This window comes from Rhodococcoides fascians NBRC 12155 = LMG 3623, assembly GCF_001894785.1.
In the GTDB taxonomy this organism is placed as follows: Bacteria; Actinomycetota; Actinomycetes; order Mycobacteriales; family Mycobacteriaceae; genus Rhodococcoides; species Rhodococcoides fascians.
Genome location: NZ_BCWW01000018.1, coordinates 1 through 57,671, shown reverse-complemented (window position 1 = coordinate 57,671; position 57,671 = coordinate 1). Strand labels below are relative to the sequence as shown.

Here is a 57,671-nt window from a genome sequence, read left to right as displayed (position 1 = left end):
CGCGAGATCGTCGAGGAGATTCGCAAGGACGTGTGCGCACTGCACGCGGAATTGGTGCGCTACGGGTTGGTCGTGTGGACGGCGGGCAACGTGTCCGCGCGCGTTCCCGGTCGAGACCTCATGGTCATCAAGCCGAGCGGCGTCTCCTACGACGACCTGACACCGGGCAACATGGTGGTGTGCGATCTGCACGGTCGAGTGGTCGAAGGAGACCACGCGCCGTCCTCGGACACCGAGGCGCAGGCCTACGTCTATCGGCACCTCGACCACATCAACGGTGTGGTGCACACTCATTCGCCCTACGCGGTGGCGTGGGCCGCGCGCGGAGAACCCATTCCGGTCGTGACCACGATGTGCGCCGACGAATTCGGCGGCGACATCCCGGTGGGTCCGTTCGCCGTGATCGGCGACGACTCGATCGGGCGCGGCATCGTCGACACCCTCGCCGACAGCCGCTCTCCGGCAATACTCATGCAGAACCACGGCGTCTTCGCGGTGGGCTCGTCGGCCCGATCTGCGGTGAAAGCGGCGGTCATGTGCGAGGACGTGGCCCGATCGGTGCACCTGTCATATCAACTGGGACAACCGCTTCCCATCCCCCGCGCGTCGGTCGACGCACTCTACGACCGCTACCAGAACGTCTACGGCCAGCGCTGATCAGCGCCACATTTTTCCACGGAAGGTACATTCTCCATGTCCGAAGTATGGTTTCTCACCGGCAGTCAAGGCCTCTACGGTCCCGAGACGCTCGAGCAGGTGGCAGTCCAATCACGGGAGATCGCAGACAAACTCGACGGCGCACTGCCGGTATCCGTCGTCTGGAAGCCGGTGCTGCTCGACGCGTCCGCGATCCTGCGGTGCATGCGGGAGGCCAACGCCGCCGAGGACTGCATCGGCGTCGTCACCTGGATGCACACTTTCTCGCCGGCCAAGATGTGGATCGCAGGCCTGGACGCGCTCGATGTTCCACTGCTGCACCTGCACACGCAGGCCGGAATGTCGTTGCCCTGGTCCACGATCGACATGGAGTTCATGAATCTGAACCAGGCTGCGCACGGTGATCGCGAGTTCGGGCACATCGAGTCCAGGGTCGGCGTACTGCGCACCACCATCGCGGGCCACGTCGACAATCCGTCGGTACGGACGCGGGCGGAACAGTGGGCGCGCGCGGCACTCGGCCGGGCCGAATTGCGTTCGCTGAAACTGGCCCGCTTCGGCGACAACATGCGCGACGTCGCAGTGACCGAAGGCGACAAGGTGGAGGCACAGCTGCGCTTCGGCGTCTCCGTGAACACCTACGGCGTCAATGATCTCGTGGACGTTGTCGACAGCGTCAGCGAGTCGGCCGTCTCGGAACTAGTCGACGAGTATCGGTCGCTCTACGACCTCTCACCGAGCCTCGACAAGGACGGGGATCGTCACGACTCCCTCCGCTACGGCGCACGCGTCGAAGCGGGAATGCGGCAGTTCCTCACCGACGGCGGGTTCAAGGCGTTCACCACCAATTTCGAGGACCTCGGCGGCCTGCGTCAGTTGCCAGGATTGGCGGTGCAGCGACTGATGGCCGACGGTTACGGCTTCGGCGGCGAGGGCGACTGGAAGACGTCGATGTTGTTGCGCGGCATGAAGGTCATGGCCGAGGGACTGGAGGGCGGTACGTCCTTCATGGAGGACTACACCTACCACCTCGTCCCCGGTGAGGAGAAGATCCTCGGTGCACACATGCTGGAGGTGTGCCCGTCCATCACGACGTCTCGTCCGACACTGGAAATTCATCCACTCTCGATCGGCGGCCGCGAGGATCCGGTGCGGCTGCGATTCACGGCCGATCCGGGGCATGGCGTCGTCGTCGGACTGTCCGACGTCGGTGAGCGATTCCGATTGACGGCCAACGTGATCGACGTGGTCGAGCCCGACGAGGCGCTGCCGAAACTACCCGTGGCATGCGCAGTGTGGGAACCGCAGCCCTCACTGTCGGTGTCGGCCGAATCGTGGTTGACCGCAGGCGCACCCCACCACACGGTGTTGAGTACCGCCATCGGTCTGCCTGTGCTGGAGGCATTCTCGGACATGATCGGTGTCGAGCTGCTCGCCATCGATTCCGGCACCACGACGCGTGGGTTCCAGCAGACTCTCCGATGGAACGCGGCGTACCACCGACTCGCAGCGAGGTTGTGAGCTGGTAGTGCCCGCCGTCTAACCGTGTCGAGCGCGGTATTCCTCTTCGGCCCCGGGGTGCAGAGGAATACCGCCCGTCATGACCAGTGAGCGTGCGTCGAGAAATTGGCTGCCGATCGCTTGCCCGGGGACCAGGGCCGACGATCGGTCGAGCAGAACGCTCACCAGTGCGGCGACAACTCGGTTCGGCACATCGGGGTGGGCCAACAGCAGATTCGGGATTCCGACGGTCGTCACCCCCGGGTGCGAGCCGTACACGTTCGCCGGAACCGGGACCGCCTCGTACGCGGTGCCGAACGCCCGACGCAGGTTCGGAACTAGACTGCCCAGTTCGAGCAACCGGATCTCGCTACTCGGGTCGGCGAAAGCCGGGGTCGGCAATCCACCCGCCCACATCACCGCGTCGATCTCGTTGTCGGACAACGCGGTCGCTGCCGCCTTCATCGACAATTGAACTTCACGAACTGCATCCGGTCCCGAGACGCCGGCCGCGTCGAGGATCCGATGCGAGAGAACCGTCGCCCCCGATCCGGGCGCGCCGGTACTCACTCGTCGTCCCCGTAGATCGCTCGCTGCGAGGATGGTCGAATCGGCCCGCACAGCGACCTGAAAGTAGTTCTCGTAGACACATCCGACCGCGGCCAGGTCGGTACTCGGGTGGCTGTATGCGGCGTCGATCAGCGTCATCGCCAGTTCGGCACGACCGGAGATCAAGGCGTCGAGGTTGTCGAGAGAACCGGATGTCGTGAGCGGCACTACCTCGACCTCCGACATTCCGGCAGCCGCGTCGGACAGCAGGCCGGAGAACTCCCAGAAGAAGCCACCCACCTCGCCCGCCGCCAGGCGAAGTTGCATCGGCGGGTCCGTGGCGCAGGCTCCCATGGCCGCCGCGGTCAGCGACACGACACCGGCCCGCAGAGCTGTTCTTCGAGAGAACAACGCAGCGGGCCGGAGCATCTCACTCACTGTAAGTCGTCATAGGTCAGGCGAAGGCCTTGCCCTGCTCCCTGTCGAGGACGGTCTCGGTCTTGTTCCGCAGCACGAAGATGTACACCAGGAGCGAGATGCCGATGACGACGGTCACGTACAGAATGAACCACCCGACGTGCCCACCGTTCTTCGCTGCCTGGTAGATCAACGGAGCGGTACCGCCGAACGCAGAGTTCGCCAGCGCGTACCCGAGGCCGACTCCCAATGCGCGGATGTGCGAGGGGAACAATTCGGCTTTGACGATCGCGTTGATCGAGGTGTAGCCCGTGAGGATGACGTAGCCGACGCAGACCAGCGCCAATGACTGCACCACCGACGTCGCCGACGGCAGATACGTGATGAGCACGTAGGTGTAGAGCACGCCGCCGACGCCGAAGAAGACCAGCAGAGGCTTGCGTCCCACCTTGTCGCTGATCAAGCCGCCGATGGGCTGCAGCAACATCAGGAAGATCAGCCCGAACAGGTTGATCCAGGTCCCGGTCATTCCGCGGTCCTCGTACGCTGCCTTGATCATCGAGGGTGCATTGACGCTGTAGGTGTAGAACGCGATGGTGCCACCGGCGGTCACCATGAAACAGATCAGCAGAGCGCGCCAGTGCTTTCCGACCAATTCCTTGAGAGATCCGGACGCCTGATCGGCACCGCTACGAACTGCCTCGAGCTGATCCTTGGTCAACGACTCGTCCATGCTGCGGCGCAGCCAGAAGACAACCACTGCGGCGACGCCACCGATGAAGAACGCTATGCGCCAACCGAAGTCCTCGATCTGCTCCCGCTCGAAGAAGACCTGCATGAGCAGCAGCGTGACCTGCGCCAGAACGTGGCCGCCGATCAGCGTGACGTACTGGAACGAGGAGAAGAATCCGCGACGCTCACGAGTGGCGGCCTCGGACATGTATGTCGCCGACGCTCCGTACTCACCACCGGTGGCGAAGCCCTGCACCAGACGGCACAGAATCAGAATGACCGCGGCCCATACACCGATGCTCTCCCGGCCGGGGGTGAACGCGATGACCATCGAGCAGGCCGCCATCAGCGAGACGCTGAATGTCAGTGCAGCTCGGCGACCGTTCCGGTCTGCGTAGCGTCCGAAGAACCACGAACCGACCGGACGCATCAGGAACGTGACCGCGAAGATCCCGTAGACGTAGATGGTCGAATTCTTGTCCGCCGAATCGAAGAACTGATTCTCGAAATACGTCGCGAAGACGGTGTAGACGTACACGTCGTACCACTCGACGAGGTTGCCCGACGACCCACGAAGTGTGTTGTAGACGGCGCGACGGGTGGCTGCGGGAGACGAGACCGGCGGGTTCGCACGAGACGAACCAGCGGTCGAAGTGGCCTCGTTGGCCATGGGCAGGTCCTTCCACAGATAGCTTGCGGGTGGGTCGCCGAACGCGTGACGGCAACCGAAGTCCTTCTACTGTGACCCCCAGCACAGCGAGAACCAAGCTGTTTCGCGTTTCCTAACACTCCCTTAGGACAAGGACCCGCTCGAGCCGTGACGCGGGAGCAGCATTCGGACGATCAAACCGGACGGTCGATGAGCGTCGACCTCGAGGCGTCCTCCCACTCGTTCGATCAGGGCCGCGACTATTGCCAGGCCGAGCCCCGTTCCGGTCCCGTGAGCACTCGATGCCCGAAAGAACCGGTCCGCGATCATCGGTAATTCGGCAGCGGATACACCCGGGCCGGTGTCGGTGATCGACACCACGACGTGATCGTCGCCGGCTCGGCAGTCGATGTCGACATCCGCTCCCGAACCGGCGTACTTGGTCGCGTTGCTCAGGATCGCGTCGAGCATGCGCACCAGGTCTTCCTCCGGTACCGCAGCAGTGTGATCGGCTCCCGGGTCGGGATCCGCGACACGGACGGTCAACCCGGCCACTGTCAGTGCGTTCGACCAGAATCGGACTCTGTCGGTGAGCACGAACAGTACGTCGCACGCGGTCTCGCGATGCAGAACCGGCGTCTCGGCAGCAGCGAGCACCAGAAGATCCTCGACGACGGAGTCGAGCCGATCGACCTCCAGTGTCGTTCGCTGGTGCGCTTCGGCGACCGATTCGGGCACCCGCATTCCCAACACGTCCAGTCGAATTCGTAATGCCGCCAACGGGTTACGCAATGCATGGGCGGTGTCGGCCACCAGACGACGCTGCGCAGCGGTCGCGTTCTCCACATCGTCTGCCATCGCGTCGAACGCACGCGAGAGCGCTCGAACCTCGGGCGGACCGACGTGTGCGTCCGACTCGAGACGTGGCGAGTCGTCGAGAGGCCGGCGATCGTGAAAGGCGTCGCCGAACGATTGGACTCGCATCGACAACGACGTCAGTGGACGAACGACCCAGCGCGACAACGCAGCAGCGATCAGCGCCACCGTGGCCAAGATCAGCAGCGCACCGACAGCGATCACCGCCCACCCGATCGCCACATCCCGGCGGGCCGCGTCGGTGGAGGCTGCAATCACCACGGCACCGTCGACCTGCGTTCCCCCACCGATCGGTGCTGCCACCAGTACCGACGACGGCGACCACGGCGTCACACTCGACGGAAGGCCACCGCGTTGATTGCGCAGGGCACCGGCCACCGCCTGTTGAACGTCCGTGCGCGTCGTATCCAGACCCGATGCAGCACGGACCGCTCCGGTGCGGTCGACCACCACGATCCCCTCGCCGTACAGATCGTTGTAGCGCTGCACCGACTCTCGGATTCGAGAATCACCCGACTCGTCCTCCCGGGAGCTCAGTTCCGCGAAGTACGTTGCAGCGGCAGCTCGATTCTCACCGAATCGTTGGGCGCGTTCGCGCCCCAGCAACAATCCCAGCGGAACCGACAGCGCGAGAACGACGACGGCCGAGTAGACCATCAGCACCACGAGAACCCGGCGCCGCACGTCAGCCGTCCCAGCGGTAGCCGAAGCCGCGGATCGTGGCGATGGTCCCGGGTCGGCCGAGCTTGGCACGCAACGTCGTCATGTGCACGTCGAGCGATCGCGAGATCGCCACGTACGCATCGCCCCAGATCGCATCCATCAGCTGTTCGCGGCTCACCGCTTCACCACGTCGGGTCGCCAGGTGCGCAAGCAGGTCGAACTCTTTGGTGGTCAGCCCGATGTCTCGCCCGTCGACTTCGACACTGCGCCCGACGAGATCGACGACCACGTCGCCCAACTCGAGCCGATCCACCGCCGCATCACTCGTTGCGCTCCGACGCCGCGCCGCCACTTCCAGCCTCGCGTGCAACTCCCCCAATCGAGCGGGCTTGACGACGTAGTCGTCCGCGCCCGCGCGCAGAGCTCGGACCACCGACCGCTCGTCGTCCCGCGCGGTCAGCACCACCACGGGCACCGAACTCAGGGTCCGCAGCTTACGAAGCGCCTCGAGGCCGTCCATGTCGGGCAGGCCGAGATCGAGGAGAACGACACCCATGCCGTGGTACCCGAGCAGCAGGTCGGCACCGCGGCGCATCCGGACAGGGTCGTGCCCCACCTCGGTCAGCGCGTCCACCAACGCGTCGCCGACGCCGTCGTCGTCCTCCACCACCGCTATTCGCATCGCCTCGAGATTAGGCCACCATCCGCTCTCGCACGCTCGGCGACCGTTGGCCAGGCTTCGAATCAGGGTGATTCGAACCGTCGCTGCACGGACTCGGACGGGTTAGCTTCGGTAACGATGCTCGATTCGTGGTGGACGTCGGTCTGCCCAACAGTGAGGACAGTCGCACCGCATGGCGCTCAACAACGGAACTCTGATCCACCTGGTCGCACGAGAGGGAAAGCAGGACGAGGTCGCCGCGATCCTGGGCGAAGCACTCGGATCGGTGGCGCGGGATCCGCAGACCGCGACGTGGTACGCGTATCGAATCACCAACACCGAGTTCGGAATCTTCGGTTCGTCCGAAAGCAAGGTGCCCCTCGGCCAGGACGGCCATCGGGTGCTCACCCGACTGTCCGACGACCTGCTCGCGCACGCGCCGTCGGTGCAGTCGTTCGACGTGCTCGCCTCCAAGGTCTGATGTCGACCGACCTGCGATGAGCAGCAGGTTCACCCCAGTACTCCGACCCGCTGATCGAAAGAGCCGAACATGAACGCAGGGCCCGACACCGCACGCAAGCAGCTGGTACTGAGCGCTTTCGACATGGCGTGCGTGGTGCACCAGAACCCCGGCATGTGGACCGACGCCGATGACCAGACTCACCGCTACACCGACATCGAGTACTGGGTGGAATTGGCCCAGACGCTGGAAGCGGCGGGTTTCGACATCCTCTTCCTGGCCGACGTCCTGGGGTTCTACGACGTGTACGGCGGCAACCGAGACGCCGCACTGCGTACAGCTGCGCAGGCACCCGTAGCCGATCCGCTGTTGACGATCTCGGCCATGGCCGCGGCGACGAAGACGCTGAGTTACGGTGCGACGGTCTCGTCCACCTACGAACTGCCGTACAAGTTCGCCAAGACCATGACGACACTCGATCACCTCACCAAAGGCCGGGTGGCGTGGAACGTCGTGACGTCCTACCAGCAGAGCGCAGCAGTCAATCTCGGCCTGACGCAGCAGATCTCGCACGACGAGCGGTACGAGATCGCCGACGAGTTCATGGAGGTCTGCTACAAGCTGTGGGAGGGCTCGTGGGAAGAGGACGCGGTGGTGCGCGACCGCGCTCGTGGCGTCTACACCGAGCCGTCCAAGGTGCACGACATCGACCATGCCGGTAAGTACTTCACCGTTCCCGGTGCGCATCTGGGCGAACCGTCCCCGCAACGCACGCCGTTCCTGTTCCAGGCCGGGGCGTCGGCCCGGGGGCGCAAGTTCGCCGCCAAGCACGCCGAAGCGGTCTTCCTCGTCGGAGTCAACCCCCACGACGTTCGCCCCATCGTCGACCAGTACCGCATGTTGGCCGCCGAGCAGGGACGCGATCCGCGAAGCCTGAAGATCATCATGATGCTCACTCCCATCGTCGCCGCGACCGACGAGGCCGCGCACGAAAAGCTGCTGCAGGTTCAGAAGCACGCCCAGGTCGACGCCGCTCTGGCATTGTGGGGCGGATGGACCGGAGTCGATCTCTCGGGAGCCGACCCCGACAAGCCGTTGGACCAGTTCCGAGGCGACGGCATCCGTGCGTTCAGCGACATGCTCACTCGGGTCGACAGCGAATTGGTATGGACACCACGCAAACTGGCGGAGTGGCTGTGCGTGGGCGGCATGAGCGCGAGCATCGTGGGCTCACCGAAGACGATCGTCGATCACTTCGAGGAGTGGATCGAGATCGCCGATGTCGATGGCTTCAACATCGCTCGCGTCACCAACTTCGAAACGTTTCGCGACTTCGGAGAATTGATCACCCCCGAACTCCGTCGCCGTGGATTGATTCCCGACACCAACCGCACCGAACCCACCTCCCTGCGTGAACTGGTGCTGGGGCAGCCCCGTCTGCGCGACGACCATCCCGGCGCGGCCTTTCGGCCCGCCGCGACGACGGGTCCCCGTCCGGCCCCGCCGACGACCATTCGTGTCGCACCCCGCAATGTCGGACTCCTGGTCACCCTCACCGCCAAACCCGACACGGCAGACGCCCTGGAAAACTGGCTCACCGAGATGCACGCCCACGCACTCGACGAGCCGGGCACCACAACCTGGTATGCAATCAAGTTGAGCGAGAACACGTTCGCGATCTACGACACGTTCCCCGACGAGGACGGACGCCAGGACCACCTGCACGGCAGCATTGTGAAGTCCCTCCGCGAACGCCAGCAGGAGCTTCTGGCCGAGCCGCCGACCATCCGTCAGGTGGACCTGCTCGCAGTGAAATCCTTGTTGACGGTCTGATCGACGAACGTCAGCGGCTGGATTCTCCCGGCTGCTACCAGAAATGACTGGACGTGGCTGACATGATCGAAGACATGATCATCACCCCGTCCGTCGAGCAGTTCCGTCGATTGGCACAGTCGTCTCCGTGGCGTTGGAGAACTGTCGAGCTCGCATTCGTGCGCGCCGGTCACACAGCTCCGGTGCACGCATGGATTCGACGCCCGGGATACCTTCGCGTGGAGAACGCCGCTGGTGAAGTCGTCGAAGTATCCTCCGTGACAATCCCATTCGACGAGAGGGCAGCTGTGTACTCGAACGGAGCCGATGCCGACCGTCCCAGTGCACTGTGGGCATCGGATACGACACCGGTGTTCGACGCCGATGGGTTGGTGTCGGCGTTACCATCGGAAACGGATTCGTGGTTCGTGGACTGGGACGATCCGTTCTACGAGAACTACCAGTGGATCGCGATGCTCAACCCGATCGAACTCACTCGTTCACCGCACGACCATTCGTCCGCCGCGACAGGCACCGACGTATCCGAGGTCGAGGTAGTCGAGCACGGCGGGCGGCAAGCGTGGGAGGCCATCGTCTGCACCACTCCGGAGTACGACGCCCGATGCGAATGCTGCGCATTACTGAGCGGGTACTACGACTTCGATACCGGGCACTGGGTTCCCGGGCCGCCGGTATCCGTGAGACTCGACGTACAGACCGGAATCTGTGTCTACGTCGGTCCGACCACGGACGGTCCGACCGATGACTGCGACATCGACGTGACGATCCTCGCCGTCGACGAAGCTATGGACGACAGCATGTTCGTGCGGGGTGGCCGAACATAATTCGGTACCGCCCCAGCGCGCTCGTATGCCAGCCTGAAGCGATGGAATGGCAGGCTTTCGAATGCGTCGAGGAGTGGCGTCTTCCGTTCGTCCCGGACTCCGGTCACGGCGCACCCACTCGGATCGTCGACGCGTGCGGTGCCGTGGGGCGTGATCTGTACTGCCGCAAGCACGGCAGCGAACAGCACATCGAGCGGTCGGAATGGACGATCGCACTGATGGAGACCGGGCACTGCCATGTCGGGCTCGAACCCGTCCTGCATCACCGGACGCCCGCCCTCGAGCAGTTCCGGGGCTTCTCGTTCGGCGCGTTGCATATCGATCAAACGCTCGCCGAGGCCACGGTCGTCGTTGCCGACTCGGTGCAGGGCGAACTCGCAGGCTATTACCCGTTCATCCAGTGGCCGATCCAGGAGAAGCGACTGCTCCTGCCGGTGGTGCGCGACGGAACGGCCGTGTGGCGGGACCCGCGGACCGACCTGACTGTTGCCGAGATCGGGCTGCTGACCGACTGACCACGAGATCCGCAACGCACCAGAGTCATTCGGTAGAGCTGGTACGCGAAACAGGCGGTATGGTCGCGACCAATCGATCGATCACCGAACGGACGACCTCCGGAGCCGGGGCGTGCGTCAGCAATCCCTCCACGACGAACGTCCCGATGCGCAGCATCGCATCGGCTTCGGACCCGGACAGTCCAGCCTTCTCGATATCGGAAGCGAACAACGATTCCGCGAAGTGGTGGAAACCGTTGTGCCAGTGTTCGATTGCTGCCGACTTGGCAACTCGGTCGTGCACCGTCGATACCAGAGGGCCCACCCTCTGCAGTTGCTCCACGAGCCAGACCAAACGGTCGGCCAGGGATCGATCCGCGACGGTCGCATAATCTGCCGCGTCCTCGGCCGCGATAGCGGTCAGCACTGCGACCAGGATGTCGTCCTTGTCGTCGAAGTACCAGTACACGGTGTTCGGGGTGATCCCGACAGCTTTCGCCAGACGGCTGATCGATGCGCGCTCGAAACCGTCGGATACGAACATCTCGCGGGCAGCGGCGACGATGTCGTCGCGCTTGCTCTCTCTGTCGTGCAGTCCGCGATTCTTGGGCATGTCCCGGAGTTTATCTTGAATGTCATTCAAGACACTGCTACCGTTCTTGATGACCGTTCAAGAGATGGAGACGTGGCAGATGTCGAACACCGGACGCACAGCCCTGATCACCGGCGCATCCGCAGGCATCGGCGCGGCCTTCGCCCGTCACCTCGCCGCCGAGGGACACAACCTCGTTCTGGTAGCCCGTCGCGAGGATCGGTTGACTGCACTGGCAAACGAGCTCACCACGCGCCACAGCGTGCGGTGCGACGTGGTGGCCGCCGACCTGGCCGATCGCGACGCTCCCCGCGCGATCATGGAGCGCACGCGAGCCCTGGGTGTCGACATCGACATACTCGTCAACAATGCTGGAATGTCGGGGAATTCGAAGTTCGCCGACGCTCCATTCGAGTCGCTGGCCGCGGAGATCCAGGTGATGATCACGGCGGTGACCGAACTTGCTCACCTCACTGTTCCTGGCATGAAAGAGCGAGGATACGGACGCATCGTCAACCTCTCGTCGCTGGCGGCCCTGCTTCCGCCCGCAGCCAGTCTGCTGTACACCGGCATCAAGTCCTACGTACTCGACATGTCGCAGTCACTCGACATGGAGCTGCGTCCCCACGGCATTCACGTCACCGCGCTCTGCCCGGGCTTCACGCACAGCGAGTTCCACGACGTCATGGGGACCAGGGAGGCGGCCACGTCCAAGCTCCCCTCGATCCTCTGGCAGAACCCCGAGGACGTCGTCCGCGAGGGATGGCGCGCGGTCGAGAACGGCACTCCGGTGTGCGTGCCCGGGTTGGTCAACAAAGCGACTGCTGTTGCAGCCAAACCGATTCCGACACGTATCGGGTACTACCTCGGTCGGACACTCAATCCCTTCAAGTAACGAGTTTCGATCCATACAGTCTTTGCTGAACAGAGGAACAATCGCATGATCACCGACGACCACACCGGTTTCACCCGTACCGAGACGTCATTCCACTCGAACGGAGTTCGTTGCGCTGCTACGGTTTTCCGGCCGAGCAGCCCGGCCTCCGACCGTCTGCCGGTGATTGTCATGGCCCACGGGTTCGGCAGTCCCCGAGCCATGCGCTTATACGCCTACGCGGAGCGTTTCGTCGCGGCCGGTTACGTGGTGTGCGTCTTCGACTACCGGTTCTTCGGGGACAGCGAGGGCGAACCGCGCCAGTTGTTGGACGTGAACGAACAGCTCACCGACTGGCGAAACGCAGTCGACTTTGCTCGCTCATTGGACGGAGTCGACAACAATCGGGTCGTCGGCTGGGGGACGTCGTTCGCCGGTGGCCACGTACTGACGTTGGCGGGCAACGGTATTCGATTCGCAGCCGTCATCGCCCAGGTACCCCACATCGACGGCATTGCTGCCGTTCGCGCAACCGGATTGCGACAGGCTGTGCGGCTGGCACCGGCCGCCATGTCCGACGCTGTGCGCGCTGTCCTCGGCCGATCGCCGCGCTACGTCGACAGCGTCGGACTACCCGGCCAACGAGCCGTGATGGTCTCGCCCGACGCGATGAAGGGGCGTGACCGTCTCGTCCTCGAGTCCGGACTGTCCGACGGCGACTACCCCGAAACCGTCGCTGCACGAATCCTTCTGAAGATCTGGCGCTACTCCCCCGGAAGAACGATGTCGCGTATCGACTGCCCCACTTTGGTGCAGATTGCGTCCGAAGACACAGTGACCCCGGCGTCCGTCGCACAACGCGCCGCGGCGAAAGTTCGCGGTGCGACGGTTCGAACCTACGTAGGCGGTCATTTCGACCCGTACGTGGAGCCGCTGTTCTCCTCGGTGATCGGAGATCAGCTGACCTTCCTCGCCGATACTGTGCCCGTGCCACTCCGGGCTGTCCCCTCCGCCTGACCGCACGTTCGGTGCACCCCACAGTTCTCGGATTGGATCACCATGCCCGACGGCGCGAGCAGCTCCGAACTCTGGCTGTTGCGAACATATTTCGGCGAGGACGACGACGCAATCTGGACGTCCTTGACGGAGTCGGCGCGCAGCACACGATCTGTCGTCCCGGGTGCCGAGCTGGTCGTGTCGTCAGACCGAACACAGTGCCAGCAGCGTATTCGACGGGTCGTCGCACGACTGGCGACGCGCGCCGAGGCGAACGACGGACTGTATGTCGCGCTTGCCGACAAGCAGACGTTCGCGCGCCCGGGTCGAACGCTGCTCACCATCGACTGTTCGGCGGTTCCGCGCAACGCCGAACGCATACCCTCGACTCGAATGACTCCGGACAGTGCCTTCCGGTTGGGCATCGACGGGCATGCACCGAAGATCGAACCGGCCCGGTTGTCGAAACCGAAACAGGCGACTACGTTTCACCACTCCGAGCCCCTCGCCGCCGACCTCGCCGACCGTGTCGGGGAGGCAGTCCGAGCCAGTCTGCGCTGGCGATCGGACATGACACGAGACGGTTTCGGTGGGTAGACATCGGGACTCACCGGCAAGACGTGCGCCCACCGAGCGACCGGCCGGCATGCGGGCGAACGACGAGACACCCGACCCGCTGCTGCGGACGGGGGTTGTCGTTCAGACTCTGCTGTTCGGGCTGCTCGGCATCGGCACCACGTTCACGCAGGACGGCCCCACCGAAGGACTCGGCACCGTACTGACCTACGCCGTGTGCATCAGCACGATTCCCGTCGCCCGGATCATGAGCAAGGCCGAATTCGGGATGGACTGGTGGTCTCGCCGCGCACCCGTCAACAACTGGTTCGTCGTGTATTGCGAACTCGGTGTCACCGTGGTGACGGCAACCTACGCTGATCCTCTTGCAGCGCTTCAGGGTGCGATGCTTCTCGCACTGGTCGGTGCGTACGCCGCGCACTTCGCTCGACCGAAAGTGATCTGGTTCCACGTCGTGTGGAGCACGGTGTACATGCTCGTACTCGGAGCATCAGCATTGGCGACAACCCCTACCGACACCGTATCGGTCGTCCTACGAGTCGTGGTGGCCATCACGGTGATCAACGGCGCTGTCACGCTGCTGTCGGCGTTCTCACGAGCAGTACTGCACTCCTCTCGGGTTCATCTGTCCGACGCGATGACCGACCCACTGACCGGAGTGCTCAACCGGCGAGGCCTGGAAGCCAGAGCAGTCGGTGCCGGCAACGACCCCGTTCGCCCGGCCTTGGTGCTGATCGATATCGACCACTTCAAAGCCGTCAACGACCACCACGGCCACTCCGCGGGCGATGTCGCATTGAGGCTGACGGCAATGCGATTGACCATGAGCGCCGGGCGACACGCGGCGGTCTCACGACTGGGCGGCGACGAATTCGTCGTCCTCGTCCCGGATCCGACACCGACGCTCGGCGAATTCGCCGAGCGCCTTCGGCAGGCCGTCCATAACGTCGCGGACGACATCCCGATCACCGTCAGCGTCGGTGCCGCACTGCCACAGGTGGATCCACGCTCCACCCGCACCGTGTTCGACCGAACACTCGCCGCCGCCGACGAGGCTTTGTATCGCGCGAAACGCAACGGCCGCAATTGCGTCGCTCTTGCGCGTCCGCCCGGCGATATCGTTCACTGACGACGGCGTACGGCGATCTGGTTTTCCGGGTTTCGCGACGACGAAGGCGGGAACTCGGTTGTATGCCGCCCAACTCGCTCTGGCTCGACCGACCCGACCGCTTGCCCTACCGCGCGATCGATTTCACCCAGAAGTACGACACCGTGGTCATCGGGGCCGGACTCACAGGTTTGGTCACCGCCCTGCTGTTCGCACGAGCCGGAGAACGCGTCGCGGTGCTCGAAGCCCGCACGATCGGTGCCGTCGCGACGGGAAACACGACAGCCAAGATCAGTGTTCTGCAGGGCACGAAGCTGTCGTCGATAGCGTCGAAACATTCGCACCAGCAGGTGCGGCGTTACGTGCAGGGCAACACTGCTGGGCAGCAATGGCTGCTCGAATACTGCGCGGAGCGGGGTATAGCGGTCCAACGCGAGACGGCGTACACGTACGCCACGACCAGCTCCGGTCTCACCGCCGTTCGCGATGAATTGCGCGTCGCTCTCGGTGCCGGACTGAACGCCTCCTACGGCACCGACACCGAACTTCCCTTCGATGTCGCCGGTGCCGTGTCTGTTCCGGACCAAGCTCAATTCGATCCGATGGACGCCCTCATTGCCTTGGCCGAGGACGCCTCGAGCGCGGGTGCGGACATCACCGAGGGCACCCGAGCTCTCGGTGTGAGACGAAGGCTTCGTCACGTCGACGTCAAGACGGATCAGGGCCCACTCCGCGGGTCGCGGGTCGTCTTGGCCACTGGCACACCCATTCTCGATCGCGGTGCATTCTTCGCTCGAATGGAACCGATGCGGTCGTATGCCGCCGCGTACGAGATCGACGGCGACGTTCCACGCGGAATGTACCTCTCCGCCGACTCCCCCAGCCGATCGATCCGGTACGCGCCCACCCCGGCCGGCGATCTACTCCTCATCGGTGGAAACGATCACGTCGTCGGGCGCGAGTCTTCTCCGCAGGCCCAGGTGAACGACCTCGACGAATGGACCGCAGAGAACTTCCCCGGGGCCCGACGACGATACAGATGGTCCGCGCAGGATTACGGGTCGATCGACGCGCTGCCGTACGCCGGACCACTGCTGCCCGGCGACGATCGCATCTGGGTCGCCACCGGGTACGACAAATGGGGAATGACGAACGCCGCGGCGTCCGCGCTCGTTCTTGCACAGCGGGCGTTCGGCGGTCGAACCGACTGGGCCGGCGCGTACGACAGCTGGAATCTGCGCCAACTCACCGGCATCGTCGACGCGATCCGTATCAATGCCAACGTGGGACTGAACATGGCGAAAGGATGGGCGAAGCCGATCACCGGGGGCTCGAAAACCCCACTGGTCGAGGGTAAGGGCCACATCGAGCCCGGCATCGCACCGAAGGCTGTCTGCACCGTCGACGGCGTCACCCACCGCGTGTCTGCGGTGTGCCCACACCTCGGCGGCATCGTGGCGTGGAACGATGCCGAGAAGTCCTGGGACTGCCCGCTGCACGGTTCGCGTTTCGCTGCCGACGGCTCCGTGTTGGAGGGTCCCGTCACGTCGGGCCTGAATCCGTTGTCCTGACCCTTACATGTGTCGGCAGGCGGCGTCTCACTACCGCACGATCGGCATGACCTGACGCACCTTCGGATCCCGTAGGTACAGCGCACCCCATGCAAGAATCCCGACGTAGACCGCGAACAGGACCGTGCTGAAGAGCGGCTTGTCGACCCGCCAGTTGGTGAGAACGGCACCACCGAGATAGCCGGTCAGGAGAACGGCACCCAGAAATGCGGTGCGCGGCACCAAGTACAGCACCAAGCACACCAGTAACACGACGCCGATGACGGGCGTCATCTCGTCGCGCAGCCCCAATTCCACCGTCGCGTCTTTCACCTGCTGCACATTCAGCAGTTTGCCGACGATATCGAAGATCAGAAACAGCGCCAGCAGGCCGGTGAGGACCCAGCCGACGCGCGCAGCGGTACGTGACGTGGTTGCAGGAGTGGTCGTCGTGGTCATGATGTTCTCCGATGTTCGAGATGCACGATGTCGCCGGTATCGACTGCCGTCGGTACGGAAATTCACCGCGGCCCCGGATTCGGTGTCGATCGAGCCACCGTCGCGAGTCCACTCGAACCCGGTGACAGTAAAGTCGAAGAATGTCAGTGCGAGCAGGTGTTGTGGTCACGGGAACCGAGGTTCTTTCGGGTCGGGTGTCCGACAGGAACGGCCCATGGGTCGCCCAACGTCTCTTGGAACTGGGCGTCGACGTCGCCCACATCACCGTGTGCGGGGACAGGCCCGATGATCTCACCGCACAACTTCGTTTCCTCGCCGATCAGCGTATGGACCTCATTGTCACCACCGGCGGGTTGGGGCCGACCGCCGACGATCTCACGGTCGCGACCGTTGCCGCGCTGTACGGTCGAGAACTTCGGCTCGACGTCGAACTCGAGGAGCGCATCAACACAATCGTTCAGCGTTGGCGGAGTCGCCTGAGTTCCTCGCCCGATTCGGAGCCCCTTCTCGCGGGCATCCGCAAACAAGCCATGGTTCCGGTAGGCGCGCAGTCCATTTCGCCGACCGGCACTGCTCCCGGCGTCGCGATACCAGCGAGTGACTCCGGGATGCTGCCTGCGGTTCTGATTCTGCCGGGCCCACCGCGCGAACTACAGGCCATGTGGCCCGAAGCTGTGCAGACAGCGCCGGTCTCGCGAGTGTTGGCCAGGAGTGCCGCGGTTCGCCAGGACACCATCCGCGCGTACGGTCTGTCGGAGGCCGACCTCGCGGCGACCTTACGAACAGCGGAGCGCGAGGTAGCGGGATTCGGCGACCTCGAGATCACCACCTGCCTGCGTCTCGGTGAACTCGAAATGGTGACGCGCTATCCAGAATCAGCGGCGGCCGCATACTCCGACGTCGCAGCACTTATCGAGAAACACTATGGCTCACAGGTCTTTTCGACCGACGGATCCACTATCGACGACATCGTGGCGAGTCGCTTGACGGGCCGTCGCATCGCAACGGCAGAATCGTGCACGGGCGGCATGATCGCCGCGCGTCTCACCGACCGTGCCGGGTCGTCGGCATATGTGATCGGCGCGGTGGTGTCGTACGCAAACGAAGCGAAGACCGAGCTTCTCGGTGTTCCAGCCGAGGTCATCGACCAGCACGGAGCCGTGAGCGAACCGGTGGCTGCACTGATGGCGGAGGGCGCGCTGAACCGGGTGGGTGTCGACATCGCTGTCTCGACCAGTGGCATCGCAGGCCCCGGCGGTGGCACCGAACTCAAGCCCGTCGGCACCGTGTGCTTCGCGATTGCCGTCCGCGATCAGCCGACCGTCACCCGGACACTTCGACTGCCCGGTGACAGGGCAAGTGTGCGTTCGCTTTCCACCACCGCAGCGATGCACATGCTCGCCGACGCCCTGGAGCCGACGATCTGATTCTTGTGGTCAACGACCGACGATGGACTCCTCGATCGTTTTCGCCACCAGTGCCGCATCGTCGATCATCGGCACATGGCCGACGTTTGCCAGCGTGACGAAATGCGCCCCGGGTAGCCGCTGACGGGCCGCAGGGACGAAATGTTCGGGCGGGAAGATGCGGTCTCCACTCGACCACGCCACGGTGACAGGGCACGGCATTTCGGCGAACGGTGCCACGCTCTCGCGGGTGTTCAACAGGTCGTGAGCCGCAGCGCATCCGACGAGGTCTTCGAATGATGCGGCAGCCTGCTGGTGCGTCATCTGCTTGCCGCGCAACGCAATATCACGCATGGCGAGCTGGCGAACGAACCCGAACCGCATCAGCGGCGGCATCAGTGAGCTGGTGGCGTCGGCCAGCTTCTTGGTTCGGATCAACGTCGCCCGACTTTTACCCGGATCGGCGTCGGGCTCCCAGAAACCGGCGGGCGAGAGCGCGCACACCGAACGGGCCCGGCCTCTGCGAGCGAGCTCGATACCCATCCACCCTCCCATCGAATTGCCCGCGATGTGCACGGTGTCGAGACCACGATCAACGAGCAGCTGCTCTGTCACATCGGTCAGAGCACCGATGCTCGCGTGATCGAGACGACGTCCACCGCGATGACCCGCTGCGGTCGGGACGAGGAGGTCGTAGTTCCTCGCGAGCAGTGGTGCGACGGTGTCCCACGCTCGAGCCGACATCGTCACTCCGTGCAGCAACAGAAGTGGAGGTTTGGTGCTCATCGTTCTTCTCATTTCCTTTTTCTGAGGTGGCACGTCTGTCGGCGCAGTCGTCCGAACACCGGTGAACTGCCTGAGCCCGACAGGCTACGTCACCCGGGTACCGGATTCCGTGCACTCGAAGCGATCGCGGCACGGGAGAACCGCCCAGACGGTGCAATCACCGATAACCGGCTCACCAGCTGACGGTTCCGTGGCGGTCGATGAACCGCCCGGATCCGTGGCCGGGCCCTTCGGTGGCGAACTGCACGATGGCGTCGGTCCCCTCGGTGACGGTCTGCGGCCCGCTGTTTCCGTTGAATTCGGTTGCGGTGTAGCCCGGATCGGCGGCATTGATGCGAATGTCGCTCAGGCCCTTGGCATACTGCGTCGTCAACATCGTGACAGCCGACTTCGACGCGGTGTAGGCCGGAGCAATCACGCTGGATTCGACGCGAGACGGATCGTGTGTCGCCGCGAACGAACCCATTCCACTGCTGACGTTGACGATGACGGGATCGGTGGAGCGGCGTAGCAGTGGAAGGAATGCTGTTGTGGTGCGGACAATTCCGAGAACGTTGACGTCGAGTACCGACTGCACATCGTCGGCGGTCAACTCTTCGATGTCGCTGTGCGGTCCGGGAATGCCCGCGTTGTTGATCAGTACGTCGACAACCCCCTCCCACCGTTCCACGTCCGCCGCTGCAGATGCGACGGATTCGGCATCGGTGACGTCGATCCGAACGAACCGAGCGCCCAACGCTGCTGCAGCATTCCTACCCCGCTCGGCGTCACGTGCTCCGAGGATCACGGTGTGGCCCTGATCGATCAGTCGGCGCGCGGTTTCGTAACCGAGGCCCTTGTTTGCTCCGGTGATGAATGTGATGGTCATGGCCCCAGTGTTCAGGTCGACCGGCGTGTGTTCCAGGCACGCCTGGACGGTAGGACAATCGGTACCACCCTCACACCCGCCCGAAGAGTGACAATGGAGTCGTGACCTCGACAACGGACGGACTCGGCGCGACGATCAGATCGTGGCGTGATCGACTCTCACCCGATGCTGTCGGACTGACGACCGGACGCTTTCGACGGGCCACGGGGCTCCGACGCGAGGACCTCGCCGATCTCGCGGGCATCTCCGTGGACTACGTAGTGCGGCTCGAACAGGGACGAGCGACGACACCGTCGGTGCAGGTGGTGTCGTCCTTGGCGCGGGCTCTCCAGCTGACTCTTCCCGAGCGAGACCATCTCTACCGCTTGGCCGGCCACATTCCGCCGGCCGACGGGACTATCTCCGACCACATCCCGCCTGGGGTCAGGCGGGTTGTCGGCCGACTCGACGAGGGTGCGGTTGCCGTCTTCGCCGCCGATTGGCAACTGCTCTGGTGGAACCGGAGTTGGGCCGCGCTGGTCGGTGATCCGTCGACCGTCTCGCACTCCAAGAGAAACTTCGCTCGTGACTGTTTCCCCGTCGGCACGGATGCACCCGGAATGTCCGCATGGCCGGTGACGCCGTCCGGCGGCGACGCAGCAGTCCGAGCTGCCGTGGTGTCCGACCTTCGGCGAGCCACTGGACGGTTTCCCCGAGACTCGAGACTGAGGGGCCTGATCGAAGAATTACGCACCGGCAGTGCAGAATTCGAGTCTCTGTGGTCGGTCGGTGCCGTCGGTTCACATCGCGAGGATCACAAAGTGGTCCACCATCCGACCGTCGGACCGATCACCGTCGACTGCGACGTACTCACCGACGGAGACGCGGAGCTGAAAATCGTCATCATGACAGCCGCCCCCGGATCGGAAGACGAAACGAAACTCCGGTTGGCCGCCGTTTCCGGGTCCGTCGACCAGCTGCGGTTGCCAGTGCAGTAGCGGCCAGTCGAGTGCGTCAGCGACTGCTCTGCTATCCGACGATGCCGCGGAGGAACTCGATCCTGAGCCGGTTGTACTCGTCGGTCCACTGCGAGCCCGTGGTCATGAATGCATGCTCGAGGGTCCCCTCGTTCTTGCTGTATAGATTCAAGCGATTGGCGACGCCCATTCTGTCCAGCTTCGCGCTCAGTTCGGCCGCCTGATCGGGGAACGTGCCGGTGTTGCCGTCGGCGATGAAGCTCGGCGGGAAGTCGGAGGTGGCGTTCTCCGTGACGTTTGCGCGCGCCAGCCAATCGGCATCGGTGGTGTCGAGGTAGCTGCGTGCACCGATGTCGTACAGAAAGCCGTTCGACGGACTCGCAGATTGCGGCGAGCCGGCCCTCCCCACATCGAGGACTGCACTGTCGAACACCAAAGCCTTCAGAGCGCTTCGATCCATCGTGGGTTCGATGCCCAGCGCACGTGCGTAGTCGGGGTTGGTCCGAACATTGGCGTAGCTACCCACGATCTGACCACCCGCGCTGCTTCCGGCGAGCACGACGCGGCTCATGTCCAAGCCGTATCGGTCGGCGTTCGTTTCCAAGAACTGCAGAGCCTCACCCAGCTGGATCGTCTGTGTGGGAAAACGGTATTCCGGTGCGAACGCATAATTCACCGACACCAGGTTGAAACCGGCGTCGAGTACGGGGCCCGCCCCCGACGCGAAGTACGGGTTGTCCGTCCCGAGTTCGGAATCACCGTCGGCCTTGTCCCCCGCTATCCATCCCCCGCCGTGCACCATGACGTACGTGGGACGGCTGACCGACGGATCGTTGTCGGCGATGTAGATGTCGAGAAACGAATTGGGAAGCGTCGAGCCGTATTCGATGTCACTGGTGCGACCTGCCCCGTTCACTACCGACGTCGCTGTCGGCGCGGCAGAAACGAAGGAATTGCTCTGCCCCAAGGACTGCAGCGCTCGAACCAGCGGCGCCGGACTGGCGGCCGTAGTGATCGTCACTGCGGAAACCACCAACGCAATCGAGGCAGCGAGGCCGGCGGGTACGGCGAGAACCACCCGGCGAGTGCCATCCGAGGAGCCCGCCCACGCCGATCCGAGCAGAAAGAACCCGAGCGCAGTCCCCGCGGTTGCGCTCACGACCCACAGCGCGTGAAAGGGCGTCACCAACCAGGCGACCTGAGCGACCACGGTCACTGCACCGAGCGAAGTTCCTACGGCTACATGCTTTCTGGCATCGGACGCGACGAGACAGGTGGCCACGACGGCCACGACGATGACCCACAATCCCACCGCGAACTGCTGACGGATCAGAAGACACTGGAGCCACGCGAGTGCAACACCGATACCACCGGTCATCACGAGTGCCGATGTCGACGTTCTCGTTCGCCGGCCTTCGAAAATTTTGCTCACCCTTAGCTACGCCGTGGACGTGTGACGTTGCCTGTGCAGGTCACGGACAGCGTCGCTGAACTCGGCGACCGGCCCGTCGACCACTGCTCCCGGCACGACCTGTGTGATGGTGAGCGGCGTGATCGCGAGCGGCGCAGCACCGAATTCTTCCAGCCACGTAAGCAATTGGGCTGTCGAGGTGGCGTAGACGATACGTCCGAGCCCGACAATTCCGTGGCTCGCCGCGCACATCGCACAGTGCTCACCGGAGGTGTATACCGTCGACGATCGTCGCTCACTGGGGTTCAGATTGGTCGCAGCCCACCGTGACAGAGCGATCTCGGGGTGCTGGGTGGGATCGTGTCGATCGCCGACGCGATTGCGGTCCTCCGCAAGCACTTCACCGCTGCCCGACACCAGCACCGAACCGAACGGATCGTTGCCCGTACTCACTGCGGCCGCCGCCAGATCCACAGCACGCGCCAGAAATGCACGGTCGTCGGCGGAAATACTCATGCCGCACCACATGGTGCGTCGACGATAGTAGTGTCCACACCTCGACCGTACCGGTACGAAGCACAGCGAACTCCGCATCGATCCCACGCGCTCCCGCCGAAACGCAGGTAGCCGACACCGTCACCCGACTTGTCAGACTCCCGACAACGAGCGCACAATTCTTCACCATGGCACTGATCTCGAAGGGCTTCGTGGGTCGACGACGCGGCGACGACGGGCGCACTCCCCCCGGTCAGTATCTGACCAAGGATTTTCCCGTCCTCGCGATCGGGCCTGCGCCCGTGGTCGCGACCGACACGTGGTCGTTCTCGGTCACCACCGAACGCGGCGACACCCGCAGTTGGACCTGGGACGAATTCGCGGCACTTCCACACGAGACTCCGACCGTCGACATCCACTGCGTCACCAAGTGGTCGAAGCTCGACACCACGTGGAAGGGCGTGAGTCTGGACGTTCTGCTGGACGGTCTCGACACCGATGCCAGGTACGTCGTGGTGCACGGCTTCGACGGTTACACCACCAATCTCCCCCTCGAGGATCTCAGGGACGGGAAGGCCTGGCTGGTTACCGAATTCGACGGCGCTCCCTTGGCTCGCGAACACGGTGGTCCGGCACGGCTTCTCGTTCCTCATCTGTACTTCTGGAAATCGGCGAAGTGGATCTCACGCATCGAGCTCACCCTGGAGAACGAACAAGGTTTCTGGGAGCGCGGTGGGTACCACGACTACGGAGACCCGTGGCGCGAGCAGCGCTACCAGGGCGACTGACGTGGCCGTGACGGCTGGAGCAAAACCCTGGCTCGTTGCCACGGCTGCGGCCGTGCGGCGTGAGACACCCACCGCGTCCACCCTTGTTCTCGACGTCGACGGTTGGCCCGGCCATCTCGCCGGGCAGCACGTGGACGTCAAGCTCACCGCCGAGGACGGCTACAGCGCACAGCGCAGCTACTCCTTGGCCTCGGCACCCGACGGCACGTCGCGTATCGAGATCGCCGTGCAGAACGTCGCGGACGGCGAGGTGTCGCCCTACTTGGTCGAGTCGGTCGAGGTCGGCGATCGCATCGAGATTCGAGGGCCGGTGGGCCGATGGTTCGTCTGGCGGCCGTCCCAACCGTCGGAGACCCCGTCTCCCCCGGTTCTGTTGGTGGGTGGCGGTTCCGGCATCGTCCCGCTCCGCGCCATGGTTCGCGCACAGGCGTCCGCGACGGGCGGACGGGCACCCTTCCGAGTGTTGTACTCGGTGCGCGAACCCGCGGAGGTCTATTTCGCGGACGAGTGGGCTCACCCTCCGGCGGGAGTGGACGTCACGATGATCCACACGCGGCGTGCTCCTGCCGGTAGCACACGGCCACTCGGTCGAATCACGTTGGAAGACATCGACGCTCACGGGTGGCCGGCGGAGTTCGAGCCGAGATGTTACATCTGCGGGCCCACGAGTTTCGTCGACACGGTCGCGGACATGCTGGTAGCGCGCGGCCACTCAGCTGGGAACATTCGTACGGAGCGTTTCGGACCGAGCTGAGATCGGCCCTCGACTCAGCGCCGCTCACGCGGTAGAGATGAACCATCCACATCTCGCCGTTCTCAATGGGGTTCTTATCCATCCCCACTGGAGTCTGCTTCCCCTACTGTCGGCACCATGACCATCGATCGAGTACCTGTACCCGGCGGAGACATCGTCGTCGAAACACACACCGGCACCAGCGAGACCGTCCTCGTGGTGCACGGCGTGTCCAGCCAGCGCATGCTGTGGGGCTGGCTGCGGGCGGAATCGCCACACCTGACACTGGTCGCACCGGATCTGCGCGGCAGGGGCGACAGCGTCGAGGTCACGGGGCCGTCGTCGCTCGCTCGGCACGCAGACGACCTGGACGCCGTCATGGATGCCCTCGGACTCGACGCCGCGCACGTGTGCGGAATGTCCATGGGTGGATTCGTGGCAGTCGAGTTCGCGGCTCGGTATCCATCTCGAGTGAAGAGTCTCGTTCTCGTCGACGGAGGCGTTCCGGTGGCACCGCCCGCCGGTCTCACCCGCGAGACCGTAGGAGCTGTGTTCGCGGACAGAATTGCTCGAACTCAGAAGCATTTCGGTACCGTCGACGAATACGTCGACTTCTTGGTCTCGACGTCGCTGCCGCTTCTCGACCCGGCGGATCCACTCCTGCGGACGTACGCCGAACACGATCTGGCAGAGGGGTCGGTGCGGCTGTCGACCGATGCAGTCGTCTCCGACGCCGAGGGTGTGTTCTTCGGCGAGTCACGGTTCCGAGAACTGACGATGCCGATTCGATTCCTGCACGCGCAGTGGAGCATTGGTAAGAAATCGGCTCCGATGTACTCGCCCGAAGACATCGATGCGCTCGACCTGACCTCGATCACCCCGATGATGGAACTCGACCATGCCGGCACGATCATGACCTCGGCCGGTGCCGCCGCCGTGGGAGCACGAATCGACGAGGCGCTGCGGAACGGGTGATGAAGCAGCACAAGGACCGGAATGGAGCGGTCCGAGGACGTCGGCTGTCCATTTCGTCAGCTGTGTCGTGCGTCTCGTTCAGCCAGACTTAGCCGACAGTGAGCGTCGCCTCACCCTCGTCGAGCATGGTCAGGAGAAACAAATGAGCGGTGCCGGTGCAGTCCGGGAGGACAGCGGTGTGCGGCTGCGGTTCATCGACACTGCGGACCAACAGATGCCCGTTGCCATCCTGGAGTGGCAGCGTCGCGCTCCACTTCTCGCCGATCTGGTCGCATTGTTCGCCGATCTCGGGCTGCGTGTGGCGAACCACGAGTTGTTGCCCTCGGGCGACGACAGCGACGCCCTCGTTCACAGATTCGGTTTCAGTACCGATGAAATCGATTGGTCCGCAGCAACTCCGAACCTGCTGCGGGCTGCATTCGAGGCCGCTGCATCGGGCGATCTCGAGGTCGATGGCTTCACTCGCCTCATCGCATCGGCGTCCATCCCGTTCACCGACGCCGTTCTCGTTCGCGCCGCAGCCCGCTATCTCGGCCAGGTGGGGCTGGAGCTGTCCGAACCCAGTGTGGTCTCGATACTGCTGCGGCACAGCGACTTCGTCCGAGGATTCTGCGCACTCTTCCATGCACGATTCGATCCCGACGTGACCGACCGCGACAGGCTGACGGCTGCCGCCGAGGACATTCTCGACACCGCTGTCGAGCGCACCTCGGCACTCGACGAGGATCGCTTGTTACGAGGACTGCGTTCTTTCCTCTCGGCAGTGTTGCGCACCAATTGGTTTCAGCACGACCGCACGGTAGGCGTCCCACCCGCAGCGTTCAAGATCGACCCGGCACGATTGTCCCTCTCTGCGGCCGTAACCCCGTACCGCGAAATCTTCGTGCACTCGCCGATCGTCGAGGGGAGTCACGTTCGGAGCGGTGCGATATCTCGCGGGGGCCTGCGTCATTCGGACCGGCACGACGATTTCCGCACCGAAGTACTCGATCTGATGAAGACGCAACACGTCAAGAATTCACCGATCGTGCCGATGGGTGGCAAGGGCGCTTTCGTGGTTCGAACGGAGACGACTCCCGAAGGTGTCCGCAACGCCTACACCGATTTCATCGAGGCACTGCTCGATGTCACCGACAACGTCGTCGACGGCGGGGTGGTGGTGCATCCGACGCGCACGGTGATCCGCGACGGCGACGACCCGTATCTCGTCGTCGCCGCCGACAAGGGGACTGCGCGATTCTCCGATCTCGCCAACAGCATTGCAGTCCGCCGAGGCTTCTGGCTCGGGGATGCGTTCGCCTCGGGAGGCTCGGCGGGCTACGACCACAAGACCATGGGAATCACCGCACGCGGCGGGTGGCTGTCGGTACGACGCCACTTCGCCGAGAAGGGTATCGACGTCGATACCGATGCGTTCACGGTGGTCGGTATCGGAGACATGTCGGGTGATGTGTTCGGCAATGGCATGCTCCTGAGCCACGCCATCCGACTCGTCGGCGCGTTCGATCACCGGCACATCTTGCTCGATCCGAACCCGGACCCCGAGGTCTCGTACCGCGAACGGGAACGGCTGGCAGCGATCGCTGGAAGCAGCTGGGCAGATTACGACACCAGGGCACTGTCGCCGGGCGGTGCGGTGTGGCCCCGTTCGGTCAAGTCCATCGAACTGTCACCGCAGATGCAGGCACGACTCGGAATCGATGTCGGCTCCCTCTCCCCCAACGCACTCGTCGAGGCGCTGCTCACTGCCCCGGTGGATCTACTGTGGAACGGAGGGATCGGCACCTACGTCAAGGCCTCGACCGAGGGGCACTCCGACTCCGCCGATCCGGCCAACGATTCCGTTCGCGTCGACGCGTCCGAACTGCAGGCCCGGGTGGTGGGCGAGGGTGGCAATCTCGGCCTCACGCAGCGTGCTCGAATCGAATTCGCCCTTGCCGGGGGTTGCGTCAACGCCGACTTCATCGACAACGCCACGGGCGTCGCAACCTCCGATCGAGAGGTGAATCTGAAAATCGCGGTGGATGCGGCCGTCGCGGACGGCGAGCTGTCCGTCACCGAGCGCAACAGAGCGCTGTCCCAGGTTCAGGACGAGGTTGCCGAGTCGGTGCTTGCAGAGGCTGCATCGCAGACCCTGGCGATCAGCCTCGCCGAGGCCCACGCGCCGTTCCTGCTGGGCCGGCACGAACGGTTGATCGACAACCTCGAACGCGACGCGGGAATCAGTCGAGTCGCTGCGGTTCTTCCCTCGCCTGCCGAGTTGCGGGCTCGACATCGCTTGGGGCAGGGACTGGTTCGGCCCGAGATCGCGGTGCTGTTGGCGCAGTCGAAGAACCTGGTGGCCACCGAATTGCTCGCCTCTCCCCTATTGGACGACCCGGTGTTCGACGGGGTACTCGCCGGCTATTTTCCAGAATCGATCCGTGTCCTGGTTCCTCACCACATTCGCAGGCATCCACTGGCGCGGGAGATCGTGGCGGTCGTCGTGACCGGACACATGATCGACCGCGTCGGGCCCGGCATGATTCACCGGCTGGAGGAGAGGCTGGGCGTGAGCACTGCCGATATCGCGGTCGCGTATGCCGTCGTGCGCCAGGTTTTCGACATCGACCACCTGTGGGACGTCGTTGCCGATCTACCTGGAATCCCGCAGAGCACCAGGCTGGTTTTGCAGTTCGGTGTTCAGGATCTGATCGAGCGGACCACGTCGTGGTTGTTGCGGAACCGCGACGAACATTCGACGCCTCTGGAGACGATCGAACGCCTAACGCGGCCGGTACGTGAACTCCGAGAATCGTTGCCGGAGTTGACCGGCGATCTCGTCGTCGATCAGAACACACTTCGAATCCTCTCCGAGGCATTCGCATTGGAGACGACGGCCCGGTCGCTTGCCCGACCGATAACGCACGTGGCGCAGACGTATCTCGAATTCGGCCGCGTCGTGGGTCTCGACCGGTTGGTGGAACGCTCCTCTGTCGCCTCCGGTGGAGCCGACTACTGGGACGCCATGGCAAGCGCGATTCTGGTCGATGCGATTCGTGAGCACTGGCACAACATGACCGAACAGGTCCTGTCCGAGGCGGTACACACCGAATCTGCTACCGACGCCGTTGCAGCGTGGCAGTCTGTGCACACCAATTCCGTCGAACGATTGGCCCAGATGGTCGGTGAACTCCACAGCGTGGAAGGGCTGAGCAATTCGCAAGTGTGCGTGGTGAGCGCAGAGCTGTCGCTTGCCCTGTCTCGGTGCCGATGATTCGCAGGAGCGAAGCCTGCGGAGTGACTATTTCATGCAGGAGCGAAGCCTGCGGAGTGACTATTTCATGCAGGAGCGAAGCCTGCGGAGTGACTATTTCATGCAGGAGCGAAGCCTGCGGAGTGACCATTTCAGCACTACCTCTACCTGTTCGATCGAAACGAAGGAGCCGTCCCCATGCGCTTGATCGTCGGATATCTCGCCACCCCCAGCGGTAAGGACGGTCTTGCCCTCGGGGTGCAGCTCGCCCGCAGCCTGGGTGCTCAGCTCGACATCTGCATGGTTCTACCGCCGGACCGCACCGTTGCGTCCAGAGTCCCTGCCGAAACCGGTTACGAGGACGTCCTGATCACACGAGCGCAAGGCTGACTCGACGAGGCGAAATCGTTGGTGCCGTCCGACATCGAGGTCGCCGTGCACGCGAGTTTCAACGATTCGTTCGCCCAGGGACTGCTGGACGAGGTGGCTCGGCTGGGGGCCTCGGCCATCGTCGTGGGTGCGTCCGGAGACGGCCTGCTCGGACGGCATTCCGTCGGCTCGGTCTCGACCGAACTGCTGCATTCGGCACACGTGCCGCTTGCACTCGCGCCGCGCGGCACCCGGCACTCGTCTGCTCGGGAGATCCGTCAGGTGACCTGCGCACTCGGGACCAGGACGGGAGCGGATGTGTTGCTGCGGACGGCGGTCCGGACCTGCGAGAGAATGCACACTCCGCTCCGGCTCGTGTCCCTGGTTGCGCTCGACCCCCGCAACGATCTTCGCGATGCCCGGGACAGCTACGACAGCGCGCGTGACCGTGCCGTCGCGCACGCACGTGCCCTCGTGGACGAAGCGAAATCCACGTTGCCGGACGACTTTCCGATATCGGTGACCATCGCGGACGGATCGTCCGTCGAGTCTGCGGTGCGGACGCTCGACTGGCAGGACGGCGACCTCGTCATGGTCGGCTCCAGCCGCCTTGCCCAACCGCGCCGACTCTTTCTCGGTTCGACGGCCGCGAAGATGCTTCGCGTCCTGCCCGTCCCCATGGTGGTCGTCCCCAAGCAGGAGTTCGAATCATGAATCCGTCGACGGAAGGCTCGAATATGGGCAAGAACGCAAGCGGGCCCTCGCCCACTGCCGGTGAAGTCAGCGCCAAGGGGCTGGCGACAGGCACAGTCGGCACCTTCTCTGGCGCGATACTCGGAATCTCATCTGTAGCACCGGGTTACACTCTGACGGCAAGCATCGGCCTGATCGTCGCTGCCGTAGGTCTGAAGATGCCGGCAATCCTGATCGCGGGCTTCGTTCCGATGTTCCTCACCGCATATGCCTACCGCGAGCTGAACTCCGAGTCTCCCGATTGCGGTGCGTCGTTCACGTGGTCGACCAAAGCATTCGGACCCTACGTCGGATGGATGTGCGGTTGGGGCATGGTGATTGCGACGATCATCGTGTTGTCCAATCTTGCGGCCATCGCGGTGCAGTTCTTCTATCTGTTCATAGCGAAGTTGTTCGACACACCGTCGATCGCCGATCTACCGGGCAACAAGTTCGTCAATGTCGGTACGACGCTGGTGTTCATCGCAGCGGCCACCTGGATTGCCAGCAGAGGCATCACCACCAGCGAAAAGCTGCAGATCGTCACGGTCGGCTTTCAGATGGTGCTTCTCGTCGTCTTCGCCGTCGTTGCGCTGATTCATGTCGGAGCAGGAGACGCCCCGGGCGAGGTCACTTTCGACTTGGACTGGTTCAACCCGTTCACCGGCGTGGCTGTCGGTGCGTTCGTCATCGGACTCACGGGATCCATCTTCGCTTTCTGGGGTTGGGATACGTGCCTGACGCTCGGCGAGGAATCGAAGAACCCGAAGACGACGCCCGGCCGCGCCGGATTGCTCTGCGTGGCAACCATTCTGCTCACCTACCTACTCGTGGCGGTGGCCGCCATGATGTACGCAGGGGTAGGCGAGGACGGCCTGGGCCTGGGTAACCCGGACAACGCCGAGAACGTCTTCGGCTCTCTGGCCGACCCGGTGCTCGGTAAATGGGGCGGGCTGCTGCTGTTCCTGGCCGTGCTGGTGTCCTCACTGGCGAGCTTGCAGACCACGTTCCTTCCGGCTGCGCGAACGATGCTGGCGATGGGTTCCTACGGTGCCTTCCCCAAGAAATTCGCCGAAGTGTCACCTCGCTTCCTGGTGCCTTCCTACGCAACCGTCGTCGCAGGGGCCATCACCGCAGGGTTCTACACAGTGGTCACGTTCCTGTCCGAGCGCACTCTGATCGACACCATCGCGGCCCTGGGCATCATGATCTGCTGGTATTACGGCATCACGGCCTTTGCCTGCATCTGGTATTTCCGCGGCAGGCTGTTCGACAGTGTCCGTAACACCGTCTTCCGCTTCCTGTTTCCACTTCTCGGTGGCCTCATGCTGCTCGCCGTTTTCGTCATATCACTCGGCGAGAGCATGAATCCCGACAACGCCAGCGGAGCCTCGATCGGCGGCATCGGACTCGTGTTCTTCCTCGGCTTCGGCATCCTCGTCCTCGGCGCTGTGCTGATGATCGTCATGAGGTTCCGCCATCCCGCATTCTTCGAGGGCAAGACACTCGATCGCAATACTTCCGCGTTGCGAGACGAAAGCGATCTGGCGGGCAGATAGCCGAGGACGGCGGGATTGCTCGGCAGCTGCGGTTCCGCGTCCCGCCGGGACAGCGGTGGCGCTGCTCGACGACGAATGCGGCACGAAGTTCCCGACGGGACAACTTATCTGACCGACCATCCGATTGGCCCCTATCGCCGAGCTGGATGGCCGAGGACTTCGACCCCTTCGGTATCGAATCGTTCGGTAGTGGCCGAAGCTCTGTAGCGACGAAACTGGCTCCGGCACAGCGGCGGACATGACCACTTGCCCCCACCGACTCACCTGACCGCGGCCACATCAGGACGTAGACTCCCCTTCATGACGCGTCCCGAACCATTCGTTTCGACGACTATTGCTGCGGCGCTGGATGACCTGAGAACACGACTTCGCGCAACACGGTGGCCGGACAGTCCTGCCGATGCTGGGTGGTCACTCGGTGTCGACGTCGGTTACCTTCGTGAACTCGTCGAATACTGGTCCGACGAATTCGACTGGGGAGCGCAGGAGTCTGCCCTGTCGAAGCATCCTCGATTCCGGGTCGACGTCGGTGATCTGGGCATCCACTTCGTGCACGCGCGGGCAGTGGCACCTGTGGGCCCGGTTCTTCCCGTGGTTCTCAGCCATGGATGGCCGGACTCGTTCTGGCGCTACTCGAAAGTGGTGTCGCTGCTGACCGATCCGGGCGCACACGGTGCCGACCCCGCCGATGCATTCGACGTCATCGTGCCCGACATGCCGGGCTACGGCTATTCGGATACACCGGCAGGCACCCCTTTGAATTCGATTGCGGTCGCTGGTCTTTGGGCCGAGCTGATGCACATTCTGGGGTACACCCGTTATGGGGCTGCCGGAGGCGACATCGGCAGCGCCGTGAGCCGGTACCTCGCACTCGATCACCCCGACTCTGTCGTGGCCGTCCATCGTATGGATGCGGGACTGCCCGTGTTCACCGGCGACCGCGCCGAACTGTCACCGCAGGAGCAGGACTTTCTCGACAGGTCCGCCGCGTGGGGCAGTACAGAGGGTGCATACGCTGCGATGCACCGCACGAAACCGCAGACCGCTGCCGTCGGGTTGACCGACTCCCCGGCCGGGTTGGCCGCATGGATCGTCGAGAAGCTGCGAGGGTGGACCGACGGCGACGGTGACATCGAGCGTAATTTCACCAAGGACGAGATCCTCACGAACGTCACCCTCTACTGGCTCACCGAGACCATCGGCTCGTCGATGCGTATGTACAACGCCAACGCGTCCATTCCCTCGGAGCAGCACGCCCGCCGCGTCGAGGTGCCGTCAGGGTTCTCGTTCTTTTCGGGTGACCTCTTCACGAATCCGCCCCGCGCGTGGCTCGACCGCGTCGCGAATGTCGTTCGTGCAAAAGAACTTCCGCGCGGTGGGCACTTCGCGCCGTTCGTGGAGCCCGAGCTGTACGCGCAAGAATTGCGCGACTTCTTCCGACCGTATCGTGCAGCCCTTGCGTAGAGCGCCCCTGCAAGATGAAGCGCCAGTTCAGGATTGGAGTCGGCGGGCCAGATATGATCCCGTTCTGCTGTTCGGGGACACCGCCACTTCGGCGGGAGTGCCGGTGGCGACCACGGTGCCCCCGTTGTCGCCGCCGCCGGGACCGAGGTCGATGACCCAGTCTGCGGAGGCTACGGCATCCAGGTCGTGTTCGACCATCACCACGGTGTTGCCCGCGTCGACGAGCAGGTGCAATTGACGCATGAGCAGGGCGACATCGGAGGGGTGCAGCCCTGCTGTCGGTTCGTCCAGTAGGTAGAGGGCAGTGCCGCGGCGAGTGCGCTGCAATTCGGTGGCAATTTTGATGCGCTGCGCTTCTCCGCCGCTCAACTCGGTCGCGGGTTGACCGAGCCGAAGGTAGCCCAGCCCGATATCGCGCAAAGTCTCCAGACTGCGGGATGCTCCCGTGACATCGGCGAAGAACATCGCAGCCTCGTCAACCGACATGCCCAATACCTGGGCAATTGTATTGTCGCGCCAGGTGATTTCGAGAGTTTCCGGGGTGAACCGGGCACCGTGGCAGGTGGGGCACGGGCCATAGGTGCCGGGAAGGAACAACAGCTCCACCTCGACGAAACCGTCGCCCTGGCACGTGGGGCATCGTCCGTCGGCGACGTTGAAGGAGAACCGTCCGGGTGCCCATCCTCGAGCCTTGGCCTCATCGGTGGCGGCAAACAGTTTGCGGACGATGTCGAACATTCCGACGTAGGTGGCCAGTGTCGATCGTGGAGTGCGGCCGATGGGACGCTGATCCACCCGGACCAGTCGGGTGAACGTCTCGATTCCGGAGACCTCGGCCACGTCGACTTCGATCTGCGCGTCATCGTCCTCGTCTGCCGCGGTCTCGAGGCGGTGGCGCGCCACCTCGAACAAGACCTGGCTGACGAGCGTCGACTTCCCAGAACCCGACACACCCGTCACCGCCGTCAGCACCCCGTGTGGGAACTTCGCCGTCAACTCGCGCAGATTGTGCCGGGTTACTCCGGTCAGAGTCAGCCATCCGTCGGTGGGCCGCGGCTCACGCTGCAGAGATTCCGCTCGCCCGAAGAGATGCTTGCTGGTTACCGACTCCTCGATCTCTTCCAAGCCGTCGACGGGGCCGCTGTACAGAACCCGGCCGCCGCCCTCGCCCGCCGCGGGCCCGATATCGACCACCCAGTCGGCACGGCGGACCACATCCATGTCATGTTCGACGACGAAAAGAGAGTTGCCCGACGCCTTCAGCTGGTCCAGAACGTCGAGCAGTGGCTCGGCATCCGCGGGATGCAGCCCCGCGGAGGGTTCGTCCAACACGTACACCACCCCGAAGAGACCGGAACGGAGCTGAGTGGCGATCCGCAACCGCTGCGTCTCGCCAGGCGACAGAGTCGTCGAGTTTCGCCCGAGCGCCAGATAGCCCAAACCCAACTCGAGCAACACGTCGATTCTGGCCAGCAGGTCGGCGGTGATGCGCACCGCCACTTCAGCGGCCTCCCCCGACTGTTCGGATACCGGGCGCAGTACTGCGGCAAGTTCTGTCAGCGATAGCGCATTGATCTCGGCGATCGAGTGGCCGGCGATGGTGACGTCCAGCGCATCTTCGCGCAGTCCACTGCCGGAGCACTTCGGGCAGCGGACGGTTTCGGTGAACTGCAGCGCGCGGTCCCGCATGCGCTCGCTGTTCGAGTCCGCCAGAACGTGCATCACGTGACTCCGGGCGCTCCAGAACTTGCCCTCGTAACTGTGGTCGACGCGGCCTTCTTCGGGCTCGATGAACACCTTGGGGTGCTCCTCGGTGAACAGAAGCCAGTCTCGGTCCTTCTTCTTCAGCGTGCGCCACGGCGCGTCGATGTCGATACCCATGCCGCTGACGATGCTGCGCAGATTCGCGCCCTGCCAGGCGCCCGGCCACGCCGCGATCGCTCCCTCCCGAATGCTCAAAGAGGGGTCGGGAACGAGCAGTTCCGTTGTCACATCGTGGAAGTCGCCCAACCCACCGCATCGTGGGCAGGCACCGGCGACGGTATTCGGTGAGAACGCTTCGGCCGCGAGCAGCGGAGCACCGTCAGGATAGGTACCGGCCCGCGAATACAGCATGCGCAGCAGGTTGGACATCGTGGTGATGGTGCCGACGCTCGAGCGTGAACTGGGCGAACCCCGGCGTTGCTGCAACGCAACGGCCGGTGGAAGGCCGGTGATGGAGGCGACATGGGGTGCGCCCACCTGCTGAAGCAGTCGCCGCGCGTAGGGGGCAACAGACTCGAAGTAGCGTCGCTGCGCTTCGGCGTACAACGTGCTGAAAGCCAGTGACGACTTCCCGGACCCCGAGACCCCTGTGAACGCGACGAAGGCATTGCGGGGTATGTCGACATCGACCGCTGCCAGGTTGTGCTCGGTAGCACCGCGCACTCGGACATACCCGTCCCACGTTGAGTCCGTCACCGACCGAGCCTAACTGGTCCCTATCGGATCAGAACGATATTCTGGACGTTAGTTCCGCAGTGCAATTGTTTTGCAAATCAATGGCAAGGGACTGTCTTTTCATTTCACTTGTGACCGCACACAGTGCCTGTATAGAACCGCTCGGCACACCGACAGTTCGCGGCACACGCGTTGTCGACCCGCGAGCCATCGGCGGGACGCGCTGCGTCGAAGCCCTCGCCTACTCGACGGTGCGCGAGGCACCACGTAATGCCTACGGCAGCAGCCGAAGTCCAGCACATTCTGGCCAAGCTCCGACCTGAGCAGGGACTGTGCCCCGGATCGAACTCGACCCGACACTCCGGAGACTCATGTCGTGCCGGATCCGTCGAGTTCCAGGGCCAGTTCCATGCATCGCAGTCGTGCAGGGGAAAAGTCGTAGGGCATCATCCGGACGGTCTCGGCAAGGCTTGTCGACCCGCACGCCGAACCGGCGTCGGCGGGCGGGGGGTGCAACTCGTCCCACGCGTCGAATCGGCCGTCGTCTGCTTGCGCCAGGCCGGAGCTGTCGATGACCGTGCGAAGTGCGGTCTCGAAGGCGTGCCGTTCCGCAGCCACCTCTGCCACGCGAGGGTCGTCGACGGCTACCGTGTCGTCGAGCGCGTCTTCGGCGGCGTCGACTCGGTCAGAAGCCTCCCGCAGGTCCGGGCGGGCGGCCAGGGCGATGAACCGCGACGCCTGGACGGACGCGCCGAGCTCGCTGAAGATCCGCTCGGTCACGAGCAGGGTGTCCAGGTCGTCCTGGCGCAGGGCCCCCTCGCGCAGGCCTGCGAGGCGGTCGCCCACGACATCGGAGAGCAGGCCCAGCCTGCTCCCCCGAGCTCGCATGCGCTGCACAGCTTTCCGTTGCTGCTCGAGTTCGGCCTGCCTGGCAACGAGGGACCCTTCGAGCCGATCAAGGATGCGCGCGACGTCGCTGTCGGCGGTACCGGGCGCATCCGACAAGGCGTCGCGGATATCGTCGAGAGCAATGCCGGCCTCGGCCATCCGGCGGATCCACAACAGCCGGATCATCTCGTCGTAGCCATAGCGGCGGCGGTCGTCGCTCCCCCGCTCGGGCTCCGGGATCAGGCCGATCTGGTGGTAGTGACGGATCGCTCGCGGCGTGGTGCCGACGAACGCCGCGGCACCCCCAATCGTGACCTGGCGCGGCGGGGTGAAAGACGAGAACATGTGTTGCTGCCTTCCTCGGTGGGCGGGATACGTCCACTGCACCACATGACGCTACGGAAGGTGCAAGCCCGCGCCTGATGTGACGTCGCATAAGGCGACGGTTTTCAGAAGCATTCGATTATCCGGGCCCTCCAGGGGGGTGACGAAGCTGAACGCCGAAGTGACGCTTCGTATTCGAGTCGACTCGGGACCCGGAGATTTCCGTGCGTCCGACGACTGTGGCGTCGTCAGGCCACCGTGAAGCGCACAGTGTTGCCGGCCGGATCGAGCAAAGTCGTGTTGAGTGGGGCATCAGTCGTCACCGTCAAACCTGCTCTACCGGAACCGATATCGATCGCTATCTGCTTGCTCCATTCGCCGCCTTCCGGGGGCACAAAACCGATTGCGGCGGAGTTCAGGTGCACCATCCACGAGCCCCCGGTTGGCTTGGCACCGCTGTACGGGTCGGCCCAGGGTGCATCGAAGTTGTTCATGTTCACGAACACGGTGAGTGGACAATCGTTGGTGAAGAATGTCCGCCAGGTCAACGTGACCACCGCGATGCCCGGCCGATCGTGCGGCGTGTACACGTCGCCGCCCACCTCGCCTGCGCACGGAAAAGACATCTCTCGTCCGAGCGAAATGTTGTACGGAAATGGCGTGAACTCCTGATGGTGAGCTGACGCCACCCCGGGAATGCCCAGAAGCGCAGCCGCGAGGGCAGCACCGACAACGGTGGTTCGCACGGTCCAAGTTCGAGTCACGAAAAGGACATTACGGTAAAGCCGTTCGTGGGGCCGGGTATCGGTCTCGTGCTGTTTCCTCGACCGGCAACCCCTCACCTACGGGCAAGCGGGTAGCGGGTTGACGGTGTCGGTATCCCAGGTGAGTCTTTGCGTGACAGGCACGGGCAGCGCCTCGAGCTCGGCGTTCGTGAGCAGTGCGTCGATGCACGAGGTCGACGCCCCGACGTAGGTCGTCATCAAGTCGATGTCCGTTGCCACGCACCATGCCTGATCATCCGGCCACCACAGGTGGGCGCTCATTACAGAGGGAAACCGAGCACTGGCACCGAACTGGGTGTCGGCGAGATCGATACCGCCCGCGAAGAGCACCATATTTCGAGACGGCATCGGCAGTCGAAGTTCATTCGACGGCACGTCGATATACCCAGATCCTTCCCAGTGCCCGAACCAGCACTGCGCCGGCGCCTGTGTGAAGCGTCGAAGTGTGTCTGCCAACGCCCGGGTGGTGCCTACCGGCAACGAACCTTGCATCGGGGAATCGTGCCAAACGCCCTCCTGCTCGCTGGCTTGCCAGCTGCCCACGATGGAACCCCACTCCATCGCCGGGTGCGCAATCCGGCCGTTGGCTCGGGCAACCGCCGACCAGGTGACCGGTTCGTCGTCGATGCTCCTCGCCGGATGGAAGATTCGCGCGTACGACGGGAAGATACGCGGAATCAGCGCGGCCACACCGCTGCCGAACTTTCCGATTCCTTCGAGGAGCCACGCCCCAGCGTCGACGTCGGCGGCCTCGCGTAGCCCTCGTTCGTCCCAGTCCTGGGAATCGGTCGACTTCGGATTCCACGCCATGGGCCCACTAGATCACACGAAGCCGCATGTCCGGTCAGAACGGAGTGGCCCAAGTCGATTCCCGCATCGCCGTGGTGAGACGACGGCAGATTCATGTGCCCCGAAACGAAAGATCCGTCGACTTCATGCCTACCGATCTCGAGAGGTCTGCGCGCCCGAGCGACCGGGCAACAACGATCGCCCACCGGTGCTCTCGTACCGCGCGGTCTGGCAGCGAAGCGTGAGCACGCATGCGAACAGACCGGACGGCATGCCGGAACGCCATCCGACCTTGCGCACCGCATCGGTCCGCGGGAGAGTGACGATCATGAACGACACACCCGCATCCGGCCCACCCCCACCGCGTTTTCGCGGCGTGCCCATCAACGAAATCCCGGCCGTAGTACCTCTGAGATTGATTCTGGCCGAAACGGACAGGATCGGTGCGTGGCTGAGCGGTGCACGGATCTACAGCACTTGCATGACCTTCTCGGTCGAAGCCAGTGTCCGAGAATCCGATCGTTTGCTGGGTATGTACGGGTTCGGTAGACCGGAGTCGAATCACACGCCGCCGATGCTCCTCGGTTTCGAGGACGTCGACGGAACCGTCTCCACAAACCTGCCCGGCAGACGAACGGGATTGAGTCCCAACGGCGGTGGTGGAAACCGCCTGCACAGTCGAAGCGGCCTCATTTTGACGCCCGTTCCGCCAGCCGGTCCTTTGCATGTTTATTTTGCGTGGCCCCACTTCGGGATCGACGAGACACGTCATATCGTGGATGCGAGCGAATTCCATTCGACGACATCCGAAGTGAGAAAATTGTGGGACGAGGTCGATCCGGACACGGGCACCCAGTTCGACCTCGATGACAGGACGACTCCCGAGATCGAGATTCCACCAGGCGGGTGGTTCCAGGCGGCCTTCGAACGCCAGAAGCCACCTCCGCGCGACCCCAATGCGCCGCGTCGTATCAACTACGCGATCAAGAGTGACGACTGAGCGGCAAAGCCTTCAGGACCAACGAGAACTACCAACGTATCGCGATGCTCGACCCCATCGAAATAGCCGCTCACCGCACAACCACCCGAGTACGAAGGCTGTTCGTGTGTGGTGGCCGCTTGACGAATTGCCGCCGTGGCCTGGCCGGGGTCGTGTCGACATCCGGCTCGCCGCTACGTAGTTCGTTGATTCGTCACCTCCCTGCCCAAGGCGCCCGTACGTCGCCGATACGTCCGTAGGCAACCATCTCGGTCCAGAATGCGCACAGGCCGGACGCCCATTGCTCGGCCGTGAGCGGAAAAATTGGCGGGTGGTGTCCGTACTGCTCGACCCACGTGCGGTCAGTCGGCGGTACACGCAGTTCAGGCTCGGTCGGGATGGGTACGTCTGCGTCGTAGAGTGCGGGGCTACCGGTGAGTTGGTAGACCAGCGTTGCAATCCGGCCTTCGAGGTCGAGTGAGAGCGGCACGAAGCGGGTGTCCACCACGCTGCGGATACAGAGTCTGTCGGCAAGCACAGTGAACGTGTCGAGGGTGCCGGGGTCGGCGTTGCGGCTGTCGACACGGACTCGCCATCTACCGTCGGGAGTCGTCCTGGGGTCGAGATAATCGGCGGTCGCCGCGTACGGACCGAATTTCGAGAGATGTTGTTGCAGAGGTACATTGACCGCGCTGGGTGCGAGTTTGCGAACAGTGTTCTCGTTCGGGCCGTCGAGCCGGGACCAGTCGAAGTTGTCGGGCGCGAGCATGGGCGCGGCGGTGCGGTCGAGGAGCAACCCGAACCGGAACGACGCCGCCCTCGAGGCCGTCGGTTCGCGAGCGTCTCTGTATTCGTAGGCGTAGTCGGCCCACCGATCGCCGAGCGCGGCACGGACCCAGCCCTCCGCTTCGGTCACCGGAATCGCTGCATTCGGAGAACCGATCGTCCGCAGCGGAGGTTCCGTCGGCGACAGGCGTCGACCGACAACACGCACCCGTACCAAGACCGGTCCGGTCTCAGGTACGAATGTGCCGAGATCGTCGGAGTACGGGTGAAAGCTGCATGCAACGACAACGCGGGTCGTCTCGTCCCGCGATGCCGGTCCCTGAAGACGCTCGTCGGGGCCCAGGCGGTCACCGGAACGGCCCCGCGAAGTCACCAGCAGGTCAATGTGATTGCGCAGTCTCGTGATCACATCGGGATGGTTGCAACGAACGAATTGCGCCACCGTGTGAACTTCCTCGGCCTGCGAGGCGGTGAGATCAGTCATGGTCGACCTCCGTTGTGACAGTGCTGGAAATCGCGCACCAATTCCGGGTGGCACCCACGCAGTAACAAGCCGGTGAACGTGAGCCCGTCGTCGGCGAGCCAGTGCCAACTCTCCCGCGGCCACGGCGCGTACATCCGCAACGGTCGTCACGCCGGTGTCGCTGTGCCGCAGGATCACCGAGTCGTCGTCCCAATCGATGGATGATGCGTGAGCATCGAGAGGATTGTGCGCAGCGATGATCTCGAAGTCGGCGTCGATCTCGAACGCCTCGTGCTGAACCCGCCTTCGAAACGCACTGTCCAACAGCGTGTCCTGCGTCAATGACGCCGCGAACCACGGACCATTGTCGCCCTCGGCCTGCACCAGCAGCGCCGACACAGCGCCCACTACGCCGACGTGTCGCCGCATCACCGGCGCGGTGACGATCGCCAGACCGTCGTCGACGAGCACGACCGGCGCACCATCGAGACCAAGGGGCTCCGCCAAAGTGGTGGGCAACCCGAAGTGTTCGTTGTATTCACCGGACAACAACTCGTCGAGTAAAGGACCTGTCGCGCGTCGCGCTATTGCCCACCGGTCTCGTCGGTCGATCGCATCGACGAGTTGACCGACAAGGGCGATGAAGCCTCCCCGTCCGGTGCCGTAGCCCAGACGGTTCGGCGTCACAGCACGACCTCCCAGTACGACGCCGGCCTCATACCGAACCATCGTCCGCATCGAGCGAGCAATGATCACCGGAACGAGTACCCTCGGCCCCGACGGTGCCCGCCCCTCGGGGGAGCGTACATACCACCCACCGGACTCCCCGGCAGCCATCGGTGCCACAACTCCCGCCCAACCCACACACCTTGCGGCGGTGAGTATGTCGCGTTCTGTACCCGGACGTTCGGCCGGAAAGTCGCGCCACGTCGCCACGAGTGTCTGTACGGATTCGAGCACGGTGATCTCGGAGCCGCTGTTCGGGTGCGCGGACGGTGCGGCGGGGACATCACTCCACAGGTGCGCGCCGACGGCGGGATGGACGAACCCGTCGGCGATGCGCGCCGACATCATCCTGCTGTGCGCCCGCGCGCCCGCCGCATATACGCCGTCTCCACGATCAGTACCGAGACCGAAGAACAAGTCCTCGGCAAGTCGATACTGCTCCTCGTTGATGCGTGATCCATCCGCGACGCGTGTGTCACCGGATCTGAATCGTGTGAATCGGGAAAGCACCCCCGCCACCACAGCCGCGGTGTCGGGTGGGATCAGCGGCGGAACCACTGTCAGATCACCGTGGACAGCCGACAGGTATCCCATGCACGCAATCGGGAATCTGGCCCAGTCGCTCTCCCCCACCGCCACCGCCGACGCGGTGAAGACGAAGTCGTCGAACAGATCTCGGTGGAACGGCGGCAAACGCCGCATCGAATCTGCAGCGGCCAGCGACACACCGTCGTACACGAACTGTTCGAGGGTTCGACCCTCGACTTCCTGCAACCACATATGAAAGCCCGCGCACTAGGGGGCCGCCGAACGAAGCCGACGGGCACGAGATCACCGGGCACCAGTAAACACGCCGAGACTCCCGGACACAATAAGAGGCGACGGCAGCGAATGGTGGGGCTGTGGCTGTCAGCCGAGCAACCACTCGTCCGGGGCGAACAGTTCGCAATGGACACGCGACTTGTCGACCCCACAGTCGACGAGTTGTGAGGTGACGGCCTGCACGAAACCGTTACCGCCGCAGACGAAGAACGACGCACCCTGAGGAAGGTCGACAAGAGTGAGATCCAACCGCCCATGGTGTGCATCGGCCACATCGCCGGGCTCCTCGTACCAGAGTTCGAGGACGGCGTTCGGCAAGGCGTCGACCAGTTGTCGCTGACGGGCCCGAAGCGGATGGTCGGCGGGGCTACGGTCTGCGTGGACAACCAACACCTCGGATTGTGTACCCGACAGAGCGAGATGTTCGAGAATCCCGTTCATCGGCGTGATGCCGATGCCGGCCGAGATCAATACGGCGGGCCCCGCAGAGATGTCCTCTGTCGGCAGATCACCGAACGGGATGCTGATGTCGATGAGGTCTCCCGGGCGTAGCGTGCTCGAGATCCAGTTCGACACTTCACCTGCCGGGCAGCCACCGCTGGCGACGACAGGCTTGACGGCGAACGTCAATTCGCCTGTGTCACTGCCGGAGATGAGGCTGTACTGGCGGATCTGTCGCGCGCCGTCGGGCAGAGTCACTCCGACCGAGACGTACCCACCCGGGTGCTCCTTTCGAAGCTCGGGCCAGTCGCCGGTCACACCGATCACCACTACCCCGGACGGATCTTCGGTGCGCGTAGTGACGATTCCGCGGTGAAAGACCTGTCCCGCAACCACTCCCGCGCTCTCGTAAAGGCGGTTCTCGAGATCGACGAGAGTGTCGGCCATCATCCAATACACCCGGTCCCAGGCTTCGGCGACTTCGGTCGTCACTGTCTCGGCACCGAGTACGTCGACGATCGCAGCGAAGAGGTGCCCGTACACGATCGAGTACTGGTCGGCGGTAATTCCGAGAGATGCGTGCTTGTGTCCGATCCGGGACAGCATTTCGTCCGGGTGCGGCAGCGTCGGGTCAACCAGATGGGTGGCGTACGTTGCGATCGACGCGGCCAGAGCTCGTTGCTGCGCTCCCTGTGCCTGATTCCCGCGGTTGAACAGATTTCGCAGCAGCTCCGGTCGTGCGGCGAACATGCGTGCATAGAAGTTTGTTGTGATGGCGTCGATATTGGCACCCACCAACGGCAACGTCGCTCTGACGACGTCGACGTGATCGGGTTGGAGCTCGTGCTCGACAGTGAGGGGACCGAACGTGGACACAGGTATTCCTTCCAATGGACCGCCGACGTCGAAATGGCGGGTCAGGGTGAGGGAAAAGCGACCATTGCGAGTGGAATGGTCGGGGACGCGGCTAGATCGTCGATCGTGTAGCGGTCGAGTTCGCCATAGAACGCTTCTTTGGCGACGGCCAGGGCATGCCGCAATCGGCAGGCGGCAAGAAGTGGGCAGGGCCGGTCCCCTACGCACTCGACAACTTCGCGATCGCCTTCGAGTTGACGGATCAGGTGGCCCACCGATATCGATCGGCCCGTGTCGGTGAGGAAGAGCCCGCCGGTGCGGCCGCGCTGCGCACGGACGCAGCCCAATCCGACCAAGCGTGTAATCGCTTTCGCTACATGGTGTTCGGACGCGTTGACTCGAACTGCAATGGCTCCAGTGGTCATCCGGGGACCGTCCGGGCCGGCGGCTGCCAGCAACATCATCGCCCGTAGGGCCAGATCGCTGAAGCGAGTCAGTTGCATGTCTACGACGGTACTCAATCCCGCACACCCGATGCGGGTTTTGGAGCGTGGCTTCAAACACCACGATCCGTGCGGTTTTTACACCTGGACATTCCTCACAACTCCGAGGCCAATTCTTCGATAATTCGCGCTGCCGGGTCAGCGGAAGCGCTGCGGTGCCCGGCACCGGCCCACAGGTTGATGCAATGAGGGTCGTTCGCTGCGGCCTTGCGGATGCCGCCGGTCAGCGTGTTCACGGCGGGGTACTGGCGTGACGATCCGGTATCGAACCGATCGATGAACTTGTTGCGCAAGGCTCTGGCGGGACGGCCGCTGAAGGCTCGAGTGACCACCGTTTCGGTGAACCGAGGATCGACCAAGGCGGCGGCGTGGGCAGGCTTCGTCCCGGCTTCCGGCGATCGGAGCAGGGCGGTTCCGACCTGAGCCGCCACTGCCCCGTAGCCCAGGACTCGACGGACATCGGACGCGGTGGTGATCCCGCCGGCGGCCACGAGGGGAACCGACACTGCTCGGCGTATCGCAGGAATCAACTCGTCGAGGGCAATGTCCGAACTCTCGGCATCGATGCGAAAGGTCGAGCGGTGCCCGCCGGCATCGGGGCCTTGTACGCACAGGGAGTCGGCACCTGCATCGACCGCCGCGCGGGCGTCCTCTTCGTTAGTGACGGTGACGGTGACGGCGCTCCCGGCCTCGTGCAGGCGGGCGATGATGTCGGCACTTGGGCACCCGAAAGTGAACGACACGACCGGGATGGCTTCGACCACGACGATGTCGAGCTTCTCCTCCCAGTAGTCGTCGATATTTTCGGCAAGGGTGCTGTCGGCGGGGAGTTCGACGCCGAGATCATCGGCGTAGGGCTGGAGCAGCGCGCGATACCGCGCAATGTCCTCGGTGTCGACAACCTGCCCGTCCTCGGGGACGAACAGATTGACCCCGAACGTTTCTATGCCAGCACCGCGAACGGCAACGATGTCCGCGGTCAACCTTTCCGGGGTGAGATAACCCGCGGCAAGGAACCCCAGTCCACCTGAATTCCGTACTGCTGCAACCAAGTCAGGGGTCGTCGGGCCTCCCGCCATCGGCGCTCCGACGATAGGCACCTGCAACGACTCGTATCGAAACATCGAAACTCCTAGAGAAGGGTGGGGCTGTGAGTCCGAGAGTAGGAGCCATCGGCGCAGCAGGCCAATACGCCGAGCACCGGTAGATATACGCTGGACGTATGGAGGTCGAGCTGAGACACCTGCGCGCGTTGGTCGCTCTGGCGGACTGTGGCACTCACACCGCCGCAGCCGCCGAACTGCGCGTTTCGCAGCCGACACTGACGCGTTCGGTTCGTCAACTCGAACAGCGTTGCGGGCGTCAATTGATCGAGTCCCGTACTGCCGAACTGACCGAGGACGGATTGGTCGTGCTGGGGCGTGCACGCAGAATCCTGGGAGAGGTGGATTCGCTGATCGAAGATCTCGACGACCACCCGGTCGTACGGTTGGGCTTTGCATGGTTGCTCCCCGACGGATGGTTCGCCGCCACGCGTGAATCTCTTGTCCGTCAATACGCCGCAGACGTGGACGTGCGCCGAGTCGACGATCCGCTTGCGGCGTTGGATGCGCGCGAAGTCGATGTGGCGCTCTACCGAAGCCGCCCACATCATTTGGCGGCCGGAACGGTGACTCGTCAGCTCGGCAGCGAACGACGGATTCTCGCGGTCAGCCGGTCGAACCTTTCATTCGACAATGCAACCGAAGTGCGGTGGGATGCGCTCCCTCCCGGTCCATTGGTGGTCAATACGCTGTCCGGTTCGACAACAGCCGACTCCATTCCGGTTGCCGCAAACGGTGAACCGCGGGTGGTGATCACCTGCCGGAATTTCGAGGAATGGCTCGAGAACATCGCCGCCGGACGCGGAATCGGCATCGTTCCGGAACTCGCCGCACGACGGATCTCTCACCCCGGCCTACGGTTTCTCCCTATCGACGGTGCTCCGCCGACCCAGGTGCGGCTGGCGTGGCGTGAGGGGCCGATGCCGCCACGAGCCGTTCGATGGTTTCTCGACGTGGCTTTCACCGAATGGCAAAATGCTTGAACTGACCGACCGCCTTCCAGTCTGATCTCCGGGGAAGGGTTTTCCGTGCGATGATCACGGAAAGCGCTGTAGCACAGGCGAGTACGACGAACGCAATGGTGAATGCAACTCCGTAGCCATCGCCGATGACCGGCGCGACCATCAGCGGTCCTAGCATCTGCCCCAATCCATAGACGGCGGTCAGGGGTGCTGCGGAATTCGACCCGATCAGTGCTTGTCCACATTCATGGCGTGCATCGGGCAGCGTTCGCCCCGCAAGCGGGAGGGACGCCCTTCTGAAGTCACCACCCAGCACTGCGAGCACGGTGTGAATGCAGCGTCGGGCGATGAGCCACGTGGCTCCTTCAGGGACGAGAGTCGATGAGCCTGTGTACAACGCCTACCAACGCCTCGATGTGGTCGGGCGATCGGTGGTCCGTTCCGGCCGATGCTGCGGCGAAGTAGAGGCCGTCGCCCATCAGAAGGACCGCTTCTGCGACCGCCGGATCAGCGATCTGCTCGTTCAACGCATCCAACCAGGATTGCCGGATTCGCTCCAGGGTCTGCTGCGCAACCTCGTTCGCACCCTGGCTCAGCCGCATCGTGGCAACCACGGCACGATCGACAGCAGTGTCGTGGAACGTCGATGTGCGTATGTGGTAATCCGCTGGGCCCTCTGGATGCTCCCTCATCCGTCGAACATCCTCGGCCGCGAGCTCCTCCACGACACGCATCAAACCCTCCACCAAGGCTTCCTTGCTGGGGAAGTGGTACATCAAGCCGCCCTTCGAGATCCCGGCAGCAGCGGCAACCGCATCGAGGGTCGCCGCCTTCTCCCCCTGCTCCAGCACGAGCTTGACGAAAGCGTTCAACGACTTGTCACGCGCTACAGGAGGAGGAGGCACAGGGCGAGTTTACGGGCGAACGCGGCTTCGGCTTCGTTACTGCACCGTCTGGTTGGTACAGTAACGAAGTCCCGCCCAACCTCATCGGAAGACGGCACATGCCTGAACTCACAAGTCCGCCCACTCCGGGCCACCTCTCGCACGGCAGAACGGCGGGGGTTCGCCAATGGTGCGCGCTCGCTGTCCTGATGCTGCCCGTGTTGATCATCGCGATCGACAACACAGTGCTGTCCTTCGCTTTACCTTCGATCGCCGAAACTCTCGAACCATCCGGCGCACAACAACTCTGGATCATCGACGCCTACCCCTTCGTCTTGGCAGGGCTGCTCGTCGCGATGGGTAGCCTGGGCGACCGAATCGGACGACGACGCTTACTGCTCATCGGCGCGACCGGCTTCGCAGCGGTATCCGTTGTTGCGGCCTACTCGCAGACGCCCGAGATGTTGATAGCCGCACGTGCCGGCCTCGGCTTTTTCGGTGCCACCTTGATGCCCGCGACCCTGTCTCTATTGCGCAATCTGTTCACCGATCGCTCCGAACGCCGTCTGGCGATCGCGATCTGGTCGGCCTCCATCGGAGCGGGTGCGGCTATGGGACCTGTCGTCGGCGGATTCTTGTTGGAGCACTTCTGGTGGGGTTCGGTGTTCTTGTTCGCGATTCCACTCCTGGTGCCGTTGCTGATACTGGCACCGGTTCTGGTACCCGAATCGAAGGACCCCGATCCTGCGCGTATCGACGGCATCAGCATCGCCCTGTCCCTACTCGCCTTGACCCCGATCGTCTATGCAATCAAGGATTTGGCAAGTGGAGGAAGCTTGTTCGGCACGGCGCTACCCGCGCTGATCGGAGCACTGGCAGTCTGGATGTTCGTACGCAGGCAGCTCCGCCGGCCCGACCCGATGCTCGATGTTCGCCTGTTCACCGTGCCTGCCTTCGCCGGCGCAGTGTTGGTCAACCTGCTCGCGATATTCGCGCTCGTCGGATTCTTGTATTTCGTATCGCAACACCTTCAGCTCGTCGTCGGGTTGAGCCCGATGCAAGCTGGGCTCCGCTTGCTGCCCGGCATTCTGGCGATGATCACCGCAGGCCTCCTGGCAGTCGTACTGGCACGAATGCTGCGGCCTGCCATGATCATCTCGGGCGGAATGATGTTGGCGGCGTTCGGATACGCAACGATCGCGGTGTTCACCCAGCCGACATCGGTGTGGTCCTTCGTCGCGGCGTTCGCGGCCCTCGGAGCAGGTATCGGAGTTGCAGAGACCATCTCGAACGACATGATCTTGTCCACAGCTCCCCCGGAAAAGGCCGGTGCCGCGGCCGCTATCTCCGAGACGGCCTACGAACTCGGTGCCGTCACCGGTACGTCCGTGCTCGGTGCAATCCTGTTGGCGCAGTACCGTGCCAACGTCGTCACGCCCGAGAACGCCGGTTTCGACACTTCCGCGGCGCGAGAAACCCTCGGCGGTGCCCAAGCCATAGCGGACCGACTGCCGGCCGAACAGGCCAGTGGATTGCTCGACTCGGCAGCAGACGCCTTCACCAGTGGCGTGACCATCACGTCTGCCATCGCCGCATGCTTGATGATCGTCGCGGGCGGTGCCGCCTGGCTGATCATGCGAAAAATACCAGCCGGCCAACGCGAAGACTCCGGTGATCACGCCGACCTCGAGGTACACGAAACCAACCGGGCAACCTGACACTGTCGGTCGAACTCGAAGTTGTGGACGGAATCCGGCCGAAATCCATCCACAACTTCGAGTCCGGCAGAGAGCTACTTGGACAATTGACGTCGCAGGAGTTCCGCGCCAGCGGTGAGCGCGACCATCTTGTCTCGTGCGACGCGTCGGTCGAGTGGCGCCATACCGCAATTCGTACTTGGGTAGAGCTTGTCTGCGTCGACGAACGGAAGTGCGCGACTGAGGGTTTCAGCGACTTCTTCGACAGTCTCGACGGTGTCGCTTGCTACATCGATCGCACCCAGCATGACCTTCTTACCTCGAAGCAGTTCGATCAAGTCGATAGGTACGCGCGAATTGTGACTCTCCAGCGACACGATGTCGATCGAAGACTGTTGCAACAGTGGGAATGACCGTTCGTACTGGCGCCACTCGGCCCCCAGAGTTGCCTTCCAGTCGGTGTTGGCTTTGATGCCGTAGCCGTAACAGATGTGTACGGCTGTTCCGCAATTCAGCCCTTCGATTGCACGCTCGAGTGTCGCGATTCCCCAGTCTTCGAGCTCGTCGAAAAACACGTTGAATGCGGGCTCGTCGATCTGAATGATGTCGACGCCTACCGCTTCCAAGTCTTTTGCCTCTTGGTTCAGAAGAGTCGCGAACTCCCATGCCAGCTTCTCGCGACTCTTGTAATGGTCGTCGTAGAGCGTGTCGATCATTGTCATAGGGCCAGGCAGTGCCCATTTGATCGGCTGGCCGGTCACTGCTCGAAGGCGCGTCGCATCTGCGGCAAACACTGATTGTTCGCGGCTCACCGCACCGACAACCGTCGGAACGCTCGCATCGTATCGGTCCCGAATTCGCACAGTTTCCCGTCGATCGAAGTCGACACCCTCGAGATGCTCGATGAACGTGGTCACGAAGTGCTGACGCGTTTGTTCACCATCGCTGATGATGTCGAGACCGGCACGACGCTGCTCATCAGCTGCGAGCGCCTGAGCGTCGAGTCTTCCTTCGCGCAGTTCGTCGTCTCGTAATTTCCACGGCGACCAAAGCTTCTTCGGCTCACAGAGCCACGAGGGCTTGGGTAGGCTTCCGACGATCGAGGTGGGCAGGAGTGGGAACATCTCTTCTACCTTTCGGTCTCGCTCGGTCAGGCGCATCGATCGGTAGCCCAACGCTTCAGGACTGACCCATACGGTTGCATCAGATTCACGTCGGCGAACTCTGCCTGTGTCGTCGCAAGTCGATTGCGCTCGACACGGTCGTAGCTCACCTGCGGAAGTGAATAGTTTTCGTTGTCGAGACTCGGCTGGTAGACCTCCGAGGCAGCAGTATTCGCGTTGTAAATTTCAGGCCGATAGATTTTTTGGAAAGTCTCCATCGTCGCGATCGTGCCCGCGAGTGCCAGGACCGAATAGTCGTTGAGCAAGTCACCGCAGTGGTAGAACGCCAAGGGAGCGACGGATCCCTTGGGCATGAAGTAGCGAACCCCGAGACCCATTTTTCCGAAGTACTGATCGGTGATCGAGGTGTCCTCTGCCCCGTATTCGAGCCCGACGACCGGGTGATGATTCGTGAGGCGACGGTAGGTACTGGAAGTCGACACACTGATACAGATGACAGGTGGTTGCGAGAACCGTTCACGGTACTCGGGCGAATCGACAAAACGCTGAAAGACCTGACCATGTACATCGCCGAAGTCTTTCGGAATTCCCGTCGCTCGGTGCTTCGGGAGCTGAACAACGAAATCGTGGTCGCGAATGTATGAGGAGAAGTTGTTTCCGACGATGCCCTCTGTGCGGGTGCCGGTAGTGGTATCGACTATTCCGACATCGAGAATTTCGATTACCGGAAATGCGGCGTCGGCCCCGACGGATACTAGTTGCAGATCCACCGAGATGATGTCGAGTTCGAGTGCGTAGCGGTCACCACGTGGATTGTCCCAGTGAACCACCTCGTTGAGACGGGTGTTCATCATCGTCACCGCGTTACGCAAGTTCTGTCGACCATCCTCGCCGCGTGCAAGATTCGCAAAGTTGGTCGTGCGACGCGAGTTCGTCGACGGGGTGTAATCCTCGCCGAAGCGCGTCGTGCTGATGCTGAAAGTGCAGTCGTTCCTCATGCTGATTAGTAACCCCAATCACGTGCGGTGAATGTGGTGACGAACGCGTCACCACACGGGTTCACTGCCTGAGCCCTCGCAACACTTCGACCGAGTTACTCGATGGTCGGGCCGATTTCTCAGGTCCATAGAACCGGGAGGCAGCTGTCCGAAGCGGCCTGAGCATCAGCCTAAATCGACCAGTCGACATAGCCTAATCACTCTCGATTATGGCTGGCCATAGGCAATGGCTATGTCAATAAGTCGACGCCGAAACCAGACACGACGTCGCGCATCTCCGCCACGAAGCGCTGAGCCTGGACGGTCAAAGACACCGAGGCATGACCGATCCAACCGATCTCGATGCGATCGTCGACATCGAGCGGAACAGCGACGATGGACGGATCGAGATCATCCGAGACAATGCCGGTGGAGATCGTGTATCCGCCCAGACCGATCATGAGGTTGAAGATGGTGGCACGATCGCTCACCCGGATTTCTTGTTTGGACGAACGGGTGGAGAGTATTTCTTCGGAGAGGTAGAAGGAATTGTTCGCGCCCTGGTCGAACGTGAGACGCGGAAATTCTTCGAGGTCACTCAGCTCCACACTCTTTCGCCCCGCCAGGGGATTCGTGCGAGCGATGAAAATATGCGGCGATGCCAGAAACAGCGGCGTGAAAACAAGACCCGCTTCGCGAATCAGCTTGTCGATCACGCTTGCATTGAACTCGTTGCGATAGAGGACACCGAGTTCACTGCGGAGCGTGCGGACATCCTCGATGATTTCCCACGTACGGGACTCTCGAAGACTGAACGAATACTCCGGAGCCTCAGAGGCTTTCACCATGCGGACGAAAGCGTCGACGACGAATGAGTAGTGCTGAGTCGAGACGGCCAAGAGTCGGCGAGCGGGCCCGCGGCCGAGGTACCGCTGTTCCAAGAGTTCTGATTGCTCGACCACCTGGCGCGCGTAGCCGAGAAATTCGGTTCCATCCTCCGTGAGTGTCACCCCACGGGTCGAGCGAACGAAGAGGGTCCGACCCACGCGACGTTCCAGGTCTTTCAATGCGGCCGACATGGTCGGTTGCGCGATGTAGAGCAAGTCCGCCGCGGCACTGATGGACCCCTCGGCGGCCACTTCTACGAAGTAGCGCAACTGCTGAAGGGTAATGCCTCGCACCGTGCCCGTGACGTCCCGTGCCATGACAGAAATCATCGCACTTGTTCATCTCTCCGCACCCGAGCCGTCGAAAGCGGGCTCGATCCAGCGACCAGGTCGAGAACAGCGGCCACCCGACGTGCAGTGGGGAATCGGACCAACGGGTTGGCCGGCGTCAGGCGACGACAGCGCGTTGCGGCACTCCCGAGTACTGGCTCAGTGGTCGGATCAGCGCATTCGACGCACCTTGCTCGATGATGTGAGCCGTCCAACCGGTGATGCGACTCATGACGAAAATCGGTGTGAACACGTCGATGTCGAAGCCCATCAGGTAGTACGTCGGACCGGTAGGAAAATCGAGGTTGGGTTTGATGCCGGTGGCATCGTGCATGGTCTTTTCGAGAATGTCGTACATGCGCACCCACTTGTCTCCGCCGGTCACCGCGGCGACGTCGCGGAATGCTGCGTTCATCGTCGGCACGCGTGAGTCGCCGTTCTTGTAGACACGGTGACCGAACCCCATGACCTTGTCTTTGGCTGCGAGTTTGTTCTGCAGCCACTGTGCGGCCCGTTCGGGGTCGTCGATCTCGAGCATGTCTCGCATGACAGCTTCGTTGGCACCGCCGTGCAACGGACCCTTCAGCGCTCCGATGGCGGCGGTGACGGCGCTGTAGATATCCGACAGTGTCGAGGTGACCACGCGGGCAGCAAAGGTGGAGGCGTTGAAGCTGTGCTCGGCGTACAGGATCAGGGAAACCTCGAAGGCCCTGACGATTTCCGGTTCGGGAACGGAGCCGAAGCACATGTAGAGGAAGTTCTCCGCGAATCCAAGATGCGAATGAGGGGCGATGGGATCGAGGCAGTGTCGGCGGCGATGGTCGGCGGCGACGATGGTCGGCAACACTGCCGTCATACGCAGCGCCTTGGACAGGTTCGCCGACCCCGAATTGTCCTCCTCGGCAGGGTCTTCGGCACCGAGGTAGCTGATCGCGGTGCGCACGACATCCATCGGATGACAATTGTCGGGCATCTTCGTCACGAGCGAGAGCAACGAGCGGTCTGCTCGCCGTTGGGCTCGCTCGCGTTGGGTAAACAGTTCGAGTTGCTGCGGGGACGGGAGCTCACCGTGCCACAACAAGTAGGCGACCTGCTCGAAATTGCAGTACGCGACGAGATCTTGCACGGCGTAGCCGCGGTAGGTCAACGAGTTCGTCTCGGGGACGACCTTGGAAATAGCGGTGGTGTCGACCACGACACCGGCCAGCCCCTTGTAGATCGTGGGAATCGCCTCGGTCATCACTGCTCTCCTAAGCTGAAATTGAAAATTCCGGTATCGAATTCGTTGAAACGCTCGTAGTCGAGCAACTCGTACAGACGTGAGCGGGTCTGCATCCGGTCGAGGAGTCCCTTTTGCGTTCCCCGGTCGTGGATCTCACGCAGTCCGGTTTCGATGGCACCCATGGCCAGTCGCAATGTGGTGACCGGATAGATGACAGCGTTGTAGCCGATGTCCGCGAGTCTCTGCGCGGAGATCAGCTCGGATTTGCCGAACTCGGTCATGTTCGCCAGCAGCGGGGTGTCCACTGCAGCACGGAATTTCGCGAAGTCGGCTTCCCCTGCGAGCGCCTCGGTGAAGATCAGATCGGCTCCGGCGTCCGCGTACGCTTTCGCTCGTTCGATCGCGGCGTCGATTCCGTCGATACCCGCTGCATCGGTGCGGGCGCAGATGACGAAGTTCGGATCTCGCCGCGCGGTGACGGCCGCGCCGAGGCGTCGCACCATCTCCTCTATCGGGACAATCGCTTTGCCGTCGAGGTGCCCGCAGCGTTTCGGGTTGATCTGGTCTTCGAGGTGCAGCCCAGCGATCCCCGCATCCTCGGCCGCCAGCACCGTGCGTGCCGCGGACATCGGCTCACCGAATCCGGTGTCGGCGTCGATCAGTACCGGCAAGTCGGTGACGGCCGCGATCTGCGCACTGTGGGTGATGACCTCGGTCAACGTGGTGAGTCCGATGTCGGGCAGACCGAGCCCGGCAGAGAATGCGCCACCGGACATATAGACCCCCTCGAAGCCGATCTCCTGAATCAACTTTGCGGTCAGCGGGTTGATAGCGCCGGGAAGCCGAGTGATCGACGTCGACGCAAGCGTGGCGCGCAACGCAATACGCTTGTCCGCGGCCGACGTCGAGGCCGCAATGAGGCCCGGCATCAGAAGATGCCCTTCGGGGTCTTCGGAGCCCTCCCGAGGACATCGTCGGCGACGGTGAAGGTCAGCTGATCGAGTTCACCTGCGGCGAGCTCGGGAGCCCGCTCGGCTGCGCGAAGGAAGCGATCCTGTTCCGAGGGTGCGATCACACCATCGGCCAACGAACGGAACTTCGCGATGTACTGCTCGCGGGCGAACGGGCGGGCACCGAGGGGGTGCGCGTCGGCGACCGCGAGTTCGTCGACGATGACCGTGCCGTCTTTCAGCGTGATCTCCGCGCGTGCACCGAACGCCTTTTCGTCCGGATCGACAGAGTGGTATCGGCGCGTCCACTCAGGGTCTTCTACGGTCGAGATCTTGTTCCACAACGCGACGGTGTTCGGCCTCTGCGCGCGTTCGGGGGCGTACGAGTGCTCGTGATGCCAGATTCCGTCCTCGAGCGCGACTGCGAAGATGTACATCACCGAGTGATCGAGGGTTTCCCGGGAGGCGGTGGGATCGAACTTCTGTGGATCGTTCGAGCCGGTGCCGATGACGTAATGCGTGTGGTGACTGGTGTGCAACACGATCGTCTCGATCTGTTCGAGATCGGAGATCTTTTCCCGCATTCGTCGGGCGAGGTCGATCGGGGCCTGACTCTGGTACTCGGCGGAGTGTTCCTTCGTGTAACTGTCGAGAATTGCACGCTTGGCTTCACCCGGGCGGGGAAGCGGCACATGATATTCCGCGTTCGGTCCCCCGAGAAGCCACGCGATGACCCCGTCCTCACCCTCCCAGATCGGCGACGGGGCACCCTCGCCGCGCAGTGCTCGATCGACGGCTTCGACGGCAACCTTCCCGGCGAGCGCAGGGGCGTAGGCCTTCCAACTCGAGATCGACCCCTTGCGGGACTGACGGGTAGCTGTCGTGGTGTGCAGCGCTTGCCCGACGGCCTGGTAGATGGTTTCGGTGTCGAGGCCGAGCAGGGTGCCGATACCGGCGGCAGCAGAGGGACCGAGATGGGCAACGTGGTCGATCTTGTGCTCGTGCAACGAGATTGCGCGAACGAGGTCGATCTGAATCTCGTACCCGGTGGCCAGACCGCGGATCAGATCGCGCCCCGAGCGCCCGGCGTGCTGGGCGACTGCGAGGATCGGCGGAATGTTGTCCCCCGGGTGGGAGTACTCGGCGGCGAGGAACGTGTCGTGGAAGTCCAGTTCTCGCACCGCTACCCCATTGGCCCACGCGGACCACTCGGGTGAGTACTTTCCACCGATTCCGAACACAGTGGCACCGGGGCTGTACGGGTGCGCCCGCGCCTGTGTGCGAGCACTCGTCACTGGACGGCGCACCAGCGAGGCCGCAGCCACCGAGGCATTGTCGATGATCCGGTTGACGATCATCTCGGCCGCCGCTTCGGGTACCTCCACTGCGTCGGTGGCGACCTCGGCGACCTTCCAAGCCAGGTGCTCGGACTGGGGAAAGTCCTCGGCGGATGTACGGGTGCGTACGAGATGGGTCTTCACAGAAAATCCTCCGTGCTGATGAAAGGGCTTACTACGCTTCATTCACAAGCTACGCACGAGTCCGGACCTGCGGAAGACATCGCAAATGCCTATTTTTGCGAGGCAATTCCTGCAAATCGGCAAATGTTGCGAAGTCCAGTTCGGCTACAGTGTCGACACCCGAAGGAGGCAGCGACAAAGATGCAGAAGATCTACGCAGGCGGGCGGCTGCGTCGCCTACGCGAGGAACGACAGCTGACGCAGTCCGCGCTGGCGAAGACACTCGAGCTCTCGCCGAGTTACCTCAACCAACTCGAGAACGACCAACGACCTCTGACCGTCCAGGTACTGCTCAAGCTCAACACGATGTTCGAGCTCGACCCCTCGTTCTTCGCCACCGACACCGACGCTCGCCTCGTCGCCGACCTGCACGATGTACTCACCGAAACCTCCGACCGAGGCGAGGTGTCGATGTCCGACATCCAGGAATTGGTCGCGCGCATGCCGGACATCGGGCGCACCCTCGTGTCGCTGCACCGCAAGCTCCATGCAGCGACCGATCAGATGGATCGGCTCACGGTCGGACTCGACGGGCCCAAACCCGATGTCCCGACGGGCGGTCACGCCCCGATGCCCTACGAGGAAGTCCGAGACTTCTTCTATGACCGGCGCAATCACATCCCCGAATTGGATACTGCGGCTGAGGAACTCTTCGAGCGAAGTGGGCTCAGTATCGGGGCGCTCGATCTACAATTCGCACGGGTCATCGAAGCGGACCACGGCATCACGATGACTATCGGCGACGACGATCCCGGCGCACTCGGCCCCAAACGAATCTTCGACGACACCGGCGGGACTCTCCTGCTCGCGCGTCGACTGACCGCCGGGCAACGCGCCTACCAGATCGCAACCCAGCTGGCATTTCTCTCGCAGTCGACGACAATCGACACGATCGTCGATGCCGATACGAACCTGAGCACTCAGGCCCGAGAGCTGGCCCGCGTCGGGCTGGCCAACTATTTCGCCGGAGCCCTGCTGTTGCCCTACGGACGGTTCCTCGCCGCTGCGGAGTCGCTGCGATACGACATCGATCTGCTGTCGCTGACCTTCGAGGTCGGCTTCGAAACCGTGTGTCACCGATTGTCCACGCTGCAGCGACCAGGGGCGAAGGGCGTTCCGTTCTTCTTCATCCGCACCGACCGAGCCGGAAACATCTCGAAACGTCAGTCCGCCAGTGCATTCCACTTCTCACGTGTAGGTGGAAGCTGTCCACTGTGGGTGGTGCACGACGCATTCGCGGCATCGGGGCGAATTCTCACACAGATCGCCACCATGCCCGACGACCGCTCCTATCTGTGGATTGCGCGCGCGACCGACAGTGGCGGACTCGGATACCGATCACCACGGAAAAGTTTCGCGATCGGCCTCGGATGTGACATCGCCTATGCTCACAAACTGGTCTACGCCGACAACCTACCGCTGCACTCCCCTGGCGCATCGATTCCCATCGGTCCCGGATGCAAGGTGTGCGAACGCACCTCGTGTTCACAACGCGCATTCCCACAACTCGGACGCCAGCTACTCGTCGACGAAGACGTCGACACCGACCTGCCCTACCCCTATACGTGAACAGGGTGCGGGACGATCCGAGATCGACACCCGACAGCCGACAGACGCGGCGAGGAACGCCTTGGCCCGTATGTCAACTCAACTCAGTCGAACTCGAAGTTAGGGACGAAATCCGCCCGAAATCCATCCCTAACTTCGAGTTCGGCGGCACTGGTGCCCCCGGTCGGACTCGAACCGACACTGTGCGGATTTTAAGTCCCTGGAAGTGGATCCACCCAGACTTCAGTGGACTCGATATCTGTTTATTTACAACGCTTTTCGTGCATCACTGTCCGGTCCAGTCCATGCCCGAACGTACCGACTTGTGACACTCTCGTGACACCGAACTGCCGCCGGTACTCCGGCACCGGACAGTCGTGATCGGTGTCGGACGGCCACGGTATCGTGTAGACGGAGAGCCTCCTGGCGATCGACGCTCTGTGCGGACTCGTGACAACGAGACTCATTCGTCGCGAACACAACCGTCCCCGTCTCAGTAGAAAAGTGCAACGGGGACCCCAACGCGTTGGTCCAACAGCTTGTTGGACAAATGCTGCTCCAGGCGAGGCGTTAGCCATCCGGCGACGACTTTGCGTCAGCGCACTTCCGCACCGGCAGTCGAAGGGGCAGGTTTCGTCACCGCCTTTGTGCGGCCGCGATTTCGCCACCCTTCTGCCTGCTTGATCTGTCTTGGAGTTGCGGAGCCAAAAGAGGAGGCCGTCGCAGTGTTACACAGTGATGTCAGCCAAATGCAGAGGTCGGGAGTTTGCTGCGGCGATGATGCTGACGGAAGCGAACAATTACCGAGTTGCCAACAACAGACACGATGTCGACGACGACATCGCGCGGAAACGGCAGCTACCGCACCGTCAAGAAATGTTGACGACGCCCTCCTCGATAGCCTGGTTGTGTATTGGTGCGCGAGAAGCACCGGCGGTCTTGGGCTGCGGCCGTTGATAGGGGCCGACGGCGCTCGCTGTCGGTGAATCAGCAGCCTCCGGCTGAGAAGGATGGGAGTTGAGTAGACAGTAACCTCCACTCTGAGCGGAAAAATTCGAGCGTGGAGCTGTTTTCAGCGAATTACGTGACACTTAGGAATCGTTGATCCTGAAGTCCACAGCAACGGAGTGGCGTACTCAATTGACACCAAGAGCATTCCCCACAATCTCGGCTGGGATTGTGGGGACTTAGACATCACCCTAGGTAAGTCTGCCATTCGTGCGTTTAATTACCCGGGTCTCTCGGCGGTTTGCTGGGACGTCTCTTCTTCTTAGGACGAGGGACAACGGCCTGCTGAGGATTAGGCGTCATGACGGAAGAAGGCTGCGCGTTGTTAAGTTGTGCTGCTAGCACGTCTTGGGCGGTGCTAATGGTCGCTCGCAATTCGCTGAACCGTTCCAAACGATCAGCGCCCGTGTCG

49 protein-coding genes and 2 pseudogenes (1 of these 51 running past the window's edge) are annotated in these 57,671 nt (G+C 63.1%); 24 read left to right on the top strand and 27 right to left on the bottom strand.

Annotated features, from left to right (window positions below):
- Positions 1-657 carry the 3' portion of an L-ribulose-5-phosphate 4-epimerase gene (locus tag RFA01S_RS25380; RefSeq protein ID WP_032408128.1) on the top strand. 21 nt of this gene lie to the left of the window's left edge, so the window shows 657 of its 678 coding nt (coding positions 22-678); its start codon lies off the left edge, out of view; the stop codon is at positions 655-657.
- A gap of 36 nt (positions 658-693) precedes the next feature.
- Complete coding sequence (gene araA / locus RFA01S_RS25375) at positions 694-2,178, top strand: L-arabinose isomerase (protein ID WP_027496160.1); 1,485 nt, start codon at positions 694-696, stop codon at positions 2,176-2,178.
- An 18-nt stretch (positions 2,179-2,196) separates the two neighbouring features.
- Here araA and RFA01S_RS25370 read toward each other — a convergent pair whose 3' ends face one another.
- From RFA01S_RS25370 to RFA01S_RS25355, 4 genes are all read right to left on the bottom strand, one after another.
- A complete protein-coding gene (locus RFA01S_RS25370; protein ID WP_081371416.1) occupies positions 2,197-3,135 on the bottom strand; it encodes a TAXI family TRAP transporter solute-binding subunit in 939 nt (312 codons plus the stop codon).
- Positions 3,136-3,160: 25 nt separating this feature from the next.
- Positions 3,161-4,525, bottom strand: a complete 1,365-nt coding sequence (locus RFA01S_RS25365) for an MFS transporter (RefSeq protein ID WP_032372988.1) — start codon at positions 4,523-4,525, stop codon at positions 3,161-3,163.
- Positions 4,526-4,648: 123 nt separating this feature from the next.
- Positions 4,649-6,064, bottom strand: a complete 1,416-nt coding sequence (locus tag RFA01S_RS25360) for a sensor histidine kinase (protein ID WP_027496157.1) — start codon at positions 6,062-6,064, stop codon at positions 4,649-4,651.
- A gap of 1 nt (position 6,065) precedes the next feature.
- Positions 6,066-6,725 carry a response regulator transcription factor gene (locus RFA01S_RS25355; RefSeq protein ID WP_032385566.1) on the bottom strand — a complete coding sequence of 220 codons (660 nt, stop codon included), beginning with the start codon at positions 6,723-6,725 and terminating at the stop codon, positions 6,066-6,068.
- A gap of 172 nt (positions 6,726-6,897) precedes the next feature.
- Between RFA01S_RS25355 and RFA01S_RS25350 the strand changes: the two genes are divergently transcribed.
- The 4 genes and pseudogenes from RFA01S_RS25350 (at position 6,898) to RFA01S_RS25335 (ending at position 10,336) form a co-directional block, all read left to right on the top strand.
- A complete protein-coding gene (locus RFA01S_RS25350) occupies positions 6,898-7,185 on the top strand; it encodes a hypothetical protein (protein WP_032408129.1) in 288 nt (95 codons plus the stop codon).
- 69 nt (positions 7,186-7,254) lie between these two features.
- Positions 7,255-8,652, top strand: a pseudogene (locus tag RFA01S_RS25345) (LLM class flavin-dependent oxidoreductase); the annotation flags it as partial.
- 407 nt (positions 8,653-9,059) lie between these two features.
- Entirely contained in the window at positions 9,060-9,821 is a 762-nt protein-coding gene (locus tag RFA01S_RS25340; RefSeq protein ID WP_237606486.1) for a hypothetical protein, read from the top strand.
- A 41-nt stretch (positions 9,822-9,862) separates the two neighbouring features.
- Entirely contained in the window at positions 9,863-10,336 is a 474-nt protein-coding gene (locus RFA01S_RS25335) for a hypothetical protein (protein WP_032408131.1), read from the top strand.
- A gap of 25 nt (positions 10,337-10,361) precedes the next feature.
- Here RFA01S_RS25335 and RFA01S_RS25330 read toward each other — a convergent pair whose 3' ends face one another.
- The gene (locus RFA01S_RS25330) at positions 10,362-10,928 is read right to left on the bottom strand and encodes a TetR/AcrR family transcriptional regulator (RefSeq protein WP_032372992.1); all 567 of its coding nucleotides are present in this window, start codon (positions 10,926-10,928) and stop codon (positions 10,362-10,364) included.
- 79 nt (positions 10,929-11,007) lie between these two features.
- On the opposite strand from RFA01S_RS25330, the gene RFA01S_RS25325 reads away from it, so the two are divergent.
- The 5 genes from RFA01S_RS25325 to RFA01S_RS25305 all read left to right on the top strand — a co-directional run bounded on the left by RFA01S_RS25325 (position 11,008) and on the right by RFA01S_RS25305 (position 16,032).
- On the top strand, positions 11,008-11,802 hold the full coding sequence (locus RFA01S_RS25325; protein ID WP_032408208.1) for an SDR family NAD(P)-dependent oxidoreductase: 795 nt from the start codon (positions 11,008-11,010) through the stop codon (positions 11,800-11,802).
- A gap of 45 nt (positions 11,803-11,847) precedes the next feature.
- Positions 11,848-12,798: an alpha/beta hydrolase gene (locus RFA01S_RS25320; RefSeq protein ID WP_032408132.1), complete on the top strand. Its 951-nt coding sequence runs from the start codon at positions 11,848-11,850 to the stop codon at positions 12,796-12,798.
- A 42-nt stretch (positions 12,799-12,840) separates the two neighbouring features.
- A complete protein-coding gene (locus tag RFA01S_RS25315; RefSeq protein WP_032408133.1) occupies positions 12,841-13,374 on the top strand; it encodes a DUF6924 domain-containing protein in 534 nt (177 codons plus the stop codon).
- A gap of 49 nt (positions 13,375-13,423) precedes the next feature.
- Positions 13,424-14,482, top strand: a complete 1,059-nt coding sequence (locus RFA01S_RS25310; RefSeq protein ID WP_052053756.1) for a GGDEF domain-containing protein — start codon at positions 13,424-13,426, stop codon at positions 14,480-14,482.
- 62 nt (positions 14,483-14,544) lie between these two features.
- Positions 14,545-16,032, top strand: a complete 1,488-nt coding sequence (locus RFA01S_RS25305) for an FAD-dependent oxidoreductase (RefSeq protein WP_032408134.1) — start codon at positions 14,545-14,547, stop codon at positions 16,030-16,032.
- Between the two features lie 30 nt (positions 16,033-16,062).
- On the opposite strand, the gene RFA01S_RS25300 is transcribed toward RFA01S_RS25305, so the two are convergent.
- Positions 16,063-16,470, bottom strand: a complete 408-nt coding sequence (locus tag RFA01S_RS25300) for a DoxX family protein (RefSeq protein ID WP_032385784.1) — start codon at positions 16,468-16,470, stop codon at positions 16,063-16,065.
- Positions 16,471-16,610: 140 nt separating this feature from the next.
- Here RFA01S_RS25300 and RFA01S_RS25295 point away from each other — a divergent pair, with 140 nt between their 5' ends.
- Positions 16,611-17,897, top strand: a complete 1,287-nt coding sequence (locus RFA01S_RS25295; protein ID WP_032393241.1) for a competence/damage-inducible protein A — start codon at positions 16,611-16,613, stop codon at positions 17,895-17,897.
- A gap of 9 nt (positions 17,898-17,906) precedes the next feature.
- Here the strand turns inward: RFA01S_RS25295 and RFA01S_RS25290 are convergent, their stop codons facing one another.
- Positions 17,907-18,662 (bottom strand): alpha/beta fold hydrolase, encoded by a 756-nt coding sequence (locus tag RFA01S_RS25290; RefSeq protein WP_032393381.1) that lies wholly within the window; start codon positions 18,660-18,662, stop codon positions 17,907-17,909.
- Between the two features lie 172 nt (positions 18,663-18,834).
- On the bottom strand, positions 18,835-19,530 hold the full coding sequence (locus RFA01S_RS25285) for an SDR family NAD(P)-dependent oxidoreductase (RefSeq protein WP_027496145.1): 696 nt from the start codon (positions 19,528-19,530) through the stop codon (positions 18,835-18,837).
- 101 nt (positions 19,531-19,631) lie between these two features.
- On the opposite strand from RFA01S_RS25285, the gene RFA01S_RS25280 reads away from it, so the two are divergent.
- Positions 19,632-20,507 carry a helix-turn-helix transcriptional regulator gene (locus tag RFA01S_RS25280; RefSeq protein ID WP_032393240.1) on the top strand — a complete coding sequence of 292 codons (876 nt, stop codon included), beginning with the start codon at positions 19,632-19,634 and terminating at the stop codon, positions 20,505-20,507.
- A 31-nt stretch (positions 20,508-20,538) separates the two neighbouring features.
- Here the strand turns inward: RFA01S_RS25280 and RFA01S_RS25275 are convergent, their stop codons facing one another.
- Positions 20,539-21,864: an alpha/beta hydrolase gene (locus RFA01S_RS25275; RefSeq protein WP_032393239.1), complete on the bottom strand. Its 1,326-nt coding sequence runs from the start codon at positions 21,862-21,864 to the stop codon at positions 20,539-20,541.
- Positions 21,865-21,924: 60 nt separating this feature from the next.
- Entirely contained in the window at positions 21,925-22,413 is a 489-nt protein-coding gene (locus RFA01S_RS25270; RefSeq protein ID WP_032388824.1) for a nucleoside deaminase, read from the bottom strand.
- A 167-nt stretch (positions 22,414-22,580) separates the two neighbouring features.
- Between RFA01S_RS25270 and RFA01S_RS25265 the strand changes: the two genes are divergently transcribed.
- From RFA01S_RS25265 to RFA01S_RS25235, 7 genes and pseudogenes are all read left to right on the top strand, one after another.
- Positions 22,581-23,180, top strand: coding sequence for a sulfite oxidase-like oxidoreductase (locus RFA01S_RS25265; protein ID WP_032393238.1), 600 nt, complete (start codon positions 22,581-22,583; stop codon positions 23,178-23,180).
- 7 nt (positions 23,181-23,187) lie between these two features.
- Positions 23,188-23,934 (top strand): ferredoxin reductase, encoded by a 747-nt coding sequence (locus tag RFA01S_RS25260; protein ID WP_230598465.1) that lies wholly within the window; start codon positions 23,188-23,190, stop codon positions 23,932-23,934.
- Between the two features lie 117 nt (positions 23,935-24,051).
- On the top strand, positions 24,052-24,888 hold the full coding sequence (locus RFA01S_RS25255; protein WP_032393236.1) for an alpha/beta hydrolase: 837 nt from the start codon (positions 24,052-24,054) through the stop codon (positions 24,886-24,888).
- Between the two features lie 142 nt (positions 24,889-25,030).
- Positions 25,031-28,144: an NAD-glutamate dehydrogenase domain-containing protein gene (locus RFA01S_RS25250; RefSeq protein WP_052060865.1), complete on the top strand. Its 3,114-nt coding sequence runs from the start codon at positions 25,031-25,033 to the stop codon at positions 28,142-28,144.
- 177 nt (positions 28,145-28,321) lie between these two features.
- Positions 28,322-29,206 (top strand): annotated as a pseudogene (locus RFA01S_RS25245) (universal stress protein).
- A gap of 23 nt (positions 29,207-29,229) precedes the next feature.
- Positions 29,230-30,783, top strand: a complete 1,554-nt coding sequence (locus RFA01S_RS25240; RefSeq protein WP_032383980.1) for an APC family permease — start codon at positions 29,230-29,232, stop codon at positions 30,781-30,783.
- 300 nt (positions 30,784-31,083) lie between these two features.
- Positions 31,084-32,247: an epoxide hydrolase family protein gene (locus RFA01S_RS25235; RefSeq protein WP_032393234.1), complete on the top strand. Its 1,164-nt coding sequence runs from the start codon at positions 31,084-31,086 to the stop codon at positions 32,245-32,247.
- Between the two features lie 27 nt (positions 32,248-32,274).
- Here RFA01S_RS25235 and RFA01S_RS25230 read toward each other — a convergent pair whose 3' ends face one another.
- From RFA01S_RS25230 to RFA01S_RS25210, 5 genes are all read right to left on the bottom strand, one after another.
- Positions 32,275-34,707 (bottom strand): excinuclease ABC subunit UvrA, encoded by a 2,433-nt coding sequence (locus RFA01S_RS25230; RefSeq protein ID WP_032393233.1) that lies wholly within the window; start codon positions 34,705-34,707, stop codon positions 32,275-32,277.
- Between the two features lie 348 nt (positions 34,708-35,055).
- Positions 35,056-35,919, bottom strand: coding sequence for a MerR family transcriptional regulator (locus RFA01S_RS25225; protein ID WP_032393232.1), 864 nt, complete (start codon positions 35,917-35,919; stop codon positions 35,056-35,058).
- A 227-nt stretch (positions 35,920-36,146) separates the two neighbouring features.
- Entirely contained in the window at positions 36,147-36,662 is a 516-nt protein-coding gene (locus tag RFA01S_RS25220) for a hypothetical protein (RefSeq protein WP_032383903.1), read from the bottom strand.
- A gap of 78 nt (positions 36,663-36,740) precedes the next feature.
- Positions 36,741-37,493 carry a hypothetical protein gene (locus RFA01S_RS25215; RefSeq protein ID WP_032393231.1) on the bottom strand — a complete coding sequence of 251 codons (753 nt, stop codon included), beginning with the start codon at positions 37,491-37,493 and terminating at the stop codon, positions 36,741-36,743.
- A gap of 129 nt (positions 37,494-37,622) precedes the next feature.
- Positions 37,623-37,802, bottom strand: coding sequence for a hypothetical protein (locus tag RFA01S_RS25210; RefSeq protein WP_032383901.1), 180 nt, complete (start codon positions 37,800-37,802; stop codon positions 37,623-37,625).
- Positions 37,803-38,046: 244 nt separating this feature from the next.
- Here RFA01S_RS25210 and RFA01S_RS27575 point away from each other — a divergent pair, with 244 nt between their 5' ends.
- Positions 38,047-38,472, top strand: coding sequence for a hypothetical protein (locus RFA01S_RS27575; protein WP_139278543.1), 426 nt, complete (start codon positions 38,047-38,049; stop codon positions 38,470-38,472).
- A gap of 193 nt (positions 38,473-38,665) precedes the next feature.
- On the opposite strand, the gene RFA01S_RS27355 is transcribed toward RFA01S_RS27575, so the two are convergent.
- The 4 genes from RFA01S_RS27355 to RFA01S_RS25180 all read right to left on the bottom strand — a co-directional run bounded on the left by RFA01S_RS27355 (position 38,666) and on the right by RFA01S_RS25180 (position 44,171).
- Positions 38,666-41,200, bottom strand: a complete 2,535-nt coding sequence (locus RFA01S_RS27355) for a hypothetical protein (RefSeq protein WP_139278542.1) — start codon at positions 41,198-41,200, stop codon at positions 38,666-38,668.
- 135 nt (positions 41,201-41,335) lie between these two features.
- The gene (locus RFA01S_RS25190) at positions 41,336-42,565 is read right to left on the bottom strand and encodes a globin domain-containing protein (protein WP_032393229.1); all 1,230 of its coding nucleotides are present in this window, start codon (positions 42,563-42,565) and stop codon (positions 41,336-41,338) included.
- A 41-nt stretch (positions 42,566-42,606) separates the two neighbouring features.
- Positions 42,607-43,047, bottom strand: coding sequence for an RrF2 family transcriptional regulator (locus tag RFA01S_RS25185; protein ID WP_027496129.1), 441 nt, complete (start codon positions 43,045-43,047; stop codon positions 42,607-42,609).
- Between the two features lie 95 nt (positions 43,048-43,142).
- Positions 43,143-44,171, bottom strand: a complete 1,029-nt coding sequence (locus tag RFA01S_RS25180) for a nitronate monooxygenase (RefSeq protein ID WP_032385630.1) — start codon at positions 44,169-44,171, stop codon at positions 43,143-43,145.
- A gap of 98 nt (positions 44,172-44,269) precedes the next feature.
- Here RFA01S_RS25180 and RFA01S_RS25175 point away from each other — a divergent pair, with 98 nt between their 5' ends.
- Positions 44,270-45,133: a LysR family transcriptional regulator gene (locus RFA01S_RS25175; RefSeq protein WP_032408136.1), complete on the top strand. Its 864-nt coding sequence runs from the start codon at positions 44,270-44,272 to the stop codon at positions 45,131-45,133.
- Here RFA01S_RS25175 and RFA01S_RS27570 read toward each other — a convergent pair.
- Both RFA01S_RS27570 and RFA01S_RS25170 read right to left on the bottom strand, forming a co-directional pair.
- Entirely contained in the window at positions 45,111-45,437 is a 327-nt protein-coding gene (locus RFA01S_RS27570; RefSeq protein ID WP_139278541.1) for a hypothetical protein, read from the bottom strand. The two genes, RFA01S_RS25175 and RFA01S_RS27570, sit on opposite strands and share 23 nt — an antisense overlap.
- Before the next feature lie 40 nt (positions 45,438-45,477).
- A complete protein-coding gene (locus RFA01S_RS25170; protein ID WP_032393227.1) occupies positions 45,478-46,017 on the bottom strand; it encodes a TetR/AcrR family transcriptional regulator in 540 nt (179 codons plus the stop codon).
- A 98-nt stretch (positions 46,018-46,115) separates the two neighbouring features.
- On the opposite strand from RFA01S_RS25170, the gene RFA01S_RS25165 reads away from it, so the two are divergent.
- Positions 46,116-47,714 carry an MFS transporter gene (locus RFA01S_RS25165; RefSeq protein WP_052053751.1) on the top strand — a complete coding sequence of 533 codons (1,599 nt, stop codon included), beginning with the start codon at positions 46,116-46,118 and terminating at the stop codon, positions 47,712-47,714.
- A gap of 74 nt (positions 47,715-47,788) precedes the next feature.
- Here the strand turns inward: RFA01S_RS25165 and RFA01S_RS25160 are convergent, their stop codons facing one another.
- The 6 genes from RFA01S_RS25160 to prpD form a co-directional block, all read right to left on the bottom strand.
- Complete coding sequence (locus RFA01S_RS25160) at positions 47,789-48,817, bottom strand: methionine synthase (protein ID WP_174557317.1); 1,029 nt, start codon at positions 48,815-48,817, stop codon at positions 47,789-47,791.
- A 26-nt stretch (positions 48,818-48,843) separates the two neighbouring features.
- Positions 48,844-49,815 (bottom strand): putative oxygenase MesX, encoded by a 972-nt coding sequence (locus tag RFA01S_RS25155; protein WP_032393225.1) that lies wholly within the window; start codon positions 49,813-49,815, stop codon positions 48,844-48,846.
- Between the two features lie 230 nt (positions 49,816-50,045).
- Positions 50,046-50,999, bottom strand: a complete 954-nt coding sequence (locus RFA01S_RS25150) for a LysR family transcriptional regulator (protein WP_032393376.1) — start codon at positions 50,997-50,999, stop codon at positions 50,046-50,048.
- 130 nt (positions 51,000-51,129) lie between these two features.
- Positions 51,130-52,251: a bifunctional 2-methylcitrate synthase/citrate synthase gene (locus RFA01S_RS25145; protein WP_032393224.1), complete on the bottom strand. Its 1,122-nt coding sequence runs from the start codon at positions 52,249-52,251 to the stop codon at positions 51,130-51,132.
- A complete protein-coding gene (prpB, locus tag RFA01S_RS25140; protein WP_032393223.1) occupies positions 52,251-53,162 on the bottom strand; it encodes a methylisocitrate lyase in 912 nt (303 codons plus the stop codon). The genes RFA01S_RS25145 and prpB overlap by 1 nt, the downstream gene beginning before the upstream one ends.
- Positions 53,162-54,664, bottom strand: coding sequence for a 2-methylcitrate dehydratase PrpD (gene prpD, locus RFA01S_RS25135; RefSeq protein WP_032393222.1), 1,503 nt, complete (start codon positions 54,662-54,664; stop codon positions 53,162-53,164). Before prpD ends, prpB begins: the two co-directional genes overlap by 1 nt.
- A gap of 180 nt (positions 54,665-54,844) precedes the next feature.
- On the opposite strand from prpD, the gene RFA01S_RS25130 reads away from it, so the two are divergent.
- Entirely contained in the window at positions 54,845-56,272 is a 1,428-nt protein-coding gene (locus RFA01S_RS25130) for a short-chain fatty acyl-CoA regulator family protein (protein WP_174557316.1), read from the top strand.
- Positions 56,273-57,671: the final 1,399 nt, after the last annotated feature.

Excerpts from the sequence above, each read along its gene's own strand:
- araA (WP_027496160.1), top strand. The coding sequence starts at position 694 with ATGTCCGAAGTATGGTTTCTCACCGGCAGTCAAGGCCTCTACGGTCCC.
- RFA01S_RS25370 (WP_081371416.1), bottom strand. The coding sequence starts at position 3,135 with ATGCTCCGGCCCGCTGCGTTGTTCTCTCGAAGAACAGCTCTGCGGGCC.
- RFA01S_RS25365 (WP_032372988.1), bottom strand. The coding sequence starts at position 4,525 with ATGGCCAACGAGGCCACTTCGACCGCTGGTTCGTCTCGTGCGAACCCG.
- RFA01S_RS25355 (WP_032385566.1), bottom strand. The coding sequence starts at position 6,725 with ATGCGAATAGCGGTGGTGGAGGACGACGACGGCGTCGGCGACGCGTTG.
- RFA01S_RS25350 (WP_032408129.1), top strand. The coding sequence starts at position 6,898 with ATGGCGCTCAACAACGGAACTCTGATCCACCTGGTCGCACGAGAGGGA.
- RFA01S_RS25340 (WP_237606486.1), top strand. The coding sequence starts at position 9,060 with ATGATCGAAGACATGATCATCACCCCGTCCGTCGAGCAGTTCCGTCGA.
- RFA01S_RS25335 (WP_032408131.1), top strand. The coding sequence starts at position 9,863 with ATGGAATGGCAGGCTTTCGAATGCGTCGAGGAGTGGCGTCTTCCGTTC.
- RFA01S_RS25330 (WP_032372992.1), bottom strand. The coding sequence starts at position 10,928 with ATGCCCAAGAATCGCGGACTGCACGACAGAGAGAGCAAGCGCGACGAC.
- RFA01S_RS25325 (WP_032408208.1), top strand. The coding sequence starts at position 11,008 with ATGTCGAACACCGGACGCACAGCCCTGATCACCGGCGCATCCGCAGGC.
- RFA01S_RS25320 (WP_032408132.1), top strand. The coding sequence starts at position 11,848 with ATGATCACCGACGACCACACCGGTTTCACCCGTACCGAGACGTCATTC.
- RFA01S_RS25315 (WP_032408133.1), top strand. The coding sequence starts at position 12,841 with ATGCCCGACGGCGCGAGCAGCTCCGAACTCTGGCTGTTGCGAACATAT.
- RFA01S_RS25310 (WP_052053756.1), top strand. The coding sequence starts at position 13,424 with ATGCGGGCGAACGACGAGACACCCGACCCGCTGCTGCGGACGGGGGTT.
- RFA01S_RS25305 (WP_032408134.1), top strand. The coding sequence starts at position 14,545 with ATGCCGCCCAACTCGCTCTGGCTCGACCGACCCGACCGCTTGCCCTAC.
- RFA01S_RS25300 (WP_032385784.1), bottom strand. The coding sequence starts at position 16,470 with ATGACCACGACGACCACTCCTGCAACCACGTCACGTACCGCTGCGCGC.
- RFA01S_RS25295 (WP_032393241.1), top strand. The coding sequence starts at position 16,611 with ATGTCAGTGCGAGCAGGTGTTGTGGTCACGGGAACCGAGGTTCTTTCG.
- RFA01S_RS25290 (WP_032393381.1), bottom strand. The coding sequence starts at position 18,662 with ATGAGCACCAAACCTCCACTTCTGTTGCTGCACGGAGTGACGATGTCG.
- RFA01S_RS25285 (WP_027496145.1), bottom strand. The coding sequence starts at position 19,530 with ATGACCATCACATTCATCACCGGAGCAAACAAGGGCCTCGGTTACGAA.
- RFA01S_RS25275 (WP_032393239.1), bottom strand. The coding sequence starts at position 21,864 with ATGACCGGTGGTATCGGTGTTGCACTCGCGTGGCTCCAGTGTCTTCTG.
- RFA01S_RS25270 (WP_032388824.1), bottom strand. The coding sequence starts at position 22,413 with ATGAGTATTTCCGCCGACGACCGTGCATTTCTGGCGCGTGCTGTGGAT.
- RFA01S_RS25265 (WP_032393238.1), top strand. The coding sequence starts at position 22,581 with ATGGCACTGATCTCGAAGGGCTTCGTGGGTCGACGACGCGGCGACGAC.
- RFA01S_RS25255 (WP_032393236.1), top strand. The coding sequence starts at position 24,052 with ATGACCATCGATCGAGTACCTGTACCCGGCGGAGACATCGTCGTCGAA.
- RFA01S_RS25250 (WP_052060865.1), top strand. The coding sequence starts at position 25,031 with ATGAGCGGTGCCGGTGCAGTCCGGGAGGACAGCGGTGTGCGGCTGCGG.
- RFA01S_RS25240 (WP_032383980.1), top strand. The coding sequence starts at position 29,230 with ATGGGCAAGAACGCAAGCGGGCCCTCGCCCACTGCCGGTGAAGTCAGC.
- RFA01S_RS25235 (WP_032393234.1), top strand. The coding sequence starts at position 31,084 with ATGACGCGTCCCGAACCATTCGTTTCGACGACTATTGCTGCGGCGCTG.
- RFA01S_RS25225 (WP_032393232.1), bottom strand. The coding sequence starts at position 35,919 with ATGTTCTCGTCTTTCACCCCGCCGCGCCAGGTCACGATTGGGGGTGCC.
- RFA01S_RS25215 (WP_032393231.1), bottom strand. The coding sequence starts at position 37,493 with ATGGCGTGGAATCCGAAGTCGACCGATTCCCAGGACTGGGACGAACGA.
- RFA01S_RS25210 (WP_032383901.1), bottom strand. The coding sequence starts at position 37,802 with ATGATCGTCACTCTCCCGCGGACCGATGCGGTGCGCAAGGTCGGATGG.
- RFA01S_RS27575 (WP_139278543.1), top strand. The coding sequence starts at position 38,047 with ATGCTCCTCGGTTTCGAGGACGTCGACGGAACCGTCTCCACAAACCTG.
- RFA01S_RS25185 (WP_027496129.1), bottom strand. The coding sequence starts at position 43,047 with ATGCAACTGACTCGCTTCAGCGATCTGGCCCTACGGGCGATGATGTTG.
- RFA01S_RS25180 (WP_032385630.1), bottom strand. The coding sequence starts at position 44,171 with ATGTTTCGATACGAGTCGTTGCAGGTGCCTATCGTCGGAGCGCCGATG.
- RFA01S_RS25175 (WP_032408136.1), top strand. The coding sequence starts at position 44,270 with ATGGAGGTCGAGCTGAGACACCTGCGCGCGTTGGTCGCTCTGGCGGAC.
- RFA01S_RS25165 (WP_052053751.1), top strand. The coding sequence starts at position 46,116 with ATGCCTGAACTCACAAGTCCGCCCACTCCGGGCCACCTCTCGCACGGC.
- RFA01S_RS25160 (WP_174557317.1), bottom strand. The coding sequence starts at position 48,817 with ATGTTCCCACTCCTGCCCACCTCGATCGTCGGAAGCCTACCCAAGCCC.
- RFA01S_RS25155 (WP_032393225.1), bottom strand. The coding sequence starts at position 49,815 with ATGAGGAACGACTGCACTTTCAGCATCAGCACGACGCGCTTCGGCGAG.
- RFA01S_RS25150 (WP_032393376.1), bottom strand. The coding sequence starts at position 50,999 with ATGGCACGGGACGTCACGGGCACGGTGCGAGGCATTACCCTTCAGCAG.
- RFA01S_RS25145 (WP_032393224.1), bottom strand. The coding sequence starts at position 52,251 with ATGACCGAGGCGATTCCCACGATCTACAAGGGGCTGGCCGGTGTCGTG.
- prpB (WP_032393223.1), bottom strand. The coding sequence starts at position 53,162 with ATGCCGGGCCTCATTGCGGCCTCGACGTCGGCCGCGGACAAGCGTATT.
- RFA01S_RS25130 (WP_174557316.1), top strand. The coding sequence starts at position 54,845 with ATGCAGAAGATCTACGCAGGCGGGCGGCTGCGTCGCCTACGCGAGGAA.